Below are 57,671 nucleotides of genomic sequence, written 5' to 3'. Positions count from 1 at the left end.
TTTTGTTTAAGATAAAATAGAGCATGAAAATTTTTCGTTACGTATTGACCGGTATACTCGCTGGACTATTCTTATATACAGCCTATTACCTTTATGATCGTCAGCAAAATACCTATCACTATTTTTCATTCAAAATAAACGATAATGCAAGTCAGGTCTACATTCCTGATCTCGATAGGTTGACCAAAAAATTGAGATTTAATCGGGACTTATCTTGGTTAGCAACAAATGAAAGTTTAAATACTGCTGCAAGTTTCATTCTCGACTCTAATAATACAGGACTCAATGAAATCTTTGGCACTTCTTGCTTGCTTTCGTTTGATGCTGATAATTTTTCAATCGCTTTTGGAAATCCAGATTTTGATTTTGAACAGTTGGTGGGATTTGTAAAAACTGAACTAGGTTTAAACGCTTCAATAAGTGAGGGTAATCTAATTATAGCCGAAAAACAGTATGAGGCTAATTACTACGGGACTTTTGCTGTTATTAGTTCGACTGCATTTAGCCCCGAAAAAAATCCAAAAAAAATCCTTTTTTCAAATGCTGATTATTTGTTGATGAAGGATAGTGCATCGGTCACGCGTTATATTTTAAGTGGAGATCAAAAATTTAAAGTTTGGAACGAAATAGCAGATCCCGTTCGGGGCATACCCTTGCGTCATGATGATTTAATTACCCGGGTTCCAGCAAGTTTTGAAGCTGTGTACTATTATGGTTCTCAGCGTTTTCAGGAGGATAAATTTAGTTTTTTTGAAACACCTGAAGAAGAAGCGTTTAATTGGATTGGTGATCGTATGGTAGTGATGAAAAAAGGAGAATATGAGCTGGTATTAGCTCAACCAAATGCATCGCGTGATTTGAGATTGATATTAGAAGAATCCACACTAAAATTGAGTGGTGATTCGGTTATCCAGTCATCAATCAACATAAAAAACTCAGAAATTTTCCCGTTTAAATCGAACTTTAATTGGCAATTAGCAATTCCCGAGTTAACTCAGGAACTGAATTATTATACTGAGTTTGAAAACTTCAATATACTGTCTAACAATCTAAGTGCTATGCAATGGTTTTTATCCGAGGTTCAATTAGCCAATTTAATTGGAGATCGGGAGGATTTATATGATAAATATCTTCAGTCCACTCCAATTAGAAGCCATCAAATTAGCATTCTGCAACATGAAAGCGACTTATCTTTTGAATCGAGTATCTGGATTGACAAAACGAAAAGAACAAAAGCAATTACTGAAATTACCAAACAGCAAGGCGAATTGGATGGCGGGAAGTCATTCGTTGCGCCTTTTACACCTAATTTTATTCAGCCATTTAAAGTGGGGGGGATGAATTATTTGTTGCTGACTAACGACCGAAAGGCGGCTGTTTATACGGTTAAAGGCGAAGAACAATGGAATTTCGATTTACCATCCGACCTCATTCAGAAACCTAGCATTGTGGACCTGGAGAATGACGGGAAATTCGAGTTTGTATTTTTCATGAAGAATAAGTTTTTAGTCCTTAATTTAAAAGGAAAGACAGCGGGGCCACTATCGCTAAATTTGGAAGAGCAAATTGTTGGTGGACTAGCGGCCAATTATGATCAAAAGTTTGACTATCGCTTTTTCGTTATTACTCCAAGCGCTGTTAAATTATACAATGAACAAGGGAAGATTGTAACAGGGTGGACGTTTAAGAGTGGCGGAGTTCAGCTAACTGGTCAATCTTCTTACACGCAAATTGACGGGTTAGATTATCTTTCTTTTTTAGGAACTAATGACCAATTATTCGTTCTAAATCGTCGAGGAGAAAATCGTTTTAATGAGGTTATAGTACCAAAATTAAAAAATGAATCACAATTTATTACGGGACAAAATCAAGAAAACTTACATAAATTGGGGTATAATAATCAGTACATTTATCGACACTATTTGAAAGATGGTACAACAGACTCGTTAAAATTAGATAAAAGCGTTAATGGAGTTGGCGAACGGTGGATATTACTCGACAAACCAGTGTTATTAGTCGAAGAGTCGAATAGAATTTTGGTTTTTGATACATTTGGATATGTGGTAGAGGAAATCCTTAAACCGCAAGGAGCAACTGCCTTTGTAAGGGTTGAATCAAACCCGTCAATTCGTTTCACATTTTTTAACAATTCTAATAATAGTTTATATTTGTTAGAAGGGGATGGAAGAATAAACCTTTCAGTTCCATCTACCAATGCTGTTGTGTATGGCCTTAATGAAACCCAGCTGTATACCTTCGATGGCAAAATGATTAATGTACACAATTTAAATTGAGAACGATGAATAAAAAGTTACTCGTATTACCTGTCCTGGCCATCTTTATGGCATTTGGATCAAAAGCCCAAGATTTTATTGGGTTTCGGCAAAGTAATTATTCAGGTGTTTCAGGCGGTGACCTGAATCCTGCACATATTGCGGACAGTCGATTTATTGTAGATGTTACGCTTGGAGGATTTTCTACTTCGGCCTATAACGATCACCTTTATTTTAATCCTCATCAAATGCCGTATTGGTGGACGCAATCTTTTGACAGTGAAGATCCAAAAGTAGATGCTTGGCTTAGTGATACCACTTTTGGAGATATTATTCCTAATGAAGATGCTCAATCTACGGTTAACGCTGGTAAAGGGAACTTTTTTGAATTTGCAAATCCCAAAGGTTTAGCAAGAAGGGCATATGTAGAAACAAATACGGATATCCTTAATTTTATGGTCACTATAAATCCTAAAATGGCGGTTAGTTTTGGTATTAAAAACCGAACATTTTTGAACGTGGACCATGTTTCTGATGAGCTAATTACCTTGGCCGTGAATGGGTTGGATTATTCGCAATTGTGGAATAAGAGTTTGGATGATGAACTTTTAAATATTTCATTCAATAGCTGGATGGAGTATAATTTGGGCTTTGCAATGACGGTGATGGATGACGAAGAGCATTTTATTAAAGCCGGAGCAAAATTAAAATTCTTGCAAGGACTGGGTTCACTTTATATGTATACTGATGAAGTGCGTTATAACCTTCAGAATGATGATACTTTACAAGGAATTGCAGGTACATTTAATTACGGTTACTCTTCTAATATCGACAAACACTGGGATGCCTCTTCCAGCCAATTTACAGGAGACCCTTCGTTTAGTGATATTTATCAATTGCAGTCTAAACTCGGGTTAGGTTTTGATATCGGAGCGATTTATGAGTGGCGACCAGATTGGAAAGAGTATAAATATGATATGGACGGTGAGACGAATATTTGGAGAAGAGATCAAAATAAATACAAGTTAAGGTTAAGTTTCGCCATTAATGACATCGGAGGAATGCGTTATAATAAATCGGTGAACAGTAGAAACTTTAGAGTTGATATTGATCCGAACAACCCAACGGAGGTATTGAGCTTATTTGATTTTGACGATACGGATGGATTAGAATCGTTTAATGCTAATGTGGATACCCTAGTAGATGCTGGTGGAGCAGAGTACCTTGAAGATTCGGGTGATGACAATACTTATTACATGAACTTACCGACCCACATTAATTTAGGCGCAGATTATCATATTTGGAAAGATTTTTATTTGAATGCAAGAGGAACGATAGGGTTTCAGATGAATAAAAATGCGAATAAGGTTCGCTACCCATCAATGATAAGTGTTACACCTCGATACGATTTTGCGTGGGCAGGACTTTCAATTCCAATTTCTTATTCTGGGGCCTATGGCACTCGTGCTGGTATTGGATTTAGAGCAGGACCTGTCATTTTTGGTACAGGAGATTTAAGATGGGTGTTTGCACCAGGGAAGGACAAACAAGTTCGTGGAGCAGATTTTTATGTGGCTTTAAAAGTTCCAATTCTTTATGGTGCGCCTAAAGATGCTGACTTAGATAAGGTGTCTGATAAGATGGATTTATGTATTGATACACCAGGAATTTGGGAGTTTAGAGGATGTCCTGATACGGATGGAGATGGAATTCAAGATTCAGAGGATTCGTGTCCAGAGGTTGCTGGGTTAAAAGAATTTAATGGATGTCCAGATACCGATGGTGATAAAATAATTGATAAGGACGATGCCTGTCCTGAGGTTGCAGGATTGGCTGAGTTTGACGGTTGTCCTGATACTGATGGAGACAAAATTATTGACAAAGAAGATGATTGTCCGGAAGAGGCAGGAATTGCATTGTTTAATGGTTGTCCAGATACGGATGGTGATGGCTTAAAAGATTCGGAAGACCTTTGCCCTGAAGTTGCTGGTCCAATTGAAAATCAAGGTTGTCCTGATACAGATAACGATGGAATTTTTGACTATTTAGATGAATGTCCAACAGAGGCAGGACCAAATGAAAATAGAGGTTGTCCATGGCCTGATACCGATGGAGATGGTTTACTGGATAAGGATGACAAATGTCCTTATAACGCAGGTCCAGCGAAGAATGATGGATGTCCTTATAAAGATACCGATGGAGATGGTGTGTTGGATAAAGACGATGAATGTGTGAATGTTCCTGGTGTCCCAGAAAACAATGGATGTCCAAAAATCGAAGAAGAAGAACAAGAAATCATTAATACTGCTTTTGATAACTTAGAGTTTGAGTCTGGAAAAGCAATTATTAAAGAAAGTTCTTTTGAATCGTTAGAAGGCTTAGCTGAACTCTTAATTAAAAAAGAAGATTGGAAATTAAAGATTGCAGGTCACACTGATAGTCAGGGGGCTGCTCAATCTAACCTTATCTTATCTAAGAAAAGAGCAGAAGCTGTAAAGACTTTCTTAATGCAAAGAGGAATTACAGACGAACGTTTATTTGTTCAATATTTTGGTGAAGAAAAGCCAATTGATACAAATGATACTCCAGAAGGGCGTCAACGCAATAGACGTGTTGAAATGGATATCGTGTTCGAGTAAAAAAAAACGATCAATAGAAACCCTTCTGACACTTGTTAGAGGGGTTTTTTTATTGGAAGAAATTTAGAATTAACTTAATTTTAAGTGGGAAAAGCCGCATTATCATTATTTTTGAATACCAATAATAGAATGATGAAGTATTTAATAATCCTCTTGTCCGTTTTAACCCTAGTGGCATGTAAAAATGAAAAGGCACTGGAGATTACGCCAGAACAAATAGATAATTATGTTAATGAAAAGTCGAGTGAAACTCAGGAGTATGATGTTTCTCAGAGTTTAAGATTTTCGCGTGAACAGGATACTTATGAAGTTGTAGAATTTTTACAAAATGATTCGGTTATACTCAACCAGGAAATCATTCAAAATGAATTAGAGCACGTTACGCGACAAGTCTTTTACAAGTCTGGTTTACCTGTTTTTATTAACGAGGTTATTGCGCGGAATTCAGTAACCAATCCTTTTGAGGAGCGAAAAATTTACTTGGATGGAGTTTCTATTATTGAAGCACATCATCGTACAGCTGAATATGAGCAAGATTTACCCTATATTGATTATCAAGCCTGGGAGGCCAATATAGAAAATTATGATTTCCAACGTCCGAAAGATGCGATACTTCAAAAAGGTGAGTTTAGCATGTCTTTTTCTGAATTCATAGAAATGGATCCTCAGAAATATTTGATTCTTGAAAATGAAAAAAGCAAATACGATGTAGCTTTATTTGTTGCTGAAAATCATGAGCTTATCCAAAAGCTAGAATTAAGTCCTGAGGATTTCAAGGGACAAAAAATTTTCGTGACGCATCAATTTGTGTTGATGAATAATATTGAAAGAATGTTATTCGTGGATGGGGAGTTAAAATAAGCTAATGCTCTTCAATTGTTAAAGAGTTTATCAATTTATTTTTCCCGACAGTTTTACTGTTTACAGTTACCCTATACTTATTGCCTGCTACAGTGAGCAGTTCTCCAATAAAGTATTGACTTTTTTCTGCATTTGCCTTGTGAATGATTTCAAAATTCTTGGTTTTATGTTCTGCAAAAAAGTGCTGTAAAATTTGCTTTGCTTGGGATCTAGAATAAAAATTAGCTTTTCCAAGTATAGAGAAGTCTACATTCTCACCAAAATAACTTGCTAGTAAAGTCGCATTTTCTTCCTTAAATGATTTTACTAATATGACGTCAATAGGTTGCTGGGGAGCAGGAGCTAGTATGACACTGTCAATACTTTCAGCCAACTCCATACTGATATCACCTGATGTTGGTTGAGCAAACGCATTACCTACAATTGCGAGAAAGAAAATTACAGCGAATTTTTTCATATTCCGTGTTTAATTCAAATTTAATTAAAGTTTTCAGAATTCAAAGTGAGCAAAAACTACGCCAAATATAAGATTCCTGTTGATATAAAAGTAAATTGTATCTTTCGAACTTAAATGGAAAGGCATGCAAATTAACTTAATTGTGGTTGGAAAAACGCAGGAAAAATTTTTAATCAATGGGGAGGCAGAATATCACAAACGATTAAAGCGTTATATTTCTTTTAAAAAGATTGAAATACCAGATTTAAAACAGGCTAAAAAGTTAACTGAAAATCAAATAAAAACAGAAGAAGGTAAACTAATTCTTGATAAGATTAATCCAAGCGGCTTGGTGGTCCTCTTAGATGATAAGGGAAAAATGCATACTTCAATGCAATTCTCAAAATGGATTCAAGCAAAAATGAATCGGGGCTATAAACACATTACATTTATTGTGGGGGGTGCTTATGGTTTTTCAGAGGATGTCTATCGCGCAGCAGATGAACAAATGTCCTTGTCTAAAATGACTTTTAGTCATCAAATGATTCGACTTTTTTTTACGGAACAAGTGTATAGAGCATTCACAATTTTGAGAAACGAACCTTATCACCATGAGTGATTATTTTGCAGGACCAAACAAGTATTGCCAGATTGTTGGGTGATAGTGCAGTTGACTTGTGTTTGGTGGAGCCGGAAACGGGTCAGTTTCACCGCCCATTATTTTAGTCATTTGCTCTTGTAAAAGGTCTAGTCCATTAATGTACTGTAAGATAGGGTAGGTTTTGAAGTTGTCAGATTTACGGGGTGAAATTCGTCGCTGTGCAATTATATTTCCTGTGTCAATTCCGGCATCTACATAGTGCAACGTAACTCCGCAGTTTTCAAGGTCCTTGTGATAAATAGCCCAAAAACCTCCGTGAATCCCTCTGTATTTAGGCGTTATACCTACATGAATATTTATAATTTTTACAGCAACGTTTTCTATGAATTCTTTTTTTAAAATTCGGGTTCCATTAATTACGATTAAATCAGGGTTCAACGCGTTAATCTGCTTTACAAGGTTGGTATCATGAACAGATTCAATCTTTTTGTAAGGAAAACTATATTTGTCTTTTAAATTATTGGCTTTTAGAATAGAGGCAATTCGCTTTTTTCGTTGCGGTATTAAGGGTAAAACTAGACTTAAGAATGAGAGTTGTCCAAGCGTTTTAAACCAACCTATTTTCTTTATTCTGCGACTTATAATTTGTTTTTTTGAGACCGGTTTTTCTATGAAGACAGCTAAAAGTTCTGCACTTTCTTCCAGTCTTTGAATGAGCAAATTGGTCGATAACCCTTTTGTGGCGAGGACGATTACTTTAGGTTTTGACATGATCTGCTATTTCTTTCATAGTTAAACTTAAAAAAGTATACCGTTTGGCCAGAACATGGTAGTAGGCTAAAATTTCTTCTAATTGCTGCTGTGCAAGTTTTGGGTGCTCACAAAAGTTATGAGGATGCCACCAAAGGTGATAAACTGTGCCTTTTTTTGCTGCCTGATGCATTTCTCGTTTTATCCTTCGTATTTTTCGACGCTCTAACCATTTTAGCGAAGTAGGTGGGCGTAAAAAACGATTGGCAGGTATATTTACCATACCATGGTGAGTTTTTAATTCAGACAACTGATATGATTTTGTTCGGCTAATTGGAAAGAATGCATCTACAACGCGAAGCGTTTTTTTGAAAATTGATTCCTGCGCATATTGACTATTTTTCCAAAAACGATTTTCTTGATTCCCTCGATAGGCCAGATACCCTTCTTTACCTAAAACTTCTAGTGTTGCTGTATTAACTTGGTTTCTGGGGAAAACGATGGTTTCAAACCTTGTGTTAAAACGCAGACCTAAATCAGTCATTCTTTTTAGGTCTATTTTAAAATCGTCGAGTGTAACGCCTTCTTCTAATGTGTAAAAATGGCTATAGGTGTGTGATCCTAATTCTTGAAGAGGGCTATTCAAAATGCGTTGGACAAGTGTTGGTGCTAAAAGTTTGTCGGGATTAAAGACTGAATATTTCTCGTAACTAAGCGGAAAAGGAGAGTAAGCCGAATTCTTGTATGGAATTTTTTTACGGTCTTCATAATTTATTAACTCATCGATTGAATTATGTCCTAATAACCCCACTGTAGCCCAAGTCACGTGCATTTCGTATCGTTCAAACAATTCGATCGTAGCAAGCGCAATTTCATCTACATCTTTTAAAAAATCACATGCTTTTATGGGGTAAATATCATGTATTCCCCAATACTTTTCAAAATCTAATGATATACAAAATACGCCTGCGATAAACTTGTCAATTTTTGCGTGAATTTAGGAAAAAAATGGTGAAGATAACGAGAACGTTCCCTTGCTCAATCAAAACCTTATATTTGTTCAAGTTATTAATTTGCGCATGCAGATGGGAGGTTTTTCAATTATAGAAATAGGAATTTGGGTAATTTACTTTACGATACTTTTGCAGGTATTGCTAATATACAAGCAGGGAAAAACTGAGTCGTATTTTGGATTTTTCATCCCGGCGTTTTTATTAAAAGTTTTTGGTGGCGTAGTTTTTGCAATAATTTACAAGTTCTATTATGGGTATGGGGACACTTTTTTATACCATGAAGGAGCAAAAATTTTAGGAAAAACCTTATTCGATGAACCGGCAACCTATTTCCGTTTACTGTTTAGTGAAAACGCAAATTTACCTGCAGATTTAAGTTACTTTTCCCAAGATATTCAATATTCAAGAGGAGCACAAGAGTGGTTTATGGTTAAAACATTATCGCCATTTTCAATCCTCTCGTTTCATTATTATTTCGTAACAACATTATTTCTTTCATTCATTTCTTTTTTTGGAGCGTGGAAATTGTTTAGAGTATTTATTGATTTAATTCCTAAGTATAAGCATCTCGCATTTATAGCTGCTTTTTGTATTCCCTCTGTTTTAATTTGGGGGGGAGGAATAATGAAAGATACAATGACGCTCACAGGAATAAATATTATCCTTTATGGAAGTTATTTTTTACTATTTAAGAAACAGAAACATTTTCTCCTTTGGGCAACGCTTTTGTTTTGGGGATGGATTGTTTACCAATTAAAAGCATATATATTAATTGCTTTTATACCTGCTTTATTGTTTGGGTTAAATGGTGTCATTCGCGATAAAATTGGTTCCGTGTTTTTACGCAGAATTGTGAGTTTAGCCTTAATTTTCATAACGTCTGTGGCCATTTACTTAGGTCCAATTATTTTACGTGATTTAAATGCAAATTATTCTGCTTCCGCAATAACAGGAAAAGTAAAGGGATTTCATTCATGGCATAGCGATGTTGGCGGTTCAACCTATGATTTAGGGGTTGTGGAATACTCATTGACAGGAGTGATACAAAAAATTCCGGCAAGTTTAAATGTTACTTTTTTCCGTCCTTATCCCTGGGAAATTTCGAATATTGTTGGATTGTTTACAAGCTTTGAAAGCCTTGTCTTATTTGGGGTGTTCATTTATTTACTCGTGAAGTTACGCTTTCGAATAATTCGAATTTTAAACGCCGAGCCAATATTGATTTTGTTTACACTGTACGCGTTAATTTTTGGTTTTGTAGTTGGATTTACTTCCTATAATTTTGGAGCATTGGCGCGTTACAAGATCCCGGTGCTTTCCTTATTCACTTTTGTATTGATCTATTTGTATAACGAATTGAAGACAGAAAAGAAAAATTAAGATTTGATCACCTTACAATAAATGGTTCTGAGCTTGTGTGCATAAGTTTCCCAACTATAAGATGCCGCAACCCTTTTTCGTTGCTCATCGTTATTGTCTGATTGAATTGCTGTTACCATTCCGTTTCGAATAGAATTAACTGAAAAAGGATCTACAAGTATGGCTTCTCCCATAGAAACCTCTTTTGTGGCGCCATAATTAGAGGTGATAACAGGCTTTCCGAAAGAGAATGCTTCAAGTATTGGAAAGCCAAATCCTTCAAAAAGCGATGGAAAAACAAAGGCTTTACAATTTGCATAGAGCATCTTAAGCTCGTCGTTATTTACGCGATCAAAATGGTGAATAGCATCTGTTGACAGGTTTAAATTGAGATAATTGTGACCTACAATGACGAGGTGATAATTCGGATTACCCGCTCGAAACTGATTGAAAGCTTCTATCACCCTAAAAATATTTTTATGTTCTCTAATTTGGCCAACAAACAGTAAGTATGGTTTTTGAATGCCTTTTGTATGAATGAACCTCTGTTCATCTTCTGAGTTTATTTTGTTGAAATCAGGTTCAAATCCATTGTGTATTCTTGTAAATCGGTCCTCGTCTTCAGGAATATTGTACTGGTTTAGAATCGATGATTTGATACTATCTGACACAAAAATTACATGGTCTGCTTTTTTTAAAGTTGATCGTAATGCGTATTTGAAATAGACTGTTTTTAAACCAAATTTGTCATCAAATTTCTTGATGTTTTTATCAGAGTTCGAGTCGTGTACGGTTGCAACAACTGGAACATTTCCGGTATATATCGGGGCATCTAAATGGGGGTAATGATAGACGTCAGGGTTAAGCTGCTTTATTATCTTTCCCATTTTAGTATAATTCTTTGGTCCCATATGCCCGGCATTAACTTGCGTGAATGAAATTTGAGGAAATCTTCCTAAAACATTGTATATGCTATTGGTTTTCTCAATTGTTGGGTTCAGTAAAACACAGATTCGATCTGTTGGATATAAACGAGCATAGGCCTCTAGCAGGCAGATTATATACCGACTAATACCACTGTAATAATTGAGGTGAACTCTTGCGTCAAAAACGATATTCATTAGGCAGATTTGATGTTGAATTGGTTTTTGCGTTGATTGGGAATGAGGAAATAATACCCGTCGCGAGGAGTATCGTCCTTAACCCATACTAGTTCATCATGCTTAACCTGTGCAAAATCATAATCGTACTCTTGCTTGAGCTGTTGAGCGAAAATTGCAGGATCTTCACCGGCTCTTTTTAAACACGAATAGGAAAACTCAATTAGAATTACAGGCAGATCTTTTTTTAAACGTGCCTTCATACCTTTAAATGCACTTGGCTCATGTCCTTCTATATCTATTTTGATAAAATCAACTGAACCTTCAATCTTAGCTTCGTCTATTGTTAGTGTGTCAACTTCAAACGTTGTCATTTTTTTTTCTTCCGACTCACCAACGAAAGCTATGCCAGTATTTGGAGCACCAAAATCAAGTAAAGGTACAGACATTTTTACGGTTGATTTTGTTTGACTTATCGCGGCATTAAAGATTGTGATTTGAGGTTTTTTAAAGTGATTAACCACTCTTTTCAAAACGTTGAAAGTAAAAGGTATAGGTTCGTAGGCGTAGACTTTGCCGTGAGGACAATGTTTAGCCATTTCAATAGCATAATGACCATAATTTGCCCCTATATCTAATACGGTTGATTGGGGCTGAATGAAGAGGTGAAGAAATTTAAGTTCTGGTTCATCTAATCTTTCTTGAACGATATCTCGTATTTTACCTTTTGCATAAGCTTTTTGGTAGGTTTTTTCGCCAAATGCACGGTAAATAATTTTTTTAATAATGCTTCTCGCTTTTGTCATTTTATCAGTCTCGTATAATTATTGGACATGGCAAGCAAAGAATATTTTTTTATCACATCCTCTCTTGCTTTTTGCCCAATTTCACCCCAATTATAGCGGTTATCAATTGCAAAGATAATTTTATTTGCAAGGTCATCCATATCATTGTTTTTGTATACCCATCCAATTTTTTCACTGTGTAAAATTTCAATATTGTTTTCAATATCTGAACTAATAACCGGCAATTCTGAGGACATCGCTTGTAAAATCGCAGTACTTAGCGTTTCACTTCGAGTTGCAAGTACAAAGAGGTGAATTTTTCGATAAAAATCAATCATCTGATCTTCGTTCAGTAGACCTAGCAAGGAAATTGAATTTGTGAGCTTTTTTTCGCTGATAAGGGCCTGAATTTCTTCAAAGGTTTCACCATCCCCAGCGATTAACAGTTTTAAGTTTGAGTATTTTTTTAGAACTTGTTCAAAGGCACCGATTAATAGACGATGATCTTTCCCAGGAATCATTCTAGAGGCCATTCCTAGTACGATGTTTTCGCTATTTGGTCGACCAACCTTAAATCGGTCGGTATTAATTCCATTAGGTATAATGTAAATTGGCGCAATTACTTTAAACTTTCTAATTAGTTCATTTTTGTATCCTTCATTTAGACAAACCACCCCGTCCGAATGGCGTAAAGCAAATCTTGAAAAAAAATTTAAGGACCGGCCTTTTGTGAGGTTGTTTTCATGCTCAACATAAAAGGATTTAGAACCCGTCTTTTTGGAATAATTAACAGCAGGTATAATGAGTTCAGAGCTATGCACAATAATTCGGCTAGGTTGAATTGTGTTTAAGATTTTTTTAAACTGATTGAAAGCCTTGAGGTAGCGCCTTGGTTTTTTTTTAATATTGTAATGCATCAATCCCAAGTCTTTGCAGCGCTTTAAATAAGCCGGTAAAACGTCTTCAATTCCAAAAAAAACCAAAACATGTTCATGATTTAAACCAAAATCACTTTCTATCAAAGGAAAAACAACATTGGCATGACCGCCTAAACCAGCGTAAAGCACATGAATTATCTTATGCTTTTCCATGAAAGATTATTTTTTTAAATATGGCCAATGTTCTGCGTTTCAAAAGTTGATGAGGACTAGATTTAACACCTTTCCACCAATAAGAAATTGCTCGTTTTTTATTGTCTTCAATTGCTGCTGACAATGCGGCTAAGGTCGTCAATTCTGACCAAACATTCCAGCATATTCGTTTAGAAATTTCTGGATCTTTTTTTAAATTATTGACCAATAGATCACGTGAGGTTAAAATTTCTTTAAAACCAGCTATTTGCATACTTCTTCCATCGTGTTGGACAATTGCAGCGTGTACTTCATTTGTAAAATGTAGTGGGTAACGAACGGCAATTTTTAGAATCACTTCCCAATCTTCTCCTATTTTAAGTGCTCTATTTTCAGAAAATGGAAACTTTTTGGCAATGTCTAATTTTAAAAAGAATTGACAGGCAAATAGGTTTTGGTAAAAAATACTTTTTCTGATTGTTGATTCCTTAAGTTGTTTCACCGAAACTCTTTTTCCATTGAATAGATGCTCATATCGAACATGAAAAAATTCAGGAAAATCTAATTTCAACAATTCTTTATAAGCCTTTTCCAGGTGGTTCGGATATATGATGTCGTCCGAATCAAGAAAAAAAACATAGGTTCCTATTGCATGTTTTACCCCCGTATTTCTGGCTTTCCCGCGTTCACCATTTGGTTGGAAAATGTAGGTTATGCGTGGGTCTTTAATTTGTTCGATAACCCATCGCGTTTCATCAGTACTTCCGTCATCGACAATCAATACTTCAAAATCTGTAAATTTTTGTTCTAAGACAGATTGAACCGTTTTCGTAACCAATTGAGCACGATTATAAGTAGGTATGATGATAGAGAAAAATGGCATTACCGTACAAAATTAAGGTAATTCGTTCTTTTAGAGCTCGGTATAAAGACGTAATCGGATGAATTTATATCTGGATTTATGCCGATGGAGTCTAGTTTATGCAATTGTAATTTAGGGTGCTTAATAATTCTATAAATATCATAATTAAACTGTTGAAGTAGTTTTTCAATCTCTTCTTGACGCGCTAGTCTCTCTTTATTTTCTTTGGTGTAAGCGGGTAAAATTTCACATATTATTGTCGCATCAGTGCAGATTTCGAATAAAGACTTCAGTACCATTAATTCCGCTCCTTCTACGTCTATTTTCACCAAGTCAAATTCTTGTAATTCTAGTTCTTTGAGTGAAATAGTTTCAATCGATATTGATTGACGATTTTCCCCTGGTCTAAATGAATGAATCATAGATGCAGAAGAGTCCGTTTTGTCATTTGGTAATACAAATAATTCCTTTATATCAGGGGAGACATCTATTCCGTACGGGTAAATTTTAGCTTCGAATTGATTAGCAGAAATTAGACGTTCTAAATAATTGATGCAATTAGGGTTGGGTTCGAAACCAATATAATTAGCATTTGGATATATGCTTTTCCATTTTAATAATGTTTGACCAATATTTACGCCAACATCTAAGAAACGCGTATTTTCTGAACCGAAAGCTTTGAGCAGAGCTGACATCCAAGGCTCATTTTCACCCAAATTATTTAACCCCATTCCATGAAAAACCGGAATTTTAAATGCTTGTTGATTCAATTGAATTTTATATTCTTTGTAAATCCCTAATTTGTTCAATACTCGTTTAATCATACTTTAGATTTTGAATTAATTCATCGATCTTTTTAATTCTATGTTTATAGCTATTTTCAAGCGCGTATTTTCGACGTTTTTCTTTGAGTAGGGAAGAATTGTAGGTGTTAATATTTTCTTTGATTTTTTTAAATTCAACGAGTGTTTGACTTTCATCTTTACACATCAAAATTATGCTATTGTCAGTATCTTTATGAGCATCAATATAGTTTGATAATGTAACGTTACCAGAATAAAAATAGGCCATTAGTTTATGCGGACTGCAATGGATTCTTTCGTTTTCTTTTTTAAATAATACAAGATTTATATTGCAATTACTGATAAAAGACATCAAATCTTCTGCTGGTACACTGCCCATAAAGAATAAATTTTCCTGTTGTTCTAAGGTTGATAATGCAGTATCTGTAATCGTGTTTTTGGTAGATAAATTAGATTTGGCAGTAGGACCGACCATTATAAAATCAACATCTTTATTCGACTGAACGATGTCTAGTAAAAGTTTATAATTGATGTGTCGATGAAAATTACCGGTGTAAATTGCACGAATTTTATTTTTACCAGGCAGTTGAATTTTTTTCGCAGATTCAAAACCATTTATATCAGCGGCGTGCGGAATTAATAGACCTTTTCTGTAATTTTCATGATCTTTCAATATCAAATTTGACACTCCTAAGAACAGGTCAGCAGATTCAACCGCTTTTCTTTCGTATTTGCTCGCCGGATGAAAATCGACTGTGTGATATATACTGGTATTTGTTTTCCAGACATTTAAGTCAAAAAAACGGTTAGGATCAAAACTCCAAACGATATCAAAACACTCAATACCCAGATATTGTTGGATTAACTGAGCTTGTTTTTTATAGGTGTTTTTTTGAATGTTAAGAGGAAGGTTGTTTAATTTAGGTAAAAGATTATTGTAATCTACTTGTATTAATCCATCCTTTATAGTGGATTTTGATATTTTGAATTTTTGGAAAGGTAATTTATTTGAACCATCCGCCGGATTCAAAAAGTAGACTAAATTTGATTCTGCTAAATAGTTGGCATAATGGTGTTTGGAAACAAAGTTCCTGCCCCAAGGTTCTGGTGATATGAGGAGGATTACTTTATTTTTCACTGATTAAATTTTTAAGAGCATCATAAAAAATCTTTCCAACTCTTTTGGAGTGATATTCTTTTAATGTCGATTCCGAAATATTTTTTTTGTTATAACTTGGATATCTCTCGATCATATTTTTTATTGCTGCTGCCCAGGCTTTGGGAGTCATGTCGTCAACCAAAATGCCATTTTCTCGATTAACAAAATCTTTCATACCTCCAATGTTAGTAGCAATTACAGGGGTTCCACAAGCTAACGCTTCAACACATATTACAGAAAAAGTTTCATAATTTGATGATTGGCAATAGGCATTACTCGCTTGTAAAAGTTGAGCAACCTCTTTTTTGTTAATGCGGCCTAATTGCGTGACATGTTTCGTAAGCTTTAAATCATGAATAGTTTTTTTAATTTTTTCATCTAATTGACCACTTCCCGCAAGAGTGAGATGAACATTCTTGTTAGACTTTATTACTTCGCTAAAGGCCTTGAGTAAAACAATCGGGTTTTTCATAGCACTCCAACTGTTTATGGAACAAATATGGAATATATCTGAGTCATTTTTTGCCTGAAAGCTAAACGTCTTGTCATCAATGATGTTGGGAATAACGTTGTATTCCAAGTTCGGTTGATTAGAAAAGTTGCGAATATCATCGCCAAGTGCATTCGAAACAACATTCAATGGTATTGTATGTTTAAAAATATTTTCTATTCTTAGCCGTCCTTTATGCTTATCAGGAAGATTAAATTTTTCGTGATAAGCAGACCATTGCTCTGTTATGCAAAACTTTAAGTTAGGAAACCTTTTTTTTAGTTTATGAATCGATATGGCATTGGGGTAAGCGATATAGAAATTTACGATATCGTATTTTTTCTGATGTTTATTAAGGTACTTATTGACAAAATATCCCGCATGTAACTCTTTAAACCTCCATTTATTGATAATTGGCTTAATAGTTATGCGATCAGCATTAATATTCTCATGTCTAATGTTGAGTTCAACACTATTCAAATCACCAAAACGTAAATGCAATACAAAATTTTCAGTATGTTCATTCAAGGCTTTAATGTGGTTTTGGATGAAAACACCTTCAACGGAATTTTCCGGGTTGGGGAACCATGGAACGATATGTAAAATTCTTAATTTATTCATTGTTTTGAAAGACGGTAAAATAGTTGTTCTAGTCGATAAGCTAATCGATAAACTAATTTATTACTCACCATGATGAATGACTCGACGGGTAAAACTTTAATTAAAAAACGTTGTTTTGAGGTTCCCCATCCCCACTGATCCTTTTTTTTGAATTTTTCAAAGACTATCGGAATTTCATCCAGTCGGTTTTCTTCGGCCAAATAATTCATGAGTTCCCGAAATACATAGCGGTATTGCTTAAGTCGTTGTGCGTTGCTAATATCAGGATGATTGTCATATTGCTCATATACAAAAATTTTTCCTTTAAACATTCTAACATGTTGTAAATGAATTCCACCTGGATGAATCCTGTAATAAACATCGCGATTTTTTGAGCCAAAAATTGAATTTGCCTTTAAGGCTATTCTCATCCAAAGATCCCAATCCTCAGATCCTCGAACAATTTGAGCTTCATTAAAATAACCGACCTGATCGAGTAATTTTTTTTTGACTAATACCGTGTTCGTATTTACGGCACAAGAATGATAAAGTGTTTTGAAAAAATCCAGACCCTTTTGTTCACCCGTCACCCAGTCATAAGTTTCAAGTTGTTTTTCCTTTTCGGGATAATAATAATATCCCAAACTATAGAAAAAGTCAGCATCGTATAATTCAATTTCTTTGATTTGATGCGCTAATTTTTGTGGTAACCATATATCATCTGAATCTAAGAAAGCAATCCACTCACCATGACTTTTATTTATGCCCAAATTTCGTGCAGAGGCTTGTCCTCCATTTGTTTTATAGTGATAGTTGATCCTATCATCTTGTTCAACATAACTTTTACAGATCTCAGCAGAATTATCGGTTGACCCATCATCAATTAAAAAAAGCTCCCAATTTGGATAAGTTTGATTGATGACAGATTGAATGGTTTCATGTAGAAAATTACCGGTATTGTATACTGGAATAATAATTGAAACAAAGGGGGCCATAGTCAAACTGTTACTATTTTTTTAAAAGTGCCTTTATTTCACCAAAATTAATGAAATTCATGCGAGAAACGATAAACGTATAGATAAGAATTCCACTACATTTTGTAATTAATTGAATGCTATAATTTGAAGGGAATGACTCCAAGAAATAATTCCCAGCTAGAAAAAATATCGTAAAAACTAAAAGAAGTAATACTGTTTTATTTAATTCAAAAGGCAGTTTGTACAAACGTTGAGAAATTATAAACAATACTAAATTATTAAAAAGTGTACTAATCAATGTTGCGATTGCCGCTCCTAAAATACCTAGTTTGGGGACAAGGTAAAAGTTAAGAGCGAAGTTCAATACAGCCGATATACCCACAGCAATAGGAAAAATTTTTGTTTTGTTCTTTAGGTGTATTCCCGGAGAGAACATGCCAAGTCCCGTAATGATAACTGTAAGATAGAACAATGGCATAACAATGCGGGCATCATAGTATTGTTCGTTTGTAAAAAGATACAAGGTTTCAAATGAAAAGAAAGAGAGTAACAAAGCGCTTATCGTACCTATTCCAATAAACAACCTGAGCATTCTGCCAAGTTCTAATTTGGTTGACTTTTCCGCATGTTGTTCAAAAATAATTGGTGCAAGAGCAGATTGAAAGGATAATAATACAAGTGATACAATACTTGAAAACTTAAAGGCCATCTCATAAATTCCAACTTGGGCGAGTGATTGTTCCATTTCTTTAATGAAAAAACGATCCGTCATATTTAATACAAGATAAGCCAGTGCAGCAGGAATCAAAGGTATGCTAAATTGCAGAAGCTTTTTCAACTCTGATTTCCCTAAATAAAGTACTATATACTCTTTTAAAAAATAGAATTGTAAGAGCAATAATAAAGGACTCGAACAAATTGTTGCTAAATAAATACTTTCAACTCTATAGCCACATACAAATGCAAAGTATAAGATGAGTAATATATTTATAAATGCGAATAAAAATGTGGTCAGTGAAAATGCTTTTGTTTTTCGAAGGAATTTTAACTGTACGTTTAGTGCGTTTACTGCTCCGCTTAATGCAATTGCTAAAATGCTGTATAGGTATGCTTTTTCAGGAATTCTTTCGTCCTCAGAAAGTAAATCTATTATTGGGTTTTTAAACAAATATGCTAAGGCAACGAATACGAGGTAACTGAGTACAGTAAACCAAAAGCCGGTCGAACCGATTCGCTTTTTTTCAACAAAACTTGTTTCCTTGGGTGAGATAAATCTACCTACACCTTGATAAATCTGAAAAGAAAAAAATGCAGCACTTACCGCCCCCGCAATACCTAACATTGAAATAATACCATATTCGGCTTGGGTAAAATAGTCAGCATAAAAAGGTATCAACAAAAGACTCACTCCTTTGGTTACTAAATTTGCAACAGTATAAAGTCCTCCTTCTTTTAGTAAGTCTTTTAGCATTTAATTTAAACCTCTATTTTTGCACAAATATAGAGAAAGCATTGCTTAAGTGATCAATTATCTCAGAATATGATGAAAGCCAATAGTTATGGAATTAATATTTGCAACGCAAAACAAAAATAAAGCATTAGAAATTCAAAAAATGCTTCCAAATACAATTCGGATAAAAACTTTATCTGAAATAAATTGCCAAGATGATATACCTGAAACGGCACCGACATTAGAAGGCAATGCAATACTAAAATCCAATTATGTGGTAGAGCATTTTCAAGTGGATTGTTTTGCGGATGATACCGGTTTAGAAGTGGAAGCTTTAAAAGGTGAACCCGGAGTCCTTTCAGCAAGGTACGCAGGTTTGCAAAAAGACTCGAATGACAATATGGATCTTTTGCTCGAACGGTTAAAAGGGCAAACGAACAGAAAAGCGAGGTTTAGAACGGTCATTTCACTTGTTGTTAATGGAGAATCGCATTTGTTTGAAGGAATTGCTGAAGGCGTAATTACAGAATCTAAGTCGGGAAGTGAAGGATTTGGCTACGATCCAATCTTTCAGCCTAATGGTTATGAGCAAACTTTTTCGGAAATGACGCTTACCGAAAAAAATAAAATATCACATCGCGGCAAAGCGATACAGAAGCTCGTCGATTTTTTAAAAAAGAATTATCAACTGTGAATTAACGCTACCTACTTAGGTTGTATATTTGCATAACAAATCTCACACTATGATACAACGGATTCAATCGATCTATTTATTACTTGCATTTATTTGCATGACTATGCTGCTGTTTTTTCCCGTTTTTTCAATCGAATTAAGTCAGCCTGATACTGAAACGATTAAAGCACTATTAACTAAAGACGGAATTGTTTCCGGTCAAAATTTGGTCACTGAATTACCTCTTTTTTATGTATATATTCTGCTTGCACTTCTGTCAATTGCTTGTATTTTACTCTATAAAAAAAGGCCACGCCAATTAATGATTACACGGATTAATTTGATTTTACATGTTTTATTAGTGCTTGGTATTTATACTTTTTATTTTTTTGGAGAGCCATTTGTAATGGATGGTTTAAGTGATGGCGTATATGAAAATGCCAAAATTGTCTTCTTAATGGATACAGGTTTCTTCTTTTTAATCCCTCCAGTTGCGTTTATTTTTCTTGCCATTCGTGGAATTAAAAGAGATGAAAATTTAGTGAACTCTTTAAATCGACTGAGATAACATGAATTATTTGTCTGTAGAAAACCTGACCAAATCTTTTGGAGAGAGAGTATTGTTTGAAGATTTAACATTTGGTGTAGATAAAGGTGAAAAGGTTGCAATCGTTGCTAAAAATGGCAATGGAAAGTCAACTTTACTCAAAATTCTTTGTGGAGATGGAACCGAGGATAGTGGAAGGATTGTTTATCGAAATGATATTCGTGTTGATTATCTCGAGCAAACTGAAAATTTTAATCCTCAGCAAAACATTTTTGAGGAGGTATTGGGAACGGAAACGGCTGAAAATAAAGCGATAAAAGCGTATAATAAGGCCTTATTAAACCCCACGGATACGAGTTTCTATGAGCAGGCATTTGAGCAGATGAATATTACCAACGCATGGGATTATGAGGTTAAGGTAAATACGATCTTGTCCCAGTTAAAGTTGGATGATTCATCAAAGAAAATTGGAGAACTTTCCGGTGGTCAAAAAAAGCGGGTGGCGCTGGCTAAAATATTGATCAATGAGCCAGATTTGATGATTCTTGATGAGCCTACAAACCATCTGGATTTGGACATGATAGAGTGGCTTGAAACTTATCTTTCTAACTCTAAATCTGCCATAATAATGGTAACCCATGACCGGTATTTTTTAGAAGTTGTCTGTACCTCGATTTTTGAGTTAGAAGATCAACAAATCTACCGATACAATGGAAATTTCTCTTTTTATTTAGAGAAAAAGGCCGAACGTCAAGAAATGCTGCAAGCGACAATTGATAAGGCAAAAAATTTGATGCGCACGGAGTTGGATTGGATTAGAAGACAACCAAAAGCGAGAGGAACAAAGCAAAAAGCGCGTGTTGATGCATTCGGTGATTTAAAGGCAACAGCTAGTCAAAGGGTAAAGAAAGATGAACTGGAAATTAAGGTTCAAATGTCTCGGCTTGGTTCTAAAATTATTGAATTACATAGTTTGGGTAAATGGTTTGACGATAAAAAAATAATCAACCATATGGATTATGGCTTTAAAAAAGGAGAGAAACTCGGTATTGTTGGAGCCAACGGTACAGGAAAGTCTACTTTTTTGAATATGTTGACGGGTAACGAAGCGCCTTCAAAAGGAAAAATAACGGTTGGCGATACTGTTGTACTTGGCTATTATCATCAAAGCGGAGCTAACTTCAAACCTGGAAAAAAGGTCCTTGAAGTCATCACTGATATCGCAGAATACATCCCTTTAGAGAAAGGGAACAGAATGTCTGCAGCGCAGTTTCTTGAAAAATTTTTGTTTCCAAGATCCATGCATTATATGGATGTCGAAAAATTAAGTGGAGGAGAAAAAAAACGACTTTACTTAATGACAATTCTAATGAAAAATCCAAACTTTTTGATTTTGGATGAGCCTACGAATGATTTAGATATATTCATTCTTGGGGTACTTGAAGATTATCTCGAACAATTTCAAGGTTGTTTAATCATCGTTTCTCATGATCGTTATTTCTTAGATAAATTAGTCGATCATACTTTTTATTTTAAAGGAGATGGTGAGGTAAAGGATATTATTGGGAATTATACCGCTTATCGCTCTTACCTTAAAGAAGAAAGTAAAAAAGAGAAAGAGGTTCAAAAGGCACAAAAAAGTCAAGAAAAAACCGTTCAGGTACCGTCCAATAAACCTAAAGTTAAATTGTCGTACAAAGAACAGGTCGAATTTGATGGGTTAGAAAAGGAGATTGAAAAATTAGAACTGGAGCGTGATGAATTAACCAATAAGTTGAATTCTGGTGAATTAAACGGAGATGAAGCCAGTAAGACTGCAATGAGACTCAATGAAGTTGCAAATTTAATCGAAGAAAAAGAGTTTCGTTGGCTAGAGTTAGCAGAATACAAATAAAATATACCAATCGGTATTTTTTTATTAACTTTGTATCATGGCAAGTAAATCAGAGGCAACAACACATTTTATAATTGAGCGAGTTGCTCCCCTTTTTAATAAAAGTGGTTATAATGGTACGTCAATGTCCGCAATTACCAATGCAACAGGTTTGACTAAAGGGGCAATTTATGGCAATTTTAAAAACAAAGAAGAACTTGCCTTTGCTGCGTTTAAGCATAATGTTGATACCGTTGTGAATCGTATCAAGGTTGAACTTTCGTCTATATCTTCTCCAATTGAACAATTAAAAGGATTGATTGGTTTTTATCGTAAATACAGGCACTATACGATTGATATAGGGGGATGCCCAATTATTAATATTGGGGTAGACGCTAACCATCAAAACTCAAACATGCTGTCTAAAGTTCAAGAGGTGGTTGAACGACTTCAATTTTATATCGAAAAAATGATTTTTAAAGGTCAAGAACAAGGGGAAATCAAAGCAGAAATTGATGCAAAACATTACGCTAAACGAATATTTGCAGCAATCGAAGGTTCCGTTTTTTTGACAGTTACAATGAATGATGATACTTATATCCAAGAAATGATGGATGCAATAGATAAGCTGATTGATAATGAACTCAGAAGCTAAAAAAATTTACTCAAAAATATACCACTTGGTATAAACGAAACAAAGATGAACGAAAAATTACTCAAAACCTACTTTGGTCTATATTCCTCTTTAGCACCGAAATCTGCTGCCAATACCAGTTTTAATTTGTTTCAAAAGGTGCGAAAGAAGGACATTAGACCGCGTGAGGAAGCCTTTTATAAAAGTGCGCTTCATAAAAAAATTGATTCGGTAGTCGGCACAATTGACACCTATTGCCTTGGAGACATCTCAAATCCCATTATCGTTTTAGTACATGGTTGGGATTCGAATGCGGGTAGCATGAGTAAAATAGCTTTCAAAATGGTGGATGAAGGTTATCAAGTTTTGTTATTTAATCTACCCGGCCATGCATTTGATCAAAATGATAAAACTAATTTAGTAGCTTGTAGTTTGGCAATGGAGGCGGTTTTAAAGGCCTATGATTTAAAGGAAAATTTTTCAACTATAAGTCATTCATTTGGCTCGGCAGTTACAGCTATTTGTTTAGCTAATACAAGTCTTAAGGCGGATAAAATTGTTTTTCTTACCAATCCAAATCGAATTGAGAAGATTTTTAATTCTTTTCAAAAAATGATAGGGATTAATAAAAAATCCTACAAACATTTAGTTGAGCGAGTTGAAAAGATCCTCGGTAAGGATTTAAACGATGTCACGGTAGCAAATAATTTGGAGCAGGCTTCGTACAATAAACTCTTTATTATTCACGACAAGCACGATAGAGTTTTGGATTATTCCAATTCTCTCGAAATTATAAAACAAATCCCCTCTACCCATCTAGAGACTTTTGAGCGAATTGGGCATTATAAAATGTTATGGAACGACGAAGTGATTGATAAATGCCTTTCTTTTATGAAGGAATAGAAAAAAAGGATTCTAGCATTTGCCAAAACATAATCAAATAATTGTCGATATTTGTCAAAAAACACTGCTTATTAAGTCTTTAATATTCAGTTCGGCAACTTTATTTTATTTAAATGAAACGACTTGAAATCTAAACAACATGCATTAACGTAAGTACTAATTATGTTGTTTTATTTTTCAGCAACCAACAATGAAAAAAAAGCTAGACTTCTATATTATTGATGATTCGGATGTGAATAATTATTACACAGATGATTTGTTACGAGAGTTTAACTTCACGAAATCCGTAACAATTTTTACAACAGCTGCTGAAGCACTCCAAAATTTATTTCGCCTTCTAATTGAAAATAAAAAATTGCCAGATGTAATCCTTTTAGATATTCGAATGCCGGACATGAGTGGATTCGAATTCATTAAAAATTTAGAGGAAAAATTGAATGGAGAAAAGGCTAAAACGCATGTTTTTATTTTGACATCTAGTCAACACCACAAAGACATACAGGCTTTTGATCAGCAAGAAATGGCCAAAGAGTTTTTGAATAAGCCTTTAGAAAAAAACGTATTACTGAAAACTATTCAAGCATATTTTGTTGTAGGATAGCTTGTTTATTTAAATCAATCCATGATTAAAACAATTCAGCTTCTGCTTTTGATTTTTGGCTTTTCAATAGTTGTAAAAGCCGAAGAAATCAGATTGAATAAAAACGAAGTGTACTTTTTGGGAGAAGGGTTAAATTACTTACAAGATGTCCATGAGGAGCACACTTATGAATCAATTTTGAATAATCTCAAAGAATTTAATGTTTCAGAACAAGAATTGTTTGTAGACAGGGCTAGTGTAGGTAAGTATTGGTTCTATTTTTCGATTAAGAACGAATTGAATGAGGAAGTTTGGATAGATGTTAGTAATGCAATTTTAACTTATATTGAGCTCTACCGATTTGATGAAAATTTTGTTTTAATTGATTCTGTAATTGGTGGTAGTATGCGGTCGGATGAATTAAGAGCGACCAATGGATTTACTTTTGTAGAGCGTATCGCATCAGCAGATGAAAATGAAACATTGAATATTTTAATTGCCGTAAAAACTAATATCAATTTTGAAGTACCCATTTTCATCGGTACTTTGCCAAAGATAATGAGTAATCGCGAAGCTTATGATTACTTTAGTGTCTTTACAATAGGGGCTTTTTTAGTCTTTTTTCTGTATAATTTTTTTATCTACCTTTCTACAAAAAGTTCAGTGTACTTATCATACAGTGTGTACTTAATTGCTGCAGTTTTGGTAGGTACTTACTTAAACCATTATCCGGTAATTGAGTATTTCTTAGGACCAAATATTTCCTATAATTATTTAGACATTTGGCTTTGGTCTTTGTTTGCCAGTGCTGGTATCTTTACAATAAACTATTTCGATTTAAAAAATGCAGATGCCACTTTTTATTATTTCATCCTCGTTTTTATATTTATTTTCCTCGCTTTTGGTGTTTTAAACGTCATTGTACCTCTACCGTATATCGCTAATATTTTCCAAGTTTTTGCTGTTCTCTATTTTGTTGGATGTTTATTTTTTGCTTATCGTTTACTTCTGCGAGGAGAAAAAAAAGCGCGTTTGTATTGCTTTGGTTGGTCTTTTCTAATTACTGGAGCATTGGCCTATGTTGCTTCTTACAACGGATTTTTGCCCTATAACGCTTATACGCGAAATTTATCCTACTTCGGGTATTTGATGGAAGCAATGATTTTTTCTCATGCCTTGGGTCAACGTCTTACTGGACTACAAAAACAAGGTCAAATTTTAAATACTTCATTACACCGAAAAAATGAACAACTAACTGCGCTAAACGAATCTCTAGACGCATTCAATTATCACGTCAATCACGATTTAAAAACAGTGTTAAATAATACCCTTGCCATGACTAAAATGATCCGAAAGTATAATGAATTGGGTGATTCGGAAAAAGTGAAAGATATCATTAATCGTCTAGAGTCTGTTGCTGAAAATGGAGCAAGTACGGTAAAAAGTTTTTTGTCCATCGGAAGTATAAATTACCTTCAGAATAAAGAAAATCAAGTAAAACTTGACGTAAAAGAAGAGTTGAACAGTATTGTAAAGTTGAATAGTTTAGAAAATCAAATCTCGGTTAATATCATTTGTGATGAATTAACTCATTTTAAAATTCACCCTAAAGCCTTCGAGAGTATTTTTCTCAACCTCTTTACAAATACAATTAAGTATTCAAACCAGTCTCCAACAGCAACAGTTACCTTTTCTGAAATTGATGATAATGTAAAAATTATTTACAGAGATAATGGACGCGGCATAAATATGGAGAAATATGGTCATAAAATATTTCGCCCTTTCGAGAGAGGGGACGCATCAGTAGATGAAGAAGGGACAGGTGTTGGTTTATATGTTTTAAATCGTATTGTTTTGAATTATAACGGGATTGTTCAATTGAATAGCGCCCCAGGTAAAGGTATTGAAATGATTATTCAAATTCCAACCACTTAACATTAAAACCTATTAAATGTTTTCTGTGAACAATTCATGATTGCGCTAATCCGGATTCATTACTTTTCATTTAACTTTACTGTTTGGTCGGTTCAATAATTTTGACCGCAAAATTATTTTCTAGATATGGAAGTATTACGTGTTGAAAATATCCAAAAAGAATATGCAGGGCATAAAGCATTGGATGATATATCGATAAGTACAAAAAAGGGAGAGATCTTTGGATTATTAGGCCCTAATGGCGCCGGTAAAACAACCTTAATTCGAATTATAAATCAAATTATTGGTCCTGATAAAGGCAAAGTTTATTTAGACGGAAAACTAATTCAAAGGGACGATATTGGTAAAATTGGTTACCTGCCAGAAGAAAGAGGGCTTTATAAAAAGATGAAGGTCTATGACCAGGTTTTGTATTTTGCTCGTCTAAAAGGATTATCAAAACACGAAGCAAAAAAAAGAATCAACGTTTGGTTTGAAAAATTTGAAATTACTTCATGGTACAATAAAAAAGTGGAAGAGCTCTCGAAAGGGATGGCACAAAAAATACAATTCATAAGTACGGTATTGCATGAACCTGAACTATTAATTTTGGACGAACCCTTTAGTGGTTTTGACCCCATTAACGCGCAAATAATTAGGAACGAAATTATGGAGTTAAAGGCTAAAGGGACATCAATTTTACTTTCAACTCATAACATGAATAGTGTGGAGGAAATTTGTGACTCTATCGCATTAATCAATCAGTCCAAATTAGTATTAAACGGGGAACTTTCAACAGTAAAAGAAAGCTTTCGTTCGCATACCTATGCCATTCAATTTAAAGGAATGATGTTTGGCTTTGCAAATGCTCTTTTTGCAGGTTATAGTCTTGAACATTCAGAGCAAATAGACGAGGATAGAGCAATTGCGCATGTAAAGTTGCTGAAAGGCAATTCGTTGAATGATTTGTTAAAAACTGTAATGCCTGTAGTTGATATTGAGTCAGTCAATGAAGTGTTACCATCCATGAACGAAATTTTTATTCAAGCAATTCAAGAAAAGAAAGGAGGCAACAATGAGTAAGATTGGTTTGATTATTAAGCGAGAATACGGCTCACGCGTTCGTAAAAAATCATTTTTAGTAATTACAGTTCTGGTTCCACTTTTAATTGGTGCATTGGGCTTTTTAGCCATGTGGATGAGTATCCAAGAGACGAAAAAAGTGAATGTACTAATTTCAGATCCGGGTAATCTTTGTGATGGCAAAATTTTTATAACAGATACAGTAAATGCTCCTGCTGAATTTTATTTCGTAAATGATGTTATTGCCGAGGATGAATTCCAAGTGGCAGACAGGTATCAACGATATGATTTATTAATTGGTATTCAGCCGGAGGTTATTACGAATAAGGCAATTAAAGGATTGTATCGCGAAAAGATTAGCGCGAATACCGAACATTATATTCGAAATAGAATTGAATTGCGTTTGGAAGAATATTTTGCATTGGATCAAGGAATTACTTTGAGTGAGTATCGTCGGATAAGGCAAGAGTTTAACTTTAAACTCGAAAATATCGATCCAAATATTCAAGACACTACACCTGCTCAAATTGTAGGTTTTATCTTCTCAATATTTATTTTCATTTTTATAATAACCTATGCGAGTCAAGTTATGCGTGGAGTTATTGAGGAAAAAACAAGTCGAGTAGTAGAAATATTAGTCTCTTCAGTTAAGCCACTGCAACTCATGATGGGTAAAATTATAGGTATTGGTTTAGTGGGATTAACTCAGTTTGCAATTTGGATTGCAATTATTGGGGTGGGATTAGTTTTTATGCGATTTTTCGCCTTTCAGGATGTCATGGATCCTGCCGTTTTTGCTGAAATGATGGGGCCAGCCAATGGTACTCAAAATGATTTACTTGATCAACAAGCCGCACAGTCTTTAAAAGATAGTGAACTTATTTATTTAATTTATCAAGGTATACCATGGGGTACTTTAATTAGTTTGTTTGTTATATATTTTATTGGAGGATACCTTTTTTATGGAGGACTATTTGCTGTAATTGGTTCTGCTGTAGATTCGGAAACTGACTCTCAACAAGTAATGATGCCCGTTATGTTACCATTAATGTTCTCTTATTTAATTGGGGTGATGGTAATTTCTAATCCAGGAGGTCCAGCCGCAATTTGGTTTTCACAAATCCCGTTTTCTTCACCAATAATTATGTTACAACGCATCGCTGCAGGAACAGTTTCTATTTGGGAATTAATTCTCTCTTTGACGATTTTAGCTGCAACAATTTTTGTAATTTTAGTAGGTGCAGCCAAAATTTATCGAACAGGAATATTAATGTATGGTAAAAAAGCTTCTTGGAAGGAAATTTTTAAATGGCTACGCTATTAAAAGTATAAAGTGAACCGTTTAGCAGTTATCGATTTAGGAACCAATACGTTTAATCTTTTGGTGGTTGATTATGAAGGGTGTCAACACAAAGAAGTGTATGCCACGAAAGTTGGTGTTGGATTGGGGTTAGGAGGCATCAATGAAAATAGAATCGCACCTGAAGCTCAACAGCGAGGACTGGACACATTAACAAATTATGTGCAAAAATGTGATGAACTATCGGTGAAACAAATTGTCGCTTTTGGTACCTCCGCTATTCGAAACGCTACAAATAGCGAACAATTTATACAAAAGGTAAAAGCACAATTAAATCTTGATATAGAGGTGGTTTCAGGTCAGCGAGAAGCAGAATTGATTTACCAAGGTGTTACACTTGGATTAGATGTCCAAGAACCTTTTATTATAATGGATATTGGTGGTGGTAGTACTGAGTTTATTCTTGGGGATAAACATCGTCTGAAAGAAACGGCTAGTTTTGAAATTGGAGCAGCAAGAATTTATCAATCTCGTAATTTTCAAGATCCATACTCTCAAGAGGATATTAATTTTATTGAAGATTATTTAAATGCTGGCGTAGGTCATTTTTTCGATGGGGTATCTGTAGAACAGCTAATTGGTGCAAGCGGATCTTTTGAAACTTTCTTTGAGATACTAAATGATCAACCATACCCAGCTCATCAATATGTGCAATTGAATAAAGAAGAACTGATGAAGGTGTTAGACCGTATCATCCACTCTACATTATCTCAACGCGAAGCAGATACACGGATTATTCCAATCCGAAAAAAAATGGCACCCATTGCGGCCATTAAAATTCGATGGATTATTCGTAAATTGAACATCCAAAAAATAATGATTTCACCTTATTCCCTGAAAGAAGGGGTAATAAGTGAAACAATAGGAATTAATAAAAATGACAATGCAAAATAGCTTAGCAACTCTTCCTGATCACGCACGAGTATGGATTTTTCAGGCAGATCGCTTTTTAACCGAATCAGAAGTCGATACAATTTCTAATGTACTCAACAGTTTTATACCGCAATGGGCAGCCCATGGTAATCAACTTTATGGCGGTTACACAGTGGAGAAAAACCTATTTATTGTAATTGGCGTGGATGAATCCCAAAGTCCAGCCAGTGGTTGTTCAATTGATAGTCTCACTAAGGTTATCAAGGAGCTTGGGGCGGATTTGAAAATTGATTTTTTCAACCGTTTGGCAATTAGTTATGAGGATGATAATGGTGGTTTACAATTGGTTTCTATGGAAAAATTTAAAGAACTGGTTAGAGTAAATGAGGTGAATAAAGAAACCGTCGTCTTCAATAATTTGGTTGCGGATAAGGGGGAGTTTGACCGTAAATGGAGAAGTGAAGTAAAATACAGTTGGCACACAAATCTATTCGAATTGGTTTAGATGAAGAAGATCCTGTTCATATGGTTGCTCATTCCAGTTTTAAGTTATGGACAGAATGAAAAGGTTGACCTGAAATCTTTCAATGAAGAATTACTCGCTGAGTATTTGAGAGCAGAGGTTAATAAATTTCGAGCACGTAAAAGACTTGACACTTTAGTGAATGACGAAATCTTGGCAAAAGCTGCAAAAGATCAGGCAAATTACATGGCTGATAAGCAACAAATAGGACATGGACAAAAATCTAAACTAAAAGGATCGCCTTATAAAAGAGTACTTTATTACGGAGGGTCTCATAATGCAGTGGGGGAAAATGTCATGGCATTTGACCTAGCAAGAGCCGTGAAAAAGTCAAAAAACAGGTTGACTTATGAGCGTCTTGCCAAAGATATGGTCAAAGACTGGTCCAAATCAAGAGGTCACAAAGAAAATCTACTAGAAGCTAAATATGCCAACATTGCTCACGAATTCAGACTTCAAGACGGAACGCTTTTTACCTGCCAAGTTTTTGGGTCCAAACCATTCGTTGAACAATATGAATTTATAAAAGGAGGGAATTTAAGTGTTAAAGAAGGGGGAGAATGTCTAAACTGTAAACAAGTCAAAGAAAAAATTTATAATGATGAGGTTTCATTAGGATGGTATTCTGTCTCTAATGATTCTATTTTTTATTGGAATACCAATTATTATCGTAAAGGTAGATTTTACCGAAAAAAGAAAGAAAAATATCTATTCAACGCTAAAAAAAATAATCTCAATAAAGTCTTTAAAGCCAATGGTCAATTAACTTTTGATGTTTTGCATCATGAACAGTTCGATTGTGGTGGTAAACCAAGTTTCCATAATTCACTTTACCACAACGGTTATTACATCGGTTACCTTACAAAAAGAGAGGTATTAATGAATGACATACATCCTTCACCTAATCTAGTTAAGGTTTTTATTGGAACTAAACCGGCTTTCGCGGATTCATTTTTTCAAGTTGATTTTCATCTGATGAAGCGACAAAAACAATGCATGCAAACCAGTACAGTTTTTGTTACCCCGGATCACTTTAAGCCGAAAGAATATTTTCAATTACCAAAAGCGAGCCTAAGTGAAAATAAAGTGTTGACTATTGTTGATTCAGTAGTCACTCAGATTAGTTTCGAGAGGAATCAAACAGATGAAGATACGAGCATTTTTAGGCCTCTAATAACCATAATGGATAGTTTGGTAAGGGACAAACACCAGATTGAACAAATTTTCTTTACAGGTGTCGCGTCTATTGAAGGAAATTTAAAATCGAATCGTAAATTAATTCTTAGAAGAGGAGGGATTATTGAAAATTACTTAAAAAGGTATTATCCAGAGATTCTTTTTGAGAATAAGTTTTACGAAAATTTCGATGATTTTAAGTCCGGTCTTGTTGCTGCGGGATATGTTGATGCAACTGAAATATCAAATGATACCCTTCGGATGTTCGCCAATGATAATAAAGATGATAAAGAAATTGCGAAAATCCTTGATCAGTCCCGTTATTCTACTGTTAAAATTGTTTTTAAAGATGAATATAAAGTTGAAGAAGGATTCTATGGACTGTCGGTTGAAAGAATAAACGATTTAATAGCCGAAAACAGAGTGAATGAAGCAGCTCCACTTTATTTAATTTTGGCAAATCGGGCAATAAATGGGGTGTCAGATAGTGGAGAGGAATTGCTAAAGATTTCATTTCCGGAAGAAGAAAAATTTCAGAAATTAATTTATTATCAATTCGTTTTAGGATTGCATCTCAATCAAAAAACAGTGATAAGCGAGGACTTAAATCGTCTTAAAAAGGTAGGAGCAATTAAATCTGATGCAATGTACCTGGAGTATGCATTGCTTTTCAACCTCTTTAATCAAAATAATAATATAAAATACGGGAATAAACAAGCTATTTTAGCAAATGAGCGAGCAAAAAGACAAGTCGGATGGATAGAATGTTTACACATGATTCATGCTGTCGAAAATTTCCAATCCAAACCAGAGCAAGTGATAGACTCGATAATGGAATTTGTCATCGATCTAAAATTTGATCTTAAGCCTACCTACCTTATCTGTCAATACCTGATTGATTGGGGATACACTGCCGAACCGTATGTCTTGCTTTCGAAGTTTGCACGGCGTTCAGGAGAATTCCCCAAACTGTACAAGCAATATTTGAAATTAGGTTATTTTTTACAGCAATTTGAAGTAGAAAAAGAGTGGAAAAAAATTAAAAATGTCATCAAAAATTTAGCTGAAGATTACCCCGAAGAGTTCTGTATGCTGTTTAAATGGAATGAAATGGGGGTAGGAGGCTTGGCCAAACAAGAGATTGCTGAATTGTTTTGTCAAAACTGCGCTGAAAAATAAAGATTTTTGTAATTATTCGAAGAAAAAACGTTGTTCACTTATTAAATAACAGTTAGAGCTAGACAGATTTAAATATTGATAATTTTAATGTTTTTTAAGTGATAATGCCTTTTAAAACTACTATTTTTGACCTTTACATTTTTAATTGACTAGTTAGAAAGCGACAATAAAGAATGAAAGCACTTTATTTAAAAGAATTAAGAAGTTTTTTAAGTTCAATCATCGGATATATCTTTATCGGTATATTTTTGATATTGAACAGTTTGTTTTTGTGGGTATTTGCTTATGAAACAAATATTTTGGATGGTGGAACAGCGGATTTACAGGCATTTTTTGGTATTAGCCCTATCATTCTTATCATCTTAATACCTGCCATAACAATGCGGTCCTTCGCCGAAGAAAAAAGAACGGGAACAATTGAATTATTGTTTACTCGACCAATATCGGATTTAACAATTATACTTGCTAAATACCTCGCTGGCGTAACCTTGGTATTGATTTCTATTTTACCTACATTGATTTATTATTTTACGGTTTATCAATTAGGTGAGCCAGTCGGAATTATTGATGATGGAGCTACGATAACATCCTATATTGGATTGTTTTTTGTAGGTGCAAGTCTTGTTTCAGTAGGAGTTTTTACCTCCAGCATTAGCGATAGTCAAATCGTGGCTTTTGTGCTTTCTCTATTTTTATCATGGTTTTTATTCATGGGCTTAGATTTACTTGCCGTTTTCAGTCAGTTCGGAGGTTTAGATTTAATTTTAAGAAATCTCGGAATAATGGAACATTATGAATCCATACAAAAAGGAGTTCTTGATACCCGTGACATCACATATTTCATAAGTCTAACGGTTGTTTTTATTCTTGCAACTAAACTTGTTCTTCAATCTAGAAAATGGTAAATATGACTGAGAAAAAAGTAAATAGCGGTAAAAGAGATATCATAAACTTTATTGGAATTTTTGCCATTATTCTTTTGGCTAATTTTATTTTGTCATTCTTTTTTGGGCGATTTGATTTAACGGAGGATAATCGACATTCCTTATCCGAAAACACCATTCAATTATTACAGGATGAAACGAGAATTAAAGATCGAATCTTCTTTAAAATATATTTGGATGGTGATCTGCCAGCAGATTTCATGAAAATTAGAAACGCCATTCAAGAAAAATTGGATGAATTCAGCGTTTACGCAGGAGATAAAATACAATATGAGTTTATCGACCCAAACGGTGAAGATGATGAAGATTATAACCTAGAGGTACAAAAAAAACTTTACGATGAGGGCAATGGTATAATGCCGACAGATATAGAGATTATAGAATCGGGAGCCAAGACCTCAATGATTGTATGGCCAGGCGCTAAAATTGAATATAAAGGCTCAACGGTCGATCAAATTCAATTTTTCCAAAAACAATTTATCGGTAGTAATGAAGACACTCGAGGACTGGCCGAAGGAACGATAAATAATATAGAATATCAACTGATCAGCGCAATTCGACGCGTAACTGCTGATGATAAAAAAACCGTAGGGTTCCTTGGAGGTCATGGTGAATTGGATTTTTATCAAACTGGCGATGTACGAGCAGGTTTAAATCGTTATTATTTGATTGAAGATGTTGAGATCAACGGTCAAATTAAAGCATTAGATGATATTGATGCCTTGGTAATTGCGCAACCTAAAAAACCATTTTCTGAAAAAGATAAATTTGTAATCGATCAGTTTGTCATGAACGGTGGTCGAGTGCTTTGGTTTGTAGATCCCATTGATGTGAATCGAGATTCTCTTTATTTTACAGGTGAAACTTACGGTATATCAGCCAACCTTAATATTGAGAAGGACATGCTCTTTAAGTATGGTGCAAGGTTGAATAGTAATACAATTCTTGACCAGTCATGTGCACCGCTTGCTATTCCAGGTCTTGCTTCGGGAACCGCACCTTGGTATTTTTATCCGCTTCTTCAACGTGAAAATCATCTGATTACAAGAAGCCTTGATCCTATAAAAGCCGAATATACTAGTTCTGTTGATCCTGTTAATTTAGAAGATAAGGCCGTAGAAAAAACAGTTCTTTTGCGTTCTTCGCTTAATGCACAAGAGTTTAAGGCGCCGTCAAGAATTAACTATGGAATTATCAACATCGAACCAAATTTTAATCAAACACAAGGAAAAGGGGAGTATCCGGTGGCTTTAATGTTAGAAGGGGAGTTTACTTCGGTTTTTGAAAATAGAATTGACGATTCGTTCCTCAACTCTCCCGACTTTAAAACAAAATTTAAAAGTGAACCAAATAAAATGTTGGTTGTTGCCGATGGTGATATTATCAGGAATGAAGTGGACTCGAGAGTGGAAAATGGCAAAAGGATGTTTCGTCCAATACCTTTGAAATATGACATTTTTGGAGTTATGAATCCGAATGGTACTCCGAAATATCGTTACGGAAACAAAGAGTTCTTTTTAAACTGTGTAGACTACATGTTGGCTGATTTTTCCTTGATCGATATTCGGGCAAAATCAATAACAATTAGAGGGTTAAATGAAGAGAAGGTTGCGCAATCTAAAGAAATGTGGAAAGTAATTAACATTGCTTTTCCTTTAATATGTATCATCTTACTAGCGACATTCCAGATAGTTAGTCGAAAAAGAAAATACGCGAGAACTAAAGCGTAAAAAAGCAGTTTACCATGAAAAATATAAAAACGATTATTATCATACTTGCAGTAGCTGGGTTAGGTTATCTTGCATATACCCTAGCAAATAGCGAAGGTAGTAGTAGATTATCAAGCGAAGCGTTATCGGACTTTGCTATTAGTGATACATCGACAATTGATAAATTAGTTATTTCTGATACGGAAGGTAGCGAAGGAATCACCGTCTTAAAAGAAGGCGGTAAGTGGGTTAGTGAAGCAGGTGATTGCATACAACAACATTTGGTTCAAACCATGTTAGAAACAATTAAATATATTAAGGTAAAAGGACCGGTTTCTGAAAATGCTATTGAAAATATTAATAAAACGATAGCAGCCCACCATACTAAATTAGAGATTTTTCAACATGGAAAATTGACGAAAACTTGGTATGTTGGTGACCCTACCAAAGATCAATATGGTACGCATATGTTATTAAAGGTTGAAGGCGTTGGTAAATCTCCAGAGCCTTTTATTATGCATTTGCCCAATATGTATGGAAACCTAAGTACACGGTTTGTTGCTGATCCTTTATTGTATAAATGTACAGAGGTTTTTCAATATGATCCGCTAGAAATTGCGTCTATCAATGTCGAATTACCAGACTCGAGTGACCAAAATTTTAAAATTGTCGCTCAAGATGATAATACATTTAAATTATTCAGCAATGAGGTTGAATTAACAAATTTTGATACTGCAAAGGTGAGAAACTATATTCTTAACTTTAGAAAAATTCATTTTGAACATTATAATTATGAATTAACCGAAGCGCATATCGATTCAATGAAGTCGGAGAACCCTTTTTATAAAATTGAGGTTTTAAACGATAAAAACGAATTGAATAGAGTTGATATTTATAAAAGGAAATATCAAATCGAGAAATATGGATTAGACGGTGAGTTATTAGAGTTTGATCAAGATCGTGTTTGGGTGGTACTCAATGATGGTACAGTTGTGGTTGGACAGTATTTCGTTTTCGGTCACCTATTACAAAATATTCAACATTTTACAAAACCTTCTTAATTCAGCTGAAGGTAAATCACAAGTTTACAGAGCGTTTCATGTCCGATGAAGCGCTCTTTGTGGCTTTGGGAATAAATGATTAAATTTGCTGTCCAAAAATGAGGATTCGTTTTTGTTTTAAAATTGAAGCTAATGAAAGTATACTTGGATAATGCAGCAACCACGCCAATGGCTCCTGAAGTGATAAAGGAGATTACAGATGTAATGGAAAATCATTATGGTAACCCATCCTCAACTCATGCTTTTGGAAGAGATGCTAAAGGGGTGATTGAAGTGGCGAGAAGAAAAATTGCCAAGTTAATTCAAGCCGAATCGAAAGAGATAATTTTTACTTCGGGTGGAACTGAAGCTGATAATATGGCTATTCGTTGTGCTGTTGATGATTTAGGCGTGACACGAATTATTTCTTCATGCACAGAACATCATGCAGTGGGACATTGCTTAGAAGGTGAGCAATCTTTTAAAGTAGACTATGTAAACCTCAAAACAACAGGTGAAGTAGATTTAGCGCATTTAGAGGAATTGCTAAACCAACCCGGTAAAACACTGGTCAGCTTAATGCATGCTAATAATGAAATTGGTACTTTGCTTAATTATCAGCAAGTGGCTAAATTATGCAAGCAATACAAAGCACTTTTTCATTCTGATACCGTCCAAACAATGGGACATTATACGATAGATGTTAATGAGTTTGGTGCTGATTTTTTAACATGTTCGGCACATAAATTTCATGGACCGAAAGGAATAGGTTTTTTATACGTTAATAAAGACTTGAAAATTTCGCCAATCATTCACGGTGGTGCTCAGGAACGAGGGATGCGTGGGGGAACTGAAAATATTATCGGAATAGTTGGCTTAGCCAAAGCTTTAGAATTAGCTAACGAAAATATTTTAGATCATCAAAAACATGTACAAAATTTAAAATCGTATATGATAGATGAATTGAAATCACGTATTCCAAATGTTCATTTCCATGGTGAAATTGATCCGAATAAAAGTTTGTATACGGTGCTTAACGTTTGTTTTCCTCCTTTTGAAAATAAATCAATGTTATTGTTTTTATTAGATTTGGCTGGAATCGCTTGTTCTGGTGGAAGTGCATGCACTTCTGGGGCAAGTACGGGCTCTCATGTTTTACGTGGAATCAAAGCAGATACCAATCGACCAAATGCGCGATTCTCATTTAGTAGATATACCACCAAAGAGGAGATTGATTATACGCTGAGTAAAGTGGAAGAAATTGTCATGAAGTCTGTGGAGGCTGAAGTATAAAATCATTTCTTTTAAAGTAATTTGCTTTCAGGAAGTTCTTCCTGTGTTGCATTACCGTTGCTTATCGGATTATATGAAAATAACTATTTTTAAATATGATTCGATTTATTTTATCAATAATAGCGTTTGGTTGCGCTAATTCATTTTCACAAGACCGTTTGAATGTTGATCAAGAAATCGCTCAATACATGCAGCGTAAGATGTCAAATGAAACGGAGAGTATTTCAACTGGCTCGGTGAGTAACGGTGGTTTGATTAATGGTGTCTTAATGCCTTATAAAGGTGAGAATTTCATTTATTTTGACCGCGACAGTTATTTAGAAGGGAGAGCTTTTTTAAATAGTATGGTTCGAACTGTTGTGCTTAATTCTTATGATTCACTCTACAAACTTATGCCCCACAGGTATTTTTGTATAATGGAATGCTCAAATGAAAAAGGAGGAGATTTCTTTCCGCATCGCACACATCAAAATGGTAAAAGCGTTGATTTTATGATGCCGAAAAAACGAAATGGTAAACCATATTATGGGTTAGATACATTGGGTGCGGCTCATTATTACATAAGATTTAGTGATGAAGGCCGATACGCTCGTAACCCGGAAATTGAAATTGATTTCAACTTAATCGCGCAGCATATTTTAATATTAAATTATTATGCGAATAAATTGGGTAGTGGAATTGAAAAAGTAATCATTAAAATAGAGTTGAAAGATGAGCTTTTTGCTACTTCCTACGGTCGTCTTTTAAAAGAAACAGACATCTATTTTGCCAAAGCCTTATCTCCTTTAATAAACAGTTTGCATGATGAGCATTACCATATAGATTTTAAATAAAAAAGAGGCTGTCTTTTGAGACAGCCCCTTTAATCTTTAGTAAAAATTTAAGTCGTCCACTATTGAATAACAATACGACGTGTTACCGACTTTTTGTCTGATATTACTCTGAGGATATAAACTCCTTCTGAGAGTGAACTTAAGTCCATGTTTTTTTGTAAGTATCCAACTTCATTCATATTTCCAATATTTTCATTGTAAACATTTGCACCAAGCTCATTGTATATTTCTAGCGCAATATTTTCCCCAATGAAATTATCCAATGTTAAAGTAAACTCCCCTTGGTTAGGATTTGGATAAACCGAAAGGTTATAGTTTACCTCCTCTTCTTCATCAATTCCAACAGCATATCCAACGGAAAACGAATAGCTAGTATAGGCACCAAAGTCAGGGTCAAACGTTTTAATCATTCCGCCACCAACCTGACGTAACCTTAGGTATCCAGCCGTTTCTCCTTCAGCCGCTGCCGAATACCAGAATGAAATACCATCATGATCACTATCTGTTAGTTCAAGCGTGTAACAGCCGGTTGGAAGATTCATTGTGTCTCTATACTCAGTTTCATTTTCTAATGTCTCACGCGAGAAAACAATATCACCGTTCTCATCTCTTAAATACAGCTTATTTTCTGAGGCTTTATTGTTGGTTTTAAACCAAATAAAGAACGGTTCGTTGATTACAGGGGCAGCTTCAAAATTAACAGTGTAAACATTATTATTGCTATATTCATCAACTCCCCAATTTGGATTTCTGATTTGAGCGCTGAATGTAAGTTTACCTTCAAAATCTTGCCACCATTCTGGCGTAATTGGTATTTCAACTACTTCCTCTTCTAAAAATGCCAATTCTCCTGTCCAATCAAAAGTGATAACGTTATCAAATCCTCCCACCCAAACATCAATTTGTGCAGAGGTTAAGGTAGTTGCTCCAGTGTTTTTAATAATCACACGCGGGTTTTGACAAGTTGGATTCCATTTTTTGTAGTATTCCCAATCATTTGGATTTAATACGTCGACTACAGCTGCGTCAAGGTCAAAATTTGCTCCACCGTAGGTTACCATATGCATAGCAATAACATAATTCCCGTTACCTTGGTCTGGATCTCCCGCAGGCACATCTTCTATATCGTAATCAATTGTTGTGGTGGTTCCCGGTGTCACAAATGGAGTGATGTCAAACTCATGCTCCTCAACAATATCTCCAGGACACCATCCTTCACGGGCATACGGCCATGTTCCGCCTTGGCTAATATTCGGATTTTCTCCACATTCTACTTCTTGCCAAATTTCCCATTCATCGCGTAATACACCATCGATGTATAATTCATGATCTCTTCCACCTCCCCATTCACAACAGTTGTTCGAACCATTATGACCATGGCCGGTAATTCTTGACCGCACTTTAAACATCTCACCCGCTGCGTCCAATTCAACTTCTGTAGCGGTTAAGTTAACATCATCGTCTAAGTTTTTATAAAGGTAACTTTGCTTTCCATCCCATAATCGCTCTAAAGAAATGACATCTCGAGGTGGTGTACCTTCTACAAATACAAATTTAATATCAATTAACTCTTGCGTATTATGCGCTTGAAAATCGACATCTCCCTTTAATAATGATTGATAATCTGTAACATCATAAACATAGGTAAAACCATTTGGACCTAAATCAAAACCAATTCCGTAAGGCGTTATAAATCGTCCAATTTCGTACTGCACGATGTTCTCATACGGTTCGTTATAATAAACAATTGTTTCATTTTCATAAGATCCATCAGCCGTAACTTCTGTGGATGATATTTCATCTCCTAAATGATCAAAAGTCTTACTCGTTCCTGTTGGGAACTTATGGTATACATCTACAATTTCAAACTTTCTTCCGTCCACCGCAAATTCCATAATAGAAATAGGTTTTACCATTACTGAATCGATGACCAAGATTGAATCAAGTTCACTCTCATAGGTCCCTTGAACAAAGGTGATATTTGGTCGCGTTGTTGAAATAGTACTTCCTACATTTGAACCATCGTAAAATTGAATCATATTAGTGGCGCTAGCCATAGCATCTCTATTGTTGCCAGATCGGTCTAGAATTAAAGGGGAGTTATCAAAATCATAATAGACCACAAGGTTTGAATAATTAGGGTGAGAAGGATCTAATTTTTTATTCATCCAATCAGAAATAGTAGAAGCGTCTAAGGCAACATCCCAAATTCTAAATTCATCCAATTTTCCAGCCCAATTTGTATCAAAGTTTTTGTTAGTACCTAGGATTAATCGGTTAATAATTCCTGCAGCCCTTGTTAAATCTGTTCCAGAGTGCCATAAAGTTCCATTTTTGTATATCGATAATGTACCTGCAGTGGCATCTTTTGTAAAAGCCCAATGGTTCCAAGTATCCTCATATTCCGCCGCTGTCGCTTCTTTATCAATTCTGTCATAACCTGATCCTGCTCCGATATCCCAATATATTCGGCTGTTCGACCAAGGGAAATGAATATTAAATACCCGGTTATTTAAACTGTCAACTCCTTCTAATACGGAGGTGTTAACAGGTAAGTGGTCGGCGTTTCCATTGGACCAAAATGAAATAGTAACTTGATCTTCAAAATCATAATCACTCAATTCAACCTGTGCCCATTGACCTGGTTCAATGTTGAGGTATCCTAATTGTTCGTTGGTACTAATCACACTGTTGAAACCACTTGCAGATGCAGTCACGTTATTGTCATCTCCCAATACTTCTTCATTATTAAAACTTATATCCATCAAAATATGTGATGCTCCGTCGTAATCAAAAGGATAGGTTAAGTTTAATGTATTACTACCCACAGCTGCAAAACTGGTATTTCTGTCATAGACAATAATCCATTCCTCGTCATCAAAACCTGTGATTTCTGATGTTTCACTATGCTTCATTTTTACCGTTAAATGTCCCATGGCTTCACCTAAATCGGTAACATCAAATCGTATTTTAGCAATTTCTCCAGCACTTACACCTGCATCGCTTAATTCGGAATTTAACCATAATATTTGCGTACGTTGATTAGCGGAGTTGGTGCCAAAAGGAGCGTTTGAAGTTAAAGCATCCATGCCTATCATGTAGTCATTATCCGATTCAGCAGAATACGTTATAAACTTCTCGTAATTTTGGTGATAATTATAATAAGCTTCGTTTACAAAAGGTATAACGTCTGGAGATTCGCCATTTACTTTATAACGTGGTCCTTCAACTGCAACGGAGTCGTAGGTTCCTAAATGATCATAAATATGAGAATAAGCCAAATAGTCCCATTCACCACAATTATACCCGTCCCATGGAGTTAAAGGGTCACACTTGATGTTATAGTACATCAATACTTTTTCAAATGTTTTACCCTCTAAGTCAGCGGGAAAGGGGAATGTTGCACGTCTTGTTGAAATAGAATCGTACGTAAAAGTTTGTACGAAAGTGGTATCCTGAGCGTAAATCAGGTTTGAACCAATGATTAAGGTTAATAGTAATAATTTTTTCATGTCTATTTTTAATGTGATAGACACAAATATATACGGTTTAAAACGATTTAACAATTCGTTAATCCGCTACTCTTGGAAAGTTATTTAGCTTCTTCGTACGATTTGAATAATGAATATGAACCATGCTAAAATCATGGCGAATCCTCCAAAAGGTACAATTAGGGCAGCGGTTCTAAGTCCTTCGTACATTTCATGGAAGGTATAGGCGTATATACCTCCTGAAAATAAAAATACACCAATGAGGTTTAAAGCAAAAAAAGCGTTTGGTTTAAACGCCAATTTATCGGCTGATAAGCCTACGGCGAGTAATCCTATTCCTGCGTACATTTGATACTTAACACCTTTTTCAAAGGTTGTTATAAGTTGATCAGAAATTAAACTTTCAAGTCCGTGAGCCGCCATGGCGCCAAGAATTATTGAAATACAAATAAGAATCGCTCCTGCAAGTGTGATATTTTTATCCATGCTTATTTTTTCGATTCAATAAACTTTTCCAATTCTTCTTGATCACTTGAAAAAGAAAAGGCGCTTTTTAGTTCTAAATAATCACTTTGGTTGAGGCAATTTAAATAGGCATCTTTAATTAACGTCATTTTATTGTCTGAAAAGCTAAACTGATCTGCTAAAGCTCTAATTTGAGCAACGGTAAAACAGGTGCTTTTAACAGCAGCTAAGGCCATTTTAAGTTTATCATCGCTGAATGATTCATTTTCTATTCGAACGAGCAAAACTTCGAATTGTTCATCAGTTATAGAACAACCACCTTCGATTGAGACTGTCATTTCTTCATCTTCAAAATAAGTGGTGTTATTGGATGTCTGCGTTTCTGTAACAACAGTAGTTTCTTCGTGAACGGTGCTACCATTAACAGTTGTTGTTGTGGTTGTCGTTGTTGTTGTTTGATTTGTGTTTGTCTGATTATTATTGACATTGATTTCTATTGAACCATTTCCAGAATCATCATTTGACAGAATTTCTTCCTCTTCGTGATAAGTGATTTGAATTTGGTCATTTGGTCGCTGATAGGTTCCGTTTGATGCTTCCGCAAAATAGCGTAATTTATACTTTCTACGTTTCTTGATTACCCGATACGTAATGGTCGAATCTTTCTTAACACCAACATTTTTTTCTAAATCAAATGAATTGTCTTCTGCAATTATTCGGCAACGATACCAAGGTTCTTTCAGGCCACTTATAGCGACATTTGTTTGAGCCTGCTCATTTTGACGAACGCCATTTAGGACGACAAAGAATTTTTTTCCAGTATTTGAGTAAATTGTAAGATTACCACTTCTTTGAGCGAAGACTCCGAATGAAGTTAATAATAAAATTAAAGTAAGTAAATGTGTTTTCATTGTAATTTATTTTAGAATATATTGGTCAATAAATTCTCTGCATTTTCTTTTGCAGCAGCAGTGATTTCCTCTCCACTAATCATGCCAGCAACAATTTCAATTCGTTCTTCTGGCTCAAGTATGACGACGGAAGTACTAGTTTTGTTGCCTTTAATCGTTTTGGTGACGTGTAAATGTTGTTTTCCTTTTGCGGCTACTTGCGGCAAATGTGTAATCGCAATCACTTGCATTTGCTTCCCCATGGACTGAAATTCATTCGCTATTTTTGTAGCAACTTCTCCGGAAACACCTGTGTCAATTTCGTCAAAAATTAATGTAGGTAGCTTTTTCTTTTCTGATAGGATAGATAATACTGTTAGCATCAATCGCGAAAGTTCACCCCCAGAAGCAGCCTTTTTTAACGGGATAAATTCTCCCCCAACATTCGTATTGAATAAAAAGTCGATTTGGTCATACCCTTGTTTGGTCAATTTTTCTTTTTCAACCAGGTTAATTTTCAAACGTGCATTTGGCATGGCCAAGTTTGATAATCGATTTTTAACCTCTTTTTCAAGTTTTGGAATTGCGTTTAACCGTTGCTTTCGAATTTTTAAGGCAAGTTCATGTAATTCTCGCTTCTGGGTGTTAATATTGTTTTCAAGCGCTACGATTCGTTCTTCAAGACTGGAAATAGCTTCTAAATCTTTTTGAAGAGAAGTCTGAAGGTTCTTCAGTTCATCAATTTCGTTTAAATTATGTTTGAATAACAAGGAATTAACTGATTCTAGTTTTTCCCGAATCATGACAATGTCTTCTTCCGAAAATAAATCGATATCATCCGCATTTGACACTTCAGATTCTATATCATCAAGTTCAATTTTTAGGCTCCATAAACGCGCTGAAATATCTGCGAATTGGGGATCATATTTTTTTAAATCATCAAAAGTTTCAATTAATGTTTTCAGAGCAATACTTGGAGCAATGCTTTCATTTTCAAAAATTGATTGCGCAAATTTAATGGAGGTTTGAATTTTCTCCGCATACTCAATTTTATTCGCTTTAGATTTCAATTCTTCAAAATCTAATTTGTCTAATTCGGCCGCTTCTAACTCATCCAATAAAAAGGTGGTATAATCTTTCTCTTTACGATTTTCTTTTTCTTTAACCTGAAGCTCAATTAACTCGTTGACATTTTGTCGATAATGGTTGTAATTCTTGGTGTAATTTTTAACGAGGTCAATGTGGCCAGCAAAATGATCAACCAAATCCATTTGAAAGTCTGAACTGAGAATAGAAAGTGTTTGATGCTGGGTGTGAATTGACATTAAATGCTCTCCCAAAGCCTTTAACTGTGCTACTTGAACCGGAGTGTCATTTATAAAGGCTCTAGATTTTCCGGTTGAACTCATTTCCCTCCTTAAGATACAAAACTCATCATAATCAAGTTCATTGGCTTCAAAAAATCCTTTTAAATCATAATTCTTGATGTCAAACTCTGCTTCAAGAATGCATTTTTTCTCTGATTGTTTAAGGATTGATGTATCCGCCCGCTCACCTAAAACTAAATTGAGAGCTTTTAATAAAATTGATTTTCCAGCACCAGTTTCACCGGTTATAGAGGTAAAGCCTTTATCGAATTTAAGGTTAACATTTTCGATTAACGCATAGTTAGAAATATCCAAACGGTTCAGCATATAATTACCATATCTTTATCGTTCAAAAATACGGAAATTAACGATGAAACGAGAATTTTTTAGAAAGACTTAATTTAAAATTTCTTGGTACTTTGAAGAATTAACAGGGTCTAATTTCTTTAAGATAGATACAACTGCATTTTTTTCTTTCATTTCGGCACCAGAATAAAGTTGGATTAACTCGTTGGTTTTACTGGTTAAAAATAATTGAAGGTTTAATGAGCCGGGACGAGAACGTTGGACTTTATCTAAACCTTGCAATGCCTCTAAGATGGTTGCTCGACCTCCAACTAGGTCGGTGTACATATTATCCAAGCCTTTTCGGTGATAGTCATAATAAGCGTCTCTCAATGGTTCAAAAACTGGCTGTAGTACATTATCAACCATCCAAAAACGGTTTCTTTTTTTACCAGCCGCCGCAGACCAACCTTCGTCTCCAGAATTTTTTGCATTATTAGCAATTTGTTGCGCAGCTTTAAAATACTGGTCTCCTCCTTTTAATGAAAAGCTATCGTAATCATACCCCAAAATCATATACGCATAAAAGGATAATATAGCAGATAGGTTATCGCGATACTGGTAGTTACTCATTGGTAAGATTGCGGAGTTTCTCAAATAGTTGATTGTAAAATCAGCGTCAACATGATTGAAAACAGTTGTGTTATAGCTTGTATTGTAAACTGGTCGAGTTGATTGAATTTGAATTTTTCCGGAATAAGTTGTTGATGCAGGTATGTCTGTAACCGTTATAAGAATATTGCAGTTGATGCGTTCCTCAATTTCAAAAATATCATTCGTCCATTTTGTGTTATTCATGAAATCATAGATGGTTTGCTCTAATTCAGTGAAAGTTTCTTTCTCTACCGGACCAAGTTGAAGGGAGGGAGAGGGAATTATACTGATTTGACAATTCAGTTCTTGCGCTATCAACCAGGTTTGAGTTGAAAGCAGGCATACTATCATTAGAAATTTTTTCATTTAAAGTACTCTTCTATTTGATCTAAAATATCTTCAACAACTTGTCGCTTATCTTTTAACTCAAAATTAATGATTTTATTGTCATGTAAAAGAAAGCTCACTTTATTCGTGTCATAGCCAAAGCCAGCTCCTTCATCTCTTAGGGAATTTAGGACTAAAAGATCGAGATTTTTGCGAATGAATTTGCCTCTTGCATTTTCAATTTCATTATTGGTTTCCAAGGCGAATCCTGTTAAAAATTGATTTTCTTTTTTTTGATTACCTGCCCAAGATAAAATATCTGGATTTTTAATCAAGTTTAAACTCAAATGGTCTGTTTTCTTTTTAATTTTTTGATCAGCAGGATGTTCGGGGCGATAATCGCTCACAGCTGCTGAAAATATTCCAACGTCTGAATTACCCCAATGTTTCTGAACAGCGGTGAGCATTTCTTCTGCGGTACGAATAGAAATAATGCTAATTGAATCATTTTTAACCACTTGTTTGGTTGGTCCAGTTACGAGTATAACGTTTGCTCCTCTTTCCGCACAAGCATCAGCCAATAATACTCCGGTTTTACCGCTCGAATTATTGCCGATAAAACGAACAGGATCGATTGGCTCATAAGTTGGACCACCAGTTATCAGTACGGTTTTATTTCTGAGATTAGACTTTGGTGTGAAAAAATCATGGATCAAAGTAGCAATTTCCTCGGGTTCTTCCATTCGTCCCTTGCCTTCAAGACCGCTTGCTAACTCTCCTGATGTCGGTTCAATAACGCGAACACCTTTCTGTTTCAAGAGATTTAAATTTGAAGTTGTGCTAAAGTGAGTGAACATGTCCAAATCCATGGCTGGAGCTATCCATACAGGACATCGCGCACTTAAATAGGTAGCAATAAGTAAATTGTCGCAGTTTCCACTCGTTAATTTAGATAGTGTATTCGCGGAGCATGGTGCAATAATCATCAGGTCAGCCCACAATCCTAATTCTACATGGTTCTCCCATTCGCCTTCATCATTTTTGATAAAATCAATTGCTACCGGATTTTTTGAAAGCGTGGCAAGTGTTAATGGCGCTATAAAATCACAAGAGGCAGAAGTCATAATTACTTTGACTTCTGCCTCTAATTTTATTAATGCTCTGATTAGATAGGCGGATTTATACGCCGCAATACTTCCGGTTACACCTAAAACGATTTTTTTTCCGGAAAGCATGAAGAATTATTTTGTTTCTTCTGAAGTTTCGTTTGCGTTTCTTACGTACACTTTACCTTCGATATATTCTTGAATCGCAATGGCAACAGGTTTAGGCAAACTCTCATAGAACTTAGAGATTTCGATTTGTTCTCTGTTCTCAAAAATTTCTTCTAAATTGTCAGTACTAGAAGCAAATTCAGCTAACTTACTCGTCAATTCCTCACGCATTTCACTACTGATCTGGTTTGATCTCTTTGAAATGGCAATTAAGGATTCGTAAATATTTCCAGATTCAGTTGAAATCGTTTCTAAATCACGAGTCACTGTCGTACGCTCAGCGTTTGTGTTTTTATAATTAATACTCATATCCTTGTATTTTCTCTTATTGTCTTTCCGCTTCCCTAGTTACCAACTGTTTCTTCTTTCATCGCAGCTAAAGCATTTTCTGTATCTTTCTTAACAGATTCCAACTCACGTAACTTGCTCGATTCGGGAAATGCGGCTACAAATGTACGATAACTTTTTAAGGTATTGTTTAACCGTTCGGTTTTTTTATTAATTACACTGTTAATGGCAAGTTTATAATTACTCATTACAAGTAAATAATAAATTTCTTCTTTGTAAACCGACTCAGGATATTTTTCAAGCGTTTCTTCTAATGCCACAACCGCCGATTTATATCCTTCTGTGCGATAATACATTTGGGCATACTCAAATTGTTTTTTTTCCAGTTTTGCCCGCAAGTCGTCCATTATGGTATTACAAGAATCTATGCGGTTAGAATTTGGATATTGATCGACAAAAATTTGTAACTGATCAAGTGCATTATAAGTCTCTGTTTGGTCTAGACTGAATTCTGGAGAATTTTTAACCGAACATAAAGCACTTAAAAACATGGCTTCTTCGGCGTGCTTCGAGCTCGGATATTTTCGAATAAATCGCTTAAAATAATACCCTGCGAGATAATAGTCTCCCATTTTGTAATTAGCCATTGAATAGGTAAAGTACATTTTCTCTCCTTCAGATGTTAGGGTATAATATGACATAACATCTTCAAATAAGGTAACCGCCTTTAAATAATCCTCTTTGTCATAATATCGATAAGCAGCTTCCTTTTTTTCATCAGGTGTTGCATCCGATTTTTTACGCGTTAGTTTTTGATATTCAGAGCAAGAACTAAGTGTAATTAGAATACTAAAGAACGCAATTAATGGGGCAATTTTTTTTCTCATTCAAATGATTTAATTCGCTCGCAAAGATACGATTTGATTTGTTAACAAAAGTGAAAACATGCGGAGTAAACGTCAAAATGTGAATAAAATTTCCCGTTTTTTTGGGTAAATCTGATTTTTCAGTATAATTTCGCAACATAATTTGTACCGACCCATCGGTATAGAAAACAAAAATATGGCATTAGATATATTTGAAAAGATTAAAGCGAATAGAGGACCAATCGGTCAACACGCAAAAGGAGTGCACGGATATTTTACATTTCCAAAACTAGAAGGAGAAATTGGGAACAAAATGATGTTCCGAGGTAAAGAGTGTTTAGTTTGGAGTGTAAATAATTATTTAGGATTAGGGAATGATCCTGAAGTGAGAAAGGCAGATGCTGATGCTGCAAGAGATTGGGGATTAGCTTACCCAATGGGTGCAAGAATGATGACAGGACAAACTTCCGAGCATGAAGCGTTGGAAAATGAATTGTCTGATTTCATGCAAAAAGAAGATACAATCCTGTTAAACTTCGGTTATCAAGGTATGCTTTCTGCAATTGATTGTTTAGTTGATAGAAAGGATGTAATTGTTTATGATAGTGAGTCGCATGCTTGTATTATTGACGGTGTTCGTTTACATGCAGGTAAAAGATTTGTTTTCCAACATAATGATATGGCAAGCTTCGAAAAACAAATGGAGCGTGCTACAAAATTAGTAGAAGAAACGGGTGGAGGTATTCTTGTAATTACCGAAGGTGTGTTTGGAATGGCAGGTGATCAAGGTTTATTAAAAGAAATCGTTGAATATCGAAAATCTGGAAAATATGAATTTAGATTGTTCGTTGATGATGCGCATGGCTTTGGAACTTTAGGTGAAACGGGTATGGGTACTGGTGAACATCAAGGTTGCCAAGATGGTATTGACGTGTATTTTGGTACTTTTGCAAAGTCAATGGCTTCGATAGGGGCGTTTATTTCCTCTACTGAAGATGTGATTGAATTCTTACGATATAATATGCGTTCTCAAATGTTCGCAAAATCTTTACCAATGCCTTTAGTTGTTGGAGCAAGAAAAAGATTAGAACTCCTAAGAACTCAACCTAAGCATAAAGAAAATTTATGGAAAGTAGCTAAAGCACTTCAGTCAGGTTTGAGAGATGCTGGTTTTAACATAGGTAGAACTAATTCCGCGGTTACACCAGTTTTCTTAGAAGGAACTTTAGCTGAAGCTACAAATATTACATTCGATTTAAGAGAGAATTATAATATTTTCTGTTCGATTGTTGTTTATCCTGTTGTACCAAAGGATGTAATTATGTTACGTTTAATTCCTACAGCTGTGCACACAATTGAGGATGTGAATTACACAATTGAGACGTTCAAAAAAGTTCAGGAAGGGTTGAAAGCAGGCGAGTATAAAGCAGAAGATTTAGCTAAAGTGGATACTGATAACTAGAATTATAGGTTATAAAATTATAAAAAAAAGACTGTCGATTCGGACAGTCTTTTTTTTTTATCGTAAAGTTTTTATTTTTTCAGCGCTTCATCAGCAACCTCTAAAAGATGTTTTGGTTTATGATAACCTAAGGCGTAATGAATAATTTCTTCATTATGATCTAAGAAGTACAGTGTTGGATATAAGGTTAAATTATATTTTTTAGCGAGTCGAGCTCCTTCAGGATGCTTTTCCATATCCATTTTATAGTTTATGAATTTTGCGTTAAAAAATTGAGCAACCGCTTCATCGTTAAATGTTTTTCGATCCATCATTTTACAAGGACCACACCAAGAGGCATAGGCATCAACGAATATTAATTTCCCCTCTTTTTTCGCTTTGACTAGAGCGGCGTTCCAGTCGCCTTCAAAAAAATTAATTCTTGGTTCACTTTCATTTTCTATCAAAATTACGGATGGAGTATTCAAAGAAGTTAAAAAGAAAAGTCCGGTTAAAAACAGCGCAAATTGAATTCCTTTTTTCATAATGTATTTTCAAGTTTGTATTTACTATTTACTTATTTTAAGCAAAATTTATTCCAATGCATAAAAATATTCATTTCTCGACAGGAATTGAAGAGCAATATCATCAAGATGTATTAAATTTTGTAAAAGATTGGAATTCTAATAAAGATGAAATAATTGTTCAAACATCGGGATCTACAGGAACCCCAAAAACAATAAGGTTAAAAAAGAGTGCTGTTAAAAAGTCAGCACTTGCAACAGGAAAATTTTTTGATTTTAAAGTTGGACAAAAAACGATATTAAATCTATCTCCCAATTACATCGCTGGTAAGTTGATGATTGTAAGAGCGCTTGTGTTCGATATGGAGTTGTACGTGCTTCCAAATTCAAGGAACCCATTACTCGATTTCGATTTTGAAGATCTTGATTTTGCGGCCTTTGTTCCCTACCAGGTTGATGCGATATTAAATAATCCTCAAACTAGAACCCGTTTTAATAAAATAAGGAATGTAATAATCGGTGGAGCTCCCATTAATCGTGATTTGGAACGACGTTTACTTGGGTGTGATAATCAGTCTTTTGCGAGTTTTGGAATGACAGAAACCATCACTCATTTTGCACTCCGTTCGATAAATGAAAAGCACCAATATTATACTTGTTTACCAGGTTTTAAAGTCACAACAAATAAAAATAATGGACTTGTTTTGGAGAAAAATGCTATTACGAATAAACTTGAAACCAATGACTGGGTTGAACTTTTGGATGATAGCCGTTTTATTTGGAAAGGTCGCTTAGATCATATTATTAATTCGGGCGGAATTAAATTGTCTCCTGAAACTTTAGAGCGAAAAATAGCTGACGAACTTTTGCATCGACGATTTTATTTTATAGGCAGACCAAGTGAAAAGTTTGGGGAAGAATTGATTTTATATGTAGAGGGACCAGAAATGGATGATTTAGCGGATAGGATAAAACCTTTTTTGGCAAAATATGAATTGCCTAAATCAATCTATTTTGTTCCAGTTTTTAAAGAAACTCCCACAGGAAAAGTTAAACGAGTTTTGTTTTAATTTTCTTTTCTTAGGTATAGAAGTAAAACTAAGTCATAACTAAAATGTCCCGCAATCGCATGCCAAAGTGATTCGTTTTTGGCACTCCAACTTAGCAGAACAATGAACATTGTAAGAAAAATTGCGAGAATATTCTTTTTCCAGTTTTTAAACGAAAAATAGGTGTGAATGGCAACAAAAAAAACAGAGGTAAGCCAAATGCCAAATATAGGTTGCAATGCACCACGAAAAAAGATTTCTTCCCCCACACCGGCGCAAATCGAAAGATAGATAGCCCACCAAATTGTAATTTTATAACCGGAAAAAGACTTCTTATAATCTTCAATATCATTGCTGAAATAAGGATGTTCACTCAACCAAATCATGAACAGACCAAATAAAATTCCAAGAGCTAAAAAGGTTGGAATTGAAAAGATATTCTCAAAGTCTAATTGAAAGATTGAAAAATAGGGGGTTTCTGTGAAATAAAGAATTGGCCAAGCAATTAGCGGAAACAATACTAGGGTTGCAAACCCCATAAAGCCAAGTGAAGAAAATAATTTGCGAAGATTCATAATACGATTCAGCAGCTAAAGTTAACCAAGAATTTTTGGAATTAAAGAAAACTACTTTTTGCTTTTCTATTTAGATAGATATAAAATTTATCAAGACTGAGATTTAATTTGTTGTCCGTATGTAAAGGCATTCTTATGTTTGGGTTAACTTAAAACAGATCATATGAAGAAGATTTATTTGAATGGATTAATATTGATGGTCCTATGTAATGCTAGTTTTGGACAAATAGCTAATTATCAGCACGAATTTAATAATGTAGGTGCGAAAATCACCAACGCAGGGGTGTTGTTTCAAGACGTGACAGCAATAGATGCTGGCTACGAAATCCCCAAGCACTCAGGGCTTTTTACATTATTTAATTTATCATTTTGGTATGCAGGTTTAGACGGGGCTGATCAATTAAAACTTTCAGGAACGACTTATACTCCGCATTCTGATTTGTTTCCAGGTCCTTTATCAACAACAGGAGGGGCGGAGGCCAGTCCAGAAGGAGGAAGTGATTTGATATATTTAGCTTCGAAAACCGAAATAGATTTTCATAAGGAAAATTGGGATTTGCCAGGTTATGAAGTGCCATCGAATATCGAAAATTGGCCAGCTCATGGTGATGTAGATTTGGAACAGGACTTCTATTTGGCACCATTTATAGATGCTAATCATAATAGTGTCTATGACCCTGAGAATGGAGATTATCCTGATATAAGAGGAGACTTTGCGAGTTATGCCATTATGAATGATAAACTGTATTTTCATTCTCAGACCGGTGGTGCTCCAATTGGTATCGAGGTACATCAAATGGTTTATGTGTATGCCTATGAAGACTATTTAAATAATACTGTATTTATTCATAACCGACTAATAAACAGGAGTACACAAACTTTATTTGATTTCAGGTCGGGGGTATTTATGGATCCTGATATCGGTGACCCAACTGACGATTTTATGGGAGTAAATGTCGAAAATAATGTTGCATTTGGTTATAATGGTGATGATTTAGATGAGGATTATGGTGCTCAGCCGCCTGCAATTGGAGTTGTTTCACTGAATAGAGAGGTTGATTATTTTGCTCCAATGGATATTTTTGTTGGGCCTAGAGGAATGCCATCCAATCAATTTGATTATTATAATTATATGAATGGACATTGGCCAGACGAAAATCCTTTTACCTATGGCGGAGCAGGCTTTGGAGGGGATTCTATTATATCATATGTTTATGATGGTAATCCCAATAACCCTGAAGGTTGGAGTGAACTTGCAAATGGTAATGCTCCACACGATGTTAGAGGTGTAATGTCTCATGCTATTGATGTGCTATTGCCGCAAGATGAACTGTGTTTTGATTATGCAGTTGTTTATAGTCGTGAAGGAAGTTTTGTAGAAAATGTACAAGGTGTGATTGATTTATCTGCCGAGGTTAAGGCGTTCTATGATGATTTTGGATATGATTGTGAAATGAATACGATTGGAATCAAAAAGCGCGATAAGTCAAATTTTTCAATTTACCCTAATCCCAGTAATGGTCAATTTACAGTTGAAGGTAAAAAAGGGTTTGATCTTGAAGTTTTAAGTATGGATGGTCGTATAATGTTTCAAACTAAAAGCTTGAAAGAGGTAGAGTATTTGGAGCTTGATTTGGCAAAAGGTACTTACGTAGTTCGTGTGTTAAAAGATGGTGAAGAATATAATTCCCTTTTGATTATTCAGTAAACTTCCTTAACCTTTTATTGAGGCTCTTATACTTGTGTATACATGTCTGTCTGTTAGGCTGTTATGTTGTTAGAGAGTATGCAAGTTCATTTAAAAGTCTTAAAAATAACTTGGGATTACTCGTAAAAAGTATTCTTGCGTTTATAGTGAGCCTTTAATCGTGTTTTTAGACAACTATAATATTCATTTATATTGATTATTAAGCTGTTGAAGTTTTGAATTCTCTTTAATAAGTTTGAGTAAACGTAAAACAAAAAAATATGAAGAAGCTTTATTTAGGATTAAGTGCATTGATCGGCGCAGGTATCATAAATGCACAAGATATAGACACGGGAATTTTGGAAGGGAACAATGTAAGAGCTACAATTTCTAATTCGGGTACTTTTTTTAATGATCAAGAATCGAGTGCAGCGGGCTACGAATTCCCAAAAGACGGTCTGAATCATTTAATATATTCCATGTCATTTTGGTTTGGAGGTTATGGTTCGGATGGTGTTTTAAGGTTATCTGCCGACGGGGCTGGGGACGAAGGTCGGGATACTTATCCAGGAGCGATTTTGGCAGATGGTACTGCAGAAGCTCCCGAAGTTCCTTTTGCAGATGAAGTCTACCTTGTTTCGCAGGACGAAATCGATTATCACTATAGCCATGCTGGTGAAGTGGGTTACGAAATGCCCCATGGGATTGCAAATTGGCCAGGTAATGGAGATGCTGGAATTGGACTCGCATCAAATCTAGCGCCATTTTATGACATGGATGGAGATGGGCTGTATGAGCCGGAAACAGGGGAGCACCCGATTATTCGTGGTGATTATGCAGCTTATTTAATTATGAACGATAGGGCTGGCATTCATACTGATTCTGGAGGTGAGTCAATGGGACTTGAATTACACTTTATGTTTTATCAATACGAGTCTGAAGATGATATAAATAATACCACTTTTTTAAACTTAAGAGTGATTAATCGTTGGACGATGAGTTATTCAAATTTTATCACTGGAATTTTTATGGATGGCGATATTGGATATGCTTCAGATGATTTTGTAGGCAGTGATTCGACCAATAATATGATTTTTCAATATAACGGCGATATGAATGATGAAGGAGGATATGGTGAAGATGCTCCTGCTGTTGGTGTGAAAGTGTTAAACAAAAAAATGAATGTCGGCGGTTATTTTGAATCTTCTCCTGGTGTATATGGTGCTCCAGTGGTCCCACTAGATTATTGGAATTATATGAATGCGAAATGGAAAAATGGAACTCCTTTTCGTTATGGAGGTAACGGACATACAACGGCAACGGATTTAGAAACTAATTATTTGTACAATGGTAAATCAATTCCTGCTGAAGAAGATGCATGGACGGAAGAAAACGAAGGGAACCTGGCTGGAGATAGAAGGTCGTTTTTAGCATTAGAAGGAGAAGAACTTGGAGCTGGAGAAGAGATTTGTTATGATTTTGCTATAATTAATGCACAAGGGGGGAATAATTATGAGAACAGAGATGCTCTAAGTGATGTTGCAATGCAAATCCAAGCGTTTTATGATGAGCAACCGGATAATTCATGTGTTTACTATTTAGGAATTGAAGAAAAGGCTCAAAAAGATGATGTTTTATTCTATCCTAATCCAAATTCTGGTCAATTTACGGTTGAAGGTAAGCAAGGGTTTGATCTTAAGATATTTAGTATGGATGGACGAATCGTATATGAAGAGAATGATATACAGGGTGTTGAGCATTTAGATTTGGGTTTTGCATCTGGTACATATGTTCTTAGTCTTTCAAAGGATAGTGAAGTTCATAATACACTCTTGGTTATTGAATAAAATAAATTTTAAGAAGTTTTAAGAAGGGAGGTGATGAGCCTCCCTTTATTTTTTTCTCATTCTTATACCTTTGTAGTAAATTAATTCAGGATGTATATGATTAAAATTGATGAGGTGTCAGAGGCTGCCGAAGGATTGTTAACCAGTCAAAATAAATCAACTTTTGTAGCTTGGTGGAATGATTTGCTTAGTGGCTGGGGCATGTCAGGAAATGCGATTGTCTATATGCGTTCCCTGCTATTATTTGTTTTGGCTGTAATTCTTAGCGGGATACTGTGGTGGCTCACACGTAAAATATTGATTGGGATTTTACATCAGTTAGCAGATAAATCCAAAACCAAATGGGATGATTACCTAGTCAGTACAAGGTTCTTTTCTGCTGTAGCGCATTTGGTTCCGTTTTTGTTTTTAGATATGATGATCGAAATCGTATTTTATGATTTTCCAAACTTATCTAGACTTTTATTGAGGTTAACGGACATAGTTATCATTATTATTTCGCTATATGCTGTTTTAAGATTTTTGAATGCCCTGAGAAATATCCTCATGGAGAAACCGAGGTTAAAGGACAAACCAATCGAGTCATATGTGCAACTCGTTAAAATTGTAATCATTTGTTTAGTCATTATATTAATTATTTCGATTGCTTTTCAAGTCAACCCTATCGTTATTTTGACTTCTATGGGGGCAATGACTGCCATACTTGTTTTGGTATTTAAAGACACTATTTTAGGTTTTGTCGGTAGTATTCAGTTGGCAGCGAATGATATGATTCGAATTGGGGATTGGGTAACTATGGAAAAATATGGTGCGGATGGCGATGTAGTTGAAATTAATCTTGCAACCGTTAAAATTCAAAATTTTGATAAAACCATTACCACTATACCGACTTACTCCTTTATATCCGATTCTTTCAAAAACTGGCGAGGTATGCTGGATTCAGATGGAAGAAGAATAATGCGGGCGATCAATATTAAAATACAATCGGTTAAATATTGTTCTCCTGAGTTATTGAGCAAAATTGGCGAAATCGAACTCATTCGTTCTTATGTAGATGAAAAAGAAAAAGAGATTGAAGAGTTTAATCAATCGCATAAAATCAATAAATCTGTACTACTCAATGGCCGAAATCAAACGAATATTGGAATATTTCGATTCTACATTAAAAAGTACTTAGAAAGTCGATCGGAAATAAACCAAGATATGACCTTAATGGTTCGCCAATTAGAACCTACCGAAAAAGGTGTCCCAATCCAATTATATGCCTTTACAAAAACACAGGAGTGGGATAAATACGAAGCTGTTCTTGCGGATGTTTTCGATCACCTATTGGCCGCTGTTAAATATTTTGAACTTGAAATCTTTGAGGCTCCTGCAGGATCAGACATGCGAAATTTGGTCGAAAAATCTAATGCTTAGGAATAAGAGTTTCTTTAAGTCTGCCGTATTTGAATTTGCCGTGAAAGAGGGTGTCACCATTTTCTTCAAATAAATATCCGTCATTCACTTGAAAATTCATGTCAAACTCTTTCAGTTCTTTTAACTCACCATTTTCATAATAGGATTTATAAAGTCCGTGCAATTTACCCTTTTTCAAATTCTTTTCTACCGATGGTTGACCGTTGGCATATAATTCTTGACATGGTCCGGTATATCCATCACGAGGGGTTTCCTGATAATAGTTACTGTAGGCCTGATCAAACAAAAGGTCTTTACAATCGCAAATAGCAGCTGTATTAATTTCCTTATCGCTAGGCGCGTCATCACAACCAATCAAAATTATCACAAGACCGAAAAGAAAGATTTTATTTCTCATAACACAAAAATAATCAATGTTGATGATTAAAATCAGAATAAAAAAATAATTCCATAACATGCTTAGCATAAGCTATATCACATTTTTTGCTAAAAGATTATCTCCTTTTTTTTCACGATTGTTTGGTTATAAAGTAAAGACTACATATATTTGCACCGCTCAAACGTGAGACAAAAAAGATTAAAAATAGCAAAAGATATATTGCGGGGTGGAGCAGTTGGTAGCTCGTCGGGCTCATAACCCGAAGGTCGTTGGTTCGAGTCCAGCCCCCGCTACTAAGAAAAGCTTGTCAATTTTGACAAGCTTTTTTTTTGCGCTATACTTCCCCTAATGTCTGTAAAAAATTCTGGGTATTTATTTTTAAGGAACTAAGTTTATTTCCAATCGATACATAATTATTACTTAAACTATTTTCTTTCAATCAAACAGGAATAAAAAATTATCTTTGCAAAAAAAATGG

General features: G+C 35.0%; 50 protein-coding genes, 1 tRNA gene and 2 pseudogenes. 30 read left to right on the top strand and 23 right to left on the bottom strand.

The genetic code is table 11. The features are described 5' to 3' along the window. The first annotated feature begins 23 nt into the window (after positions 1-23). From A8143_RS09170 to A8143_RS09160, 5 genes and pseudogenes are all read left to right on the top strand, one after another. Positions 24-2,294, top strand: coding sequence for a hypothetical protein (locus tag A8143_RS09170; protein ID WP_070137897.1), 2,271 nt, complete (start codon positions 24-26; stop codon positions 2,292-2,294). 5 nt (positions 2,295-2,299) lie between these two features. Further along, positions 2,300-3,760, top strand: a pseudogene (locus tag A8143_RS17390) (DUF5723 family protein); the annotation flags it as partial. A gap of 195 nt (positions 3,761-3,955) precedes the next feature. Beyond that, positions 3,956-4,456 (top strand): annotated as a pseudogene (locus A8143_RS17430) (thrombospondin type 3 repeat-containing protein); the annotation flags it as partial. A gap of 24 nt (positions 4,457-4,480) precedes the next feature. Beyond that, on the top strand, positions 4,481-4,912 hold the full coding sequence (locus A8143_RS17425; protein WP_449390405.1) for an OmpA family protein: 432 nt from the start codon (positions 4,481-4,483) through the stop codon (positions 4,910-4,912). 132 nt (positions 4,913-5,044) lie between these two features. Then, on the top strand, positions 5,045-5,773 hold the full coding sequence (locus A8143_RS09160) for a hypothetical protein (RefSeq protein WP_070137895.1): 729 nt from the start codon (positions 5,045-5,047) through the stop codon (positions 5,771-5,773). Position 5,774: 1 nt separating this feature from the next. On the opposite strand, the gene A8143_RS09155 is transcribed toward A8143_RS09160, so the two are convergent. Next, positions 5,775-6,230, bottom strand: coding sequence for a DUF4783 domain-containing protein (locus tag A8143_RS09155; protein ID WP_070137894.1), 456 nt, complete (start codon positions 6,228-6,230; stop codon positions 5,775-5,777). Between the two features lie 124 nt (positions 6,231-6,354). On the opposite strand from A8143_RS09155, the gene rlmH reads away from it, so the two are divergent. Next, complete coding sequence (gene rlmH, locus A8143_RS09150) at positions 6,355-6,828, top strand: 23S rRNA (pseudouridine(1915)-N(3))-methyltransferase RlmH (RefSeq protein WP_070137893.1); 474 nt, start codon at positions 6,355-6,357, stop codon at positions 6,826-6,828. Here the strand turns inward: rlmH and A8143_RS09145 are convergent, their stop codons facing one another. Together A8143_RS09145 and A8143_RS09140 are read right to left on the bottom strand one after the other, a co-directional pair. Further along, positions 6,829-7,581 (bottom strand): formyl transferase, encoded by a 753-nt coding sequence (locus tag A8143_RS09145; protein WP_070137892.1) that lies wholly within the window; start codon positions 7,579-7,581, stop codon positions 6,829-6,831. Next, a complete protein-coding gene (locus A8143_RS09140; RefSeq protein WP_070137891.1) occupies positions 7,568-8,392 on the bottom strand; it encodes a polysaccharide deacetylase family protein in 825 nt (274 codons plus the stop codon). The genes A8143_RS09145 and A8143_RS09140 overlap by 14 nt, the downstream gene beginning before the upstream one ends. Before the next feature lie 253 nt (positions 8,393-8,645). On the opposite strand from A8143_RS09140, the gene A8143_RS09135 reads away from it, so the two are divergent. Then, entirely contained in the window at positions 8,646-9,953 is a 1,308-nt protein-coding gene (locus tag A8143_RS09135) for a hypothetical protein (RefSeq protein ID WP_070137890.1), read from the top strand. Here the strand turns inward: A8143_RS09135 and A8143_RS09130 are convergent. The 9 genes from A8143_RS09130 to A8143_RS09090 are packed head-to-tail and all read right to left on the bottom strand — an operon-like array spanning position 9,950 to position 19,249. Continuing rightward, positions 9,950-11,053, bottom strand: a complete 1,104-nt coding sequence (locus A8143_RS09130) for a glycosyltransferase family 4 protein (protein ID WP_070137889.1) — start codon at positions 11,051-11,053, stop codon at positions 9,950-9,952. The genes A8143_RS09135 and A8143_RS09130 overlap by 4 nt on opposite strands. Continuing rightward, the gene (locus tag A8143_RS09125; RefSeq protein WP_070137888.1) at positions 11,053-11,838 is read right to left on the bottom strand and encodes an FkbM family methyltransferase; all 786 of its coding nucleotides are present in this window, start codon (positions 11,836-11,838) and stop codon (positions 11,053-11,055) included. The genes A8143_RS09130 and A8143_RS09125 overlap by 1 nt, the downstream gene beginning before the upstream one ends. Then, the gene (locus A8143_RS09120; protein ID WP_070137887.1) at positions 11,835-12,908 is read right to left on the bottom strand and encodes a glycosyltransferase family 4 protein; all 1,074 of its coding nucleotides are present in this window, start codon (positions 12,906-12,908) and stop codon (positions 11,835-11,837) included. The genes A8143_RS09125 and A8143_RS09120 overlap by 4 nt, the downstream gene beginning before the upstream one ends. Continuing rightward, positions 12,895-13,770, bottom strand: a complete 876-nt coding sequence (locus tag A8143_RS09115) for a glycosyltransferase family 2 protein (RefSeq protein WP_070137886.1) — start codon at positions 13,768-13,770, stop codon at positions 12,895-12,897. Before A8143_RS09115 ends, A8143_RS09120 begins: the two co-directional genes overlap by 14 nt. Beyond that, positions 13,770-14,573: an FkbM family methyltransferase gene (locus A8143_RS09110; protein ID WP_070137885.1), complete on the bottom strand. Its 804-nt coding sequence runs from the start codon at positions 14,571-14,573 to the stop codon at positions 13,770-13,772. Before A8143_RS09110 ends, A8143_RS09115 begins: the two co-directional genes overlap by 1 nt. After that, on the bottom strand, positions 14,566-15,690 hold the full coding sequence (locus A8143_RS09105; RefSeq protein WP_070137884.1) for a glycosyltransferase family protein: 1,125 nt from the start codon (positions 15,688-15,690) through the stop codon (positions 14,566-14,568). Before A8143_RS09105 ends, A8143_RS09110 begins: the two co-directional genes overlap by 8 nt. Continuing rightward, complete coding sequence (locus A8143_RS09100; RefSeq protein ID WP_070137883.1) at positions 15,680-16,822, bottom strand: glycosyltransferase family 4 protein; 1,143 nt, start codon at positions 16,820-16,822, stop codon at positions 15,680-15,682. Before A8143_RS09100 ends, A8143_RS09105 begins: the two co-directional genes overlap by 11 nt. Next, on the bottom strand, positions 16,819-17,796 hold the full coding sequence (locus tag A8143_RS09095; RefSeq protein ID WP_070137882.1) for a glycosyltransferase family 2 protein: 978 nt from the start codon (positions 17,794-17,796) through the stop codon (positions 16,819-16,821). Before A8143_RS09095 ends, A8143_RS09100 begins: the two co-directional genes overlap by 4 nt. 13 nt (positions 17,797-17,809) lie before the next feature. Continuing rightward, complete coding sequence (locus A8143_RS09090) at positions 17,810-19,249, bottom strand: lipopolysaccharide biosynthesis protein (protein WP_070137881.1); 1,440 nt, start codon at positions 19,247-19,249, stop codon at positions 17,810-17,812. An 88-nt stretch (positions 19,250-19,337) separates the two neighbouring features. Between A8143_RS09090 and A8143_RS09085 the strand changes: the two genes are divergently transcribed. The 17 genes from A8143_RS09085 to A8143_RS09005 all read left to right on the top strand — a co-directional run bounded on the left by A8143_RS09085 (position 19,338) and on the right by A8143_RS09005 (position 38,365). After that, positions 19,338-19,922: a non-canonical purine NTP diphosphatase gene (locus tag A8143_RS09085; RefSeq protein WP_070137880.1), complete on the top strand. Its 585-nt coding sequence runs from the start codon at positions 19,338-19,340 to the stop codon at positions 19,920-19,922. Positions 19,923-19,971: 49 nt separating this feature from the next. Next, positions 19,972-20,469 (top strand): DUF4293 domain-containing protein, encoded by a 498-nt coding sequence (locus A8143_RS09080; protein ID WP_083261306.1) that lies wholly within the window; start codon positions 19,972-19,974, stop codon positions 20,467-20,469. A 1-nt stretch (position 20,470) separates the two neighbouring features. Next, positions 20,471-22,342, top strand: a complete 1,872-nt coding sequence (locus A8143_RS09075; RefSeq protein WP_070137878.1) for an ABC-F family ATP-binding cassette domain-containing protein — start codon at positions 20,471-20,473, stop codon at positions 22,340-22,342. Positions 22,343-22,379: 37 nt separating this feature from the next. Then, complete coding sequence (locus tag A8143_RS09070; RefSeq protein ID WP_070137877.1) at positions 22,380-22,976, top strand: TetR/AcrR family transcriptional regulator; 597 nt, start codon at positions 22,380-22,382, stop codon at positions 22,974-22,976. A 45-nt stretch (positions 22,977-23,021) separates the two neighbouring features. Continuing rightward, complete coding sequence (locus tag A8143_RS09065; protein ID WP_070137876.1) at positions 23,022-23,858, top strand: alpha/beta hydrolase; 837 nt, start codon at positions 23,022-23,024, stop codon at positions 23,856-23,858. 190 nt (positions 23,859-24,048) lie between these two features. After that, a complete protein-coding gene (locus A8143_RS09060) occupies positions 24,049-24,459 on the top strand; it encodes a response regulator (RefSeq protein WP_070137875.1) in 411 nt (136 codons plus the stop codon). Between the two features lie 21 nt (positions 24,460-24,480). Further along, the gene (locus tag A8143_RS09055; protein WP_070137874.1) at positions 24,481-26,373 is read left to right on the top strand and encodes a sensor histidine kinase; all 1,893 of its coding nucleotides are present in this window, start codon (positions 24,481-24,483) and stop codon (positions 26,371-26,373) included. Between the two features lie 126 nt (positions 26,374-26,499). Beyond that, positions 26,500-27,435 carry an ABC transporter ATP-binding protein gene (locus A8143_RS09050; RefSeq protein ID WP_070137873.1) on the top strand — a complete coding sequence of 312 codons (936 nt, stop codon included), beginning with the start codon at positions 26,500-26,502 and terminating at the stop codon, positions 27,433-27,435. After that, the gene (locus A8143_RS09045; RefSeq protein WP_070137872.1) at positions 27,428-28,759 is read left to right on the top strand and encodes an ABC transporter permease; all 1,332 of its coding nucleotides are present in this window, start codon (positions 27,428-27,430) and stop codon (positions 28,757-28,759) included. The genes A8143_RS09050 and A8143_RS09045 overlap by 8 nt, the downstream gene beginning before the upstream one ends. 9 nt (positions 28,760-28,768) lie before the next feature. After that, positions 28,769-29,689 (top strand): Ppx/GppA phosphatase family protein, encoded by a 921-nt coding sequence (locus A8143_RS09040; RefSeq protein ID WP_070137871.1) that lies wholly within the window; start codon positions 28,769-28,771, stop codon positions 29,687-29,689. After that, complete coding sequence (locus tag A8143_RS09035) at positions 29,679-30,173, top strand: hypothetical protein (protein WP_070138036.1); 495 nt, start codon at positions 29,679-29,681, stop codon at positions 30,171-30,173. The genes A8143_RS09040 and A8143_RS09035 overlap by 11 nt, the downstream gene beginning before the upstream one ends. After that, positions 30,174-32,546 carry a CAP domain-containing protein gene (locus tag A8143_RS09030; RefSeq protein WP_070137870.1) on the top strand — a complete coding sequence of 791 codons (2,373 nt, stop codon included), beginning with the start codon at positions 30,174-30,176 and terminating at the stop codon, positions 32,544-32,546. A 173-nt stretch (positions 32,547-32,719) separates the two neighbouring features. After that, on the top strand, positions 32,720-33,451 hold the full coding sequence (gene gldF / locus A8143_RS09025) for a gliding motility-associated ABC transporter permease subunit GldF (RefSeq protein WP_070137869.1): 732 nt from the start codon (positions 32,720-32,722) through the stop codon (positions 33,449-33,451). A gap of 2 nt (positions 33,452-33,453) precedes the next feature. Next, positions 33,454-35,220, top strand: coding sequence for a gliding motility-associated ABC transporter substrate-binding protein GldG (gene gldG / locus A8143_RS09020; protein WP_175437524.1), 1,767 nt, complete (start codon positions 33,454-33,456; stop codon positions 35,218-35,220). Between the two features lie 14 nt (positions 35,221-35,234). Further along, a complete protein-coding gene (locus tag A8143_RS09015; protein WP_070137867.1) occupies positions 35,235-36,260 on the top strand; it encodes a hypothetical protein in 1,026 nt (341 codons plus the stop codon). Between the two features lie 132 nt (positions 36,261-36,392). Further along, positions 36,393-37,532: a cysteine desulfurase family protein gene (locus A8143_RS09010; protein WP_070137866.1), complete on the top strand. Its 1,140-nt coding sequence runs from the start codon at positions 36,393-36,395 to the stop codon at positions 37,530-37,532. Positions 37,533-37,627: 95 nt separating this feature from the next. Continuing rightward, positions 37,628-38,365: a hypothetical protein gene (locus A8143_RS09005; protein ID WP_083261304.1), complete on the top strand. Its 738-nt coding sequence runs from the start codon at positions 37,628-37,630 to the stop codon at positions 38,363-38,365. Between the two features lie 59 nt (positions 38,366-38,424). Here the strand turns inward: A8143_RS09005 and A8143_RS09000 are convergent, their stop codons facing one another. The 8 genes from A8143_RS09000 to A8143_RS08965 form a co-directional block, all read right to left on the bottom strand. Beyond that, a complete protein-coding gene (locus tag A8143_RS09000) occupies positions 38,425-41,877 on the bottom strand; it encodes a T9SS type A sorting domain-containing protein (RefSeq protein ID WP_070137865.1) in 3,453 nt (1,150 codons plus the stop codon). A gap of 84 nt (positions 41,878-41,961) precedes the next feature. Next, positions 41,962-42,342, bottom strand: coding sequence for a DUF423 domain-containing protein (locus tag A8143_RS08995; RefSeq protein WP_070137864.1), 381 nt, complete (start codon positions 42,340-42,342; stop codon positions 41,962-41,964). Between the two features lie 2 nt (positions 42,343-42,344). Then, a complete protein-coding gene (locus A8143_RS08990) occupies positions 42,345-43,232 on the bottom strand; it encodes a DUF4476 domain-containing protein (protein ID WP_070137863.1) in 888 nt (295 codons plus the stop codon). An 11-nt stretch (positions 43,233-43,243) separates the two neighbouring features. Then, a complete protein-coding gene (gene recN / locus A8143_RS08985) occupies positions 43,244-44,905 on the bottom strand; it encodes a DNA repair protein RecN (RefSeq protein ID WP_070137862.1) in 1,662 nt (553 codons plus the stop codon). Between the two features lie 69 nt (positions 44,906-44,974). Continuing rightward, on the bottom strand, positions 44,975-45,883 hold the full coding sequence (porD, locus tag A8143_RS08980; protein ID WP_070137861.1) for a type IX secretion system protein PorD: 909 nt from the start codon (positions 45,881-45,883) through the stop codon (positions 44,975-44,977). Further along, complete coding sequence (gene coaBC, locus A8143_RS08975) at positions 45,880-47,079, bottom strand: bifunctional phosphopantothenoylcysteine decarboxylase/phosphopantothenate--cysteine ligase CoaBC (protein WP_070137860.1); 1,200 nt, start codon at positions 47,077-47,079, stop codon at positions 45,880-45,882. Before coaBC ends, porD begins: the two co-directional genes overlap by 4 nt. Positions 47,080-47,085: 6 nt before the next feature. Next, positions 47,086-47,427 (bottom strand): DNA-directed RNA polymerase subunit omega, encoded by a 342-nt coding sequence (locus A8143_RS08970; protein WP_394332107.1) that lies wholly within the window; start codon positions 47,425-47,427, stop codon positions 47,086-47,088. Positions 47,428-47,462: 35 nt separating this feature from the next. Then, the gene (locus A8143_RS08965; protein ID WP_070137859.1) at positions 47,463-48,293 is read right to left on the bottom strand and encodes an outer membrane protein assembly factor BamD; all 831 of its coding nucleotides are present in this window, start codon (positions 48,291-48,293) and stop codon (positions 47,463-47,465) included. 175 nt (positions 48,294-48,468) lie between these two features. On the opposite strand from A8143_RS08965, the gene A8143_RS08960 reads away from it, so the two are divergent. Beyond that, positions 48,469-49,734: an aminotransferase class I/II-fold pyridoxal phosphate-dependent enzyme gene (locus tag A8143_RS08960; RefSeq protein ID WP_070137858.1), complete on the top strand. Its 1,266-nt coding sequence runs from the start codon at positions 48,469-48,471 to the stop codon at positions 49,732-49,734. Positions 49,735-49,805: 71 nt separating this feature from the next. Here the strand turns inward: A8143_RS08960 and A8143_RS08955 are convergent, their stop codons facing one another. Continuing rightward, positions 49,806-50,258, bottom strand: coding sequence for a thioredoxin family protein (locus tag A8143_RS08955; RefSeq protein WP_070137857.1), 453 nt, complete (start codon positions 50,256-50,258; stop codon positions 49,806-49,808). Between the two features lie 56 nt (positions 50,259-50,314). On the opposite strand from A8143_RS08955, the gene A8143_RS08950 reads away from it, so the two are divergent. Beyond that, a complete protein-coding gene (locus A8143_RS08950) occupies positions 50,315-51,307 on the top strand; it encodes an AMP-binding protein (RefSeq protein WP_070137856.1) in 993 nt (330 codons plus the stop codon). On the opposite strand, the gene A8143_RS08945 is transcribed toward A8143_RS08950, so the two are convergent. Beyond that, the gene (locus tag A8143_RS08945) at positions 51,304-51,861 is read right to left on the bottom strand and encodes a CPBP family intramembrane glutamic endopeptidase (RefSeq protein WP_083261303.1); all 558 of its coding nucleotides are present in this window, start codon (positions 51,859-51,861) and stop codon (positions 51,304-51,306) included. The two genes, A8143_RS08950 and A8143_RS08945, sit on opposite strands and share 4 nt — an antisense overlap. A gap of 163 nt (positions 51,862-52,024) precedes the next feature. Between A8143_RS08945 and A8143_RS08940 the strand changes: the two genes are divergently transcribed. The 3 genes from A8143_RS08940 (at position 52,025) to A8143_RS08930 (ending at position 56,814) form a co-directional block, all read left to right on the top strand. Further along, positions 52,025-53,569, top strand: coding sequence for a T9SS type A sorting domain-containing protein (locus A8143_RS08940; protein ID WP_070137854.1), 1,545 nt, complete (start codon positions 52,025-52,027; stop codon positions 53,567-53,569). Between the two features lie 260 nt (positions 53,570-53,829). Continuing rightward, entirely contained in the window at positions 53,830-55,395 is a 1,566-nt protein-coding gene (locus A8143_RS08935; RefSeq protein WP_070137853.1) for a T9SS type A sorting domain-containing protein, read from the top strand. 90 nt (positions 55,396-55,485) lie between these two features. Continuing rightward, positions 55,486-56,814, top strand: coding sequence for a mechanosensitive ion channel family protein (locus A8143_RS08930; RefSeq protein WP_083261302.1), 1,329 nt, complete (start codon positions 55,486-55,488; stop codon positions 56,812-56,814). Here A8143_RS08930 and A8143_RS08925 read toward each other — a convergent pair. Beyond that, entirely contained in the window at positions 56,804-57,211 is a 408-nt protein-coding gene (locus A8143_RS08925) for a toxin-antitoxin system YwqK family antitoxin (protein ID WP_139134315.1), read from the bottom strand. The two genes, A8143_RS08930 and A8143_RS08925, sit on opposite strands and share 11 nt — an antisense overlap. 202 nt (positions 57,212-57,413) lie before the next feature. Here A8143_RS08925 and A8143_RS08920 point away from each other — a divergent pair. Further along, a tRNA-Met gene (locus A8143_RS08920) sits at positions 57,414-57,486 on the top strand. The last annotated feature ends 185 nt before the right edge of the window (positions 57,487-57,671 follow it).

Origin of the sequence: Crocinitomix algicola (assembly GCF_001661595.2) — a bacterium.
Lineage (GTDB): Bacteria > Bacteroidota > Bacteroidia > Flavobacteriales_D > Crocinitomicaceae > Crocinitomix > Crocinitomix algicola.
The sequence above is the reverse complement of the archived record's forward strand: the minus strand, read 5'-3'. Positions and strand labels throughout refer to the sequence as shown.

Bases quoted from the DNA above. Each gene is read 5' to 3' on its own strand.
- A8143_RS09170 (WP_070137897.1), top strand. From the start codon at position 24: ATGAAAATTTTTCGTTACGTATTGACCGGTATACTCGCTGGACTATTC.
- A8143_RS09160 (WP_070137895.1), top strand. From the start codon at position 5,045: ATGAAGTATTTAATAATCCTCTTGTCCGTTTTAACCCTAGTGGCATGT.
- A8143_RS09155 (WP_070137894.1), bottom strand. From the start codon at position 6,230: ATGAAAAAATTCGCTGTAATTTTCTTTCTCGCAATTGTAGGTAATGCG.
- rlmH (WP_070137893.1), top strand. From the start codon at position 6,355: ATGCAAATTAACTTAATTGTGGTTGGAAAAACGCAGGAAAAATTTTTA.
- A8143_RS09145 (WP_070137892.1), bottom strand. From the start codon at position 7,581: ATGTCAAAACCTAAAGTAATCGTCCTCGCCACAAAAGGGTTATCGACC.
- A8143_RS09140 (WP_070137891.1), bottom strand. From the start codon at position 8,392: ATGCACGTGACTTGGGCTACAGTGGGGTTATTAGGACATAATTCAATC.
- A8143_RS09135 (WP_070137890.1), top strand. From the start codon at position 8,646: ATGGGAGGTTTTTCAATTATAGAAATAGGAATTTGGGTAATTTACTTT.
- A8143_RS09130 (WP_070137889.1), bottom strand. From the start codon at position 11,053: ATGAATATCGTTTTTGACGCAAGAGTTCACCTCAATTATTACAGTGGT.
- A8143_RS09125 (WP_070137888.1), bottom strand. From the start codon at position 11,838: ATGACAAAAGCGAGAAGCATTATTAAAAAAATTATTTACCGTGCATTT.
- A8143_RS09120 (WP_070137887.1), bottom strand. From the start codon at position 12,908: ATGGAAAAGCATAAGATAATTCATGTGCTTTACGCTGGTTTAGGCGGT.
- A8143_RS09115 (WP_070137886.1), bottom strand. From the start codon at position 13,770: ATGCCATTTTTCTCTATCATCATACCTACTTATAATCGTGCTCAATTG.
- A8143_RS09110 (WP_070137885.1), bottom strand. From the start codon at position 14,573: ATGATTAAACGAGTATTGAACAAATTAGGGATTTACAAAGAATATAAA.
- A8143_RS09100 (WP_070137883.1), bottom strand. From the start codon at position 16,822: ATGAATAAATTAAGAATTTTACATATCGTTCCATGGTTCCCCAACCCG.
- A8143_RS09095 (WP_070137882.1), bottom strand. From the start codon at position 17,796: ATGGCCCCCTTTGTTTCAATTATTATTCCAGTATACAATACCGGTAAT.
- A8143_RS09090 (WP_070137881.1), bottom strand. From the start codon at position 19,249: ATGCTAAAAGACTTACTAAAAGAAGGAGGACTTTATACTGTTGCAAAT.
- A8143_RS09085 (WP_070137880.1), top strand. From the start codon at position 19,338: ATGGAATTAATATTTGCAACGCAAAACAAAAATAAAGCATTAGAAATT.
- A8143_RS09080 (WP_083261306.1), top strand. From the start codon at position 19,972: ATGATACAACGGATTCAATCGATCTATTTATTACTTGCATTTATTTGC.
- A8143_RS09075 (WP_070137878.1), top strand. From the start codon at position 20,471: ATGAATTATTTGTCTGTAGAAAACCTGACCAAATCTTTTGGAGAGAGA.
- A8143_RS09070 (WP_070137877.1), top strand. From the start codon at position 22,380: ATGGCAAGTAAATCAGAGGCAACAACACATTTTATAATTGAGCGAGTT.
- A8143_RS09065 (WP_070137876.1), top strand. From the start codon at position 23,022: ATGAACGAAAAATTACTCAAAACCTACTTTGGTCTATATTCCTCTTTA.
- A8143_RS09060 (WP_070137875.1), top strand. From the start codon at position 24,049: ATGAAAAAAAAGCTAGACTTCTATATTATTGATGATTCGGATGTGAAT.
- A8143_RS09055 (WP_070137874.1), top strand. From the start codon at position 24,481: ATGATTAAAACAATTCAGCTTCTGCTTTTGATTTTTGGCTTTTCAATA.
- A8143_RS09050 (WP_070137873.1), top strand. From the start codon at position 26,500: ATGGAAGTATTACGTGTTGAAAATATCCAAAAAGAATATGCAGGGCAT.
- A8143_RS09045 (WP_070137872.1), top strand. From the start codon at position 27,428: ATGAGTAAGATTGGTTTGATTATTAAGCGAGAATACGGCTCACGCGTT.
- A8143_RS09035 (WP_070138036.1), top strand. From the start codon at position 29,679: ATGCAAAATAGCTTAGCAACTCTTCCTGATCACGCACGAGTATGGATT.
- A8143_RS09030 (WP_070137870.1), top strand. From the start codon at position 30,174: ATGAAGAAGATCCTGTTCATATGGTTGCTCATTCCAGTTTTAAGTTAT.
- gldF (WP_070137869.1), top strand. From the start codon at position 32,720: ATGAAAGCACTTTATTTAAAAGAATTAAGAAGTTTTTTAAGTTCAATC.
- gldG (WP_175437524.1), top strand. From the start codon at position 33,454: ATGACTGAGAAAAAAGTAAATAGCGGTAAAAGAGATATCATAAACTTT.
- A8143_RS09015 (WP_070137867.1), top strand. From the start codon at position 35,235: ATGAAAAATATAAAAACGATTATTATCATACTTGCAGTAGCTGGGTTA.
- A8143_RS09010 (WP_070137866.1), top strand. From the start codon at position 36,393: ATGAAAGTATACTTGGATAATGCAGCAACCACGCCAATGGCTCCTGAA.
- A8143_RS09005 (WP_083261304.1), top strand. From the start codon at position 37,628: ATGATTCGATTTATTTTATCAATAATAGCGTTTGGTTGCGCTAATTCA.
- A8143_RS09000 (WP_070137865.1), bottom strand. From the start codon at position 41,877: ATGAAAAAATTATTACTATTAACCTTAATCATTGGTTCAAACCTGATT.
- A8143_RS08995 (WP_070137864.1), bottom strand. From the start codon at position 42,342: ATGGATAAAAATATCACACTTGCAGGAGCGATTCTTATTTGTATTTCA.
- A8143_RS08990 (WP_070137863.1), bottom strand. From the start codon at position 43,232: ATGAAAACACATTTACTTACTTTAATTTTATTATTAACTTCATTCGGA.
- recN (WP_070137862.1), bottom strand. From the start codon at position 44,905: ATGCTGAACCGTTTGGATATTTCTAACTATGCGTTAATCGAAAATGTT.
- porD (WP_070137861.1), bottom strand. From the start codon at position 45,883: ATGAAAAAATTTCTAATGATAGTATGCCTGCTTTCAACTCAAACCTGG.
- coaBC (WP_070137860.1), bottom strand. From the start codon at position 47,079: ATGCTTTCCGGAAAAAAAATCGTTTTAGGTGTAACCGGAAGTATTGCG.
- A8143_RS08970 (WP_394332107.1), bottom strand. From the start codon at position 47,427: ATGAGTATTAATTATAAAAACACAAACGCTGAGCGTACGACAGTGACT.
- A8143_RS08965 (WP_070137859.1), bottom strand. From the start codon at position 48,293: ATGAGAAAAAAAATTGCCCCATTAATTGCGTTCTTTAGTATTCTAATT.
- A8143_RS08960 (WP_070137858.1), top strand. From the start codon at position 48,469: ATGGCATTAGATATATTTGAAAAGATTAAAGCGAATAGAGGACCAATC.
- A8143_RS08955 (WP_070137857.1), bottom strand. From the start codon at position 50,258: ATGAAAAAAGGAATTCAATTTGCGCTGTTTTTAACCGGACTTTTCTTT.
- A8143_RS08950 (WP_070137856.1), top strand. From the start codon at position 50,315: ATGCATAAAAATATTCATTTCTCGACAGGAATTGAAGAGCAATATCAT.
- A8143_RS08945 (WP_083261303.1), bottom strand. From the start codon at position 51,861: ATGAATCTTCGCAAATTATTTTCTTCACTTGGCTTTATGGGGTTTGCA.
- A8143_RS08940 (WP_070137854.1), top strand. From the start codon at position 52,025: ATGAAGAAGATTTATTTGAATGGATTAATATTGATGGTCCTATGTAAT.
- A8143_RS08935 (WP_070137853.1), top strand. From the start codon at position 53,830: ATGAAGAAGCTTTATTTAGGATTAAGTGCATTGATCGGCGCAGGTATC.
- A8143_RS08930 (WP_083261302.1), top strand. From the start codon at position 55,486: ATGTATATGATTAAAATTGATGAGGTGTCAGAGGCTGCCGAAGGATTG.
- A8143_RS08925 (WP_139134315.1), bottom strand. From the start codon at position 57,211: ATGAGAAATAAAATCTTTCTTTTCGGTCTTGTGATAATTTTGATTGGT.